At 44.5% G+C, this 55755-nt stretch carries 53 protein-coding genes, 1 tRNA gene and 1 pseudogene; 46 read left to right on the top strand and 9 right to left on the bottom strand.

Annotated features, from left to right (window positions below):
• Positions 1-252: 252 nt before the first annotated feature.
• The 5 genes and pseudogenes from J5566_RS08135 to J5566_RS10710 form a co-directional block, all read left to right on the top strand.
• A pseudogene (locus tag J5566_RS08135) lies at positions 253-795 on the top strand (ABC transporter substrate-binding protein); the annotation flags it as partial.
• Between the two features lie 18 nt (positions 796-813).
• Positions 814-2166, top strand: coding sequence for a glycoside hydrolase family 32 protein (locus J5566_RS08130; protein WP_208562867.1), 1353 nt, complete (start codon positions 814-816; stop codon positions 2164-2166).
• Positions 2167-2289: 123 nt separating this feature from the next.
• Positions 2290-4653: a DNA translocase FtsK gene (locus J5566_RS08125; protein ID WP_208562866.1), complete on the top strand. Its 2364-nt coding sequence runs from the start codon at positions 2290-2292 to the stop codon at positions 4651-4653.
• Positions 4653-5039 carry an SMU1112c/YaeR family gloxylase I-like metalloprotein gene (gloA2, locus tag J5566_RS08120; protein ID WP_208562865.1) on the top strand — a complete coding sequence of 129 codons (387 nt, stop codon included), beginning with the start codon at positions 4653-4655 and terminating at the stop codon, positions 5037-5039. The genes J5566_RS08125 and gloA2 overlap by 1 nt, the downstream gene beginning before the upstream one ends.
• Positions 5032-5163: a hypothetical protein gene (locus J5566_RS10710; RefSeq protein WP_279630972.1), complete on the top strand. Its 132-nt coding sequence runs from the start codon at positions 5032-5034 to the stop codon at positions 5161-5163. Before gloA2 ends, J5566_RS10710 begins: the two co-directional genes overlap by 8 nt.
• On the opposite strand, the gene J5566_RS08115 is transcribed toward J5566_RS10710, so the two are convergent.
• Positions 5150-5503, bottom strand: coding sequence for a DUF3397 domain-containing protein (locus J5566_RS08115; protein ID WP_208562864.1), 354 nt, complete (start codon positions 5501-5503; stop codon positions 5150-5152). The two genes, J5566_RS10710 and J5566_RS08115, sit on opposite strands and share 14 nt — an antisense overlap.
• Positions 5504-5575: 72 nt before the next feature.
• Between J5566_RS08115 and J5566_RS08110 the strand changes: the two genes are divergently transcribed.
• The 5 genes from J5566_RS08110 (at position 5576) to yghU (ending at position 8518) form a co-directional block, all read left to right on the top strand.
• On the top strand, positions 5576-6052 hold the full coding sequence (locus J5566_RS08110; RefSeq protein ID WP_208562863.1) for a hypothetical protein: 477 nt from the start codon (positions 5576-5578) through the stop codon (positions 6050-6052).
• A gap of 131 nt (positions 6053-6183) precedes the next feature.
• Positions 6184-6609: a 50S ribosomal protein L11 gene (gene rplK, locus J5566_RS08105; RefSeq protein ID WP_105109941.1), complete on the top strand. Its 426-nt coding sequence runs from the start codon at positions 6184-6186 to the stop codon at positions 6607-6609.
• A gap of 40 nt (positions 6610-6649) precedes the next feature.
• Positions 6650-7339: a 50S ribosomal protein L1 gene (rplA, locus tag J5566_RS08100; RefSeq protein ID WP_004194879.1), complete on the top strand. Its 690-nt coding sequence runs from the start codon at positions 6650-6652 to the stop codon at positions 7337-7339.
• Positions 7340-7432: 93 nt separating this feature from the next.
• A complete protein-coding gene (locus tag J5566_RS08095) occupies positions 7433-7720 on the top strand; it encodes a hypothetical protein (protein ID WP_208562862.1) in 288 nt (95 codons plus the stop codon).
• 6 nt (positions 7721-7726) lie between these two features.
• Positions 7727-8518 (top strand): glutathione-dependent disulfide-bond oxidoreductase, encoded by a 792-nt coding sequence (gene yghU / locus J5566_RS08090; RefSeq protein WP_208562861.1) that lies wholly within the window; start codon positions 7727-7729, stop codon positions 8516-8518.
• Between the two features lie 390 nt (positions 8519-8908).
• Here yghU and J5566_RS08085 read toward each other — a convergent pair whose 3' ends face one another.
• Positions 8909-9853, bottom strand: coding sequence for a beta-1,6-N-acetylglucosaminyltransferase (locus tag J5566_RS08085; protein WP_205031597.1), 945 nt, complete (start codon positions 9851-9853; stop codon positions 8909-8911).
• A 193-nt stretch (positions 9854-10046) separates the two neighbouring features.
• On the opposite strand from J5566_RS08085, the gene pyrH reads away from it, so the two are divergent.
• The 11 genes from pyrH to J5566_RS08030 all read left to right on the top strand — a co-directional run bounded on the left by pyrH (position 10047) and on the right by J5566_RS08030 (position 24112).
• Entirely contained in the window at positions 10047-10778 is a 732-nt protein-coding gene (pyrH, locus tag J5566_RS08080; RefSeq protein ID WP_172043950.1) for a UMP kinase, read from the top strand.
• 32 nt (positions 10779-10810) lie between these two features.
• Complete coding sequence (frr, locus tag J5566_RS08075; protein WP_158456580.1) at positions 10811-11368, top strand: ribosome recycling factor; 558 nt, start codon at positions 10811-10813, stop codon at positions 11366-11368.
• A gap of 64 nt (positions 11369-11432) precedes the next feature.
• The gene (gene cvfB / locus J5566_RS08070) at positions 11433-12287 is read left to right on the top strand and encodes an RNA-binding virulence regulatory protein CvfB (RefSeq protein WP_208562860.1); all 855 of its coding nucleotides are present in this window, start codon (positions 11433-11435) and stop codon (positions 12285-12287) included.
• Positions 12288-12296: 9 nt separating this feature from the next.
• On the top strand, positions 12297-13217 hold the full coding sequence (locus J5566_RS08065) for a 2-dehydropantoate 2-reductase (RefSeq protein ID WP_208562859.1): 921 nt from the start codon (positions 12297-12299) through the stop codon (positions 13215-13217).
• An 18-nt stretch (positions 13218-13235) separates the two neighbouring features.
• Positions 13236-14606, top strand: a complete 1371-nt coding sequence (locus J5566_RS08060) for a D-alanyl-D-alanine carboxypeptidase family protein (protein ID WP_208562858.1) — start codon at positions 13236-13238, stop codon at positions 14604-14606.
• 2 nt (positions 14607-14608) lie between these two features.
• On the top strand, positions 14609-15067 hold the full coding sequence (locus tag J5566_RS08055) for a DUF1801 domain-containing protein (protein ID WP_208562857.1): 459 nt from the start codon (positions 14609-14611) through the stop codon (positions 15065-15067).
• A gap of 5 nt (positions 15068-15072) precedes the next feature.
• Positions 15073-15288 (top strand): YozE family protein, encoded by a 216-nt coding sequence (locus tag J5566_RS08050; RefSeq protein ID WP_208562856.1) that lies wholly within the window; start codon positions 15073-15075, stop codon positions 15286-15288.
• A 78-nt stretch (positions 15289-15366) separates the two neighbouring features.
• A complete protein-coding gene (locus J5566_RS08045) occupies positions 15367-16374 on the top strand; it encodes a PhoH family protein (RefSeq protein WP_208562855.1) in 1008 nt (335 codons plus the stop codon).
• Positions 16358-16921 (top strand): GNAT family N-acetyltransferase, encoded by a 564-nt coding sequence (locus J5566_RS08040; RefSeq protein ID WP_208562854.1) that lies wholly within the window; start codon positions 16358-16360, stop codon positions 16919-16921. Before J5566_RS08045 ends, J5566_RS08040 begins: the two co-directional genes overlap by 17 nt.
• A complete protein-coding gene (locus J5566_RS08035) occupies positions 16911-17417 on the top strand; it encodes a GNAT family N-acetyltransferase (RefSeq protein ID WP_244228991.1) in 507 nt (168 codons plus the stop codon). The genes J5566_RS08040 and J5566_RS08035 overlap by 11 nt, the downstream gene beginning before the upstream one ends.
• Positions 17418-17608: 191 nt before the next feature.
• Positions 17609-24112: a glycosyl hydrolase family 95 catalytic domain-containing protein gene (locus tag J5566_RS08030; RefSeq protein ID WP_208562853.1), complete on the top strand. Its 6504-nt coding sequence runs from the start codon at positions 17609-17611 to the stop codon at positions 24110-24112.
• A 275-nt stretch (positions 24113-24387) separates the two neighbouring features.
• Here the strand turns inward: J5566_RS08030 and feoB are convergent, their stop codons facing one another.
• Together feoB and J5566_RS08020 are read right to left on the bottom strand one after the other, a co-directional pair.
• The gene (gene feoB, locus J5566_RS08025; protein WP_208562852.1) at positions 24388-26553 is read right to left on the bottom strand and encodes a ferrous iron transport protein B; all 2166 of its coding nucleotides are present in this window, start codon (positions 26551-26553) and stop codon (positions 24388-24390) included.
• Positions 26550-27023 carry a FeoA family protein gene (locus tag J5566_RS08020; RefSeq protein WP_208562851.1) on the bottom strand — a complete coding sequence of 158 codons (474 nt, stop codon included), beginning with the start codon at positions 27021-27023 and terminating at the stop codon, positions 26550-26552. Before J5566_RS08020 ends, feoB begins: the two co-directional genes overlap by 4 nt.
• 156 nt (positions 27024-27179) lie before the next feature.
• Here J5566_RS08020 and J5566_RS08015 point away from each other — a divergent pair.
• The 12 genes from J5566_RS08015 to J5566_RS07960 all read left to right on the top strand — a co-directional run bounded on the left by J5566_RS08015 (position 27180) and on the right by J5566_RS07960 (position 39268).
• A tRNA-Thr gene (locus J5566_RS08015) sits at positions 27180-27252 on the top strand.
• Between the two features lie 482 nt (positions 27253-27734).
• The gene (locus J5566_RS08010) at positions 27735-29465 is read left to right on the top strand and encodes an ABC transporter ATP-binding protein (RefSeq protein WP_208562850.1); all 1731 of its coding nucleotides are present in this window, start codon (positions 27735-27737) and stop codon (positions 29463-29465) included.
• On the top strand, positions 29462-31201 hold the full coding sequence (locus J5566_RS08005; protein WP_208562849.1) for an ABC transporter ATP-binding protein: 1740 nt from the start codon (positions 29462-29464) through the stop codon (positions 31199-31201). The genes J5566_RS08010 and J5566_RS08005 overlap by 4 nt, the downstream gene beginning before the upstream one ends.
• 216 nt (positions 31202-31417) lie before the next feature.
• Positions 31418-32116 (top strand): N-acetylmannosamine-6-phosphate 2-epimerase, encoded by a 699-nt coding sequence (locus J5566_RS08000; protein ID WP_208562848.1) that lies wholly within the window; start codon positions 31418-31420, stop codon positions 32114-32116.
• A gap of 78 nt (positions 32117-32194) precedes the next feature.
• Positions 32195-33508 (top strand): ABC transporter substrate-binding protein, encoded by a 1314-nt coding sequence (locus J5566_RS07995; RefSeq protein WP_208562847.1) that lies wholly within the window; start codon positions 32195-32197, stop codon positions 33506-33508.
• Positions 33509-33593: 85 nt separating this feature from the next.
• Positions 33594-34481 (top strand): carbohydrate ABC transporter permease, encoded by an 888-nt coding sequence (locus J5566_RS07990; protein ID WP_202848259.1) that lies wholly within the window; start codon positions 33594-33596, stop codon positions 34479-34481.
• A 13-nt stretch (positions 34482-34494) separates the two neighbouring features.
• On the top strand, positions 34495-35325 hold the full coding sequence (locus J5566_RS07985) for a carbohydrate ABC transporter permease (protein WP_208562846.1): 831 nt from the start codon (positions 34495-34497) through the stop codon (positions 35323-35325).
• Positions 35326-35354: 29 nt separating this feature from the next.
• On the top strand, positions 35355-35804 hold the full coding sequence (locus J5566_RS07980) for a YhcH/YjgK/YiaL family protein (RefSeq protein ID WP_208562845.1): 450 nt from the start codon (positions 35355-35357) through the stop codon (positions 35802-35804).
• A 17-nt stretch (positions 35805-35821) separates the two neighbouring features.
• Entirely contained in the window at positions 35822-36451 is a 630-nt protein-coding gene (locus J5566_RS07975; protein WP_208562844.1) for a DUF624 domain-containing protein, read from the top strand.
• Positions 36452-36470: 19 nt separating this feature from the next.
• The gene (locus tag J5566_RS07970) at positions 36471-37391 is read left to right on the top strand and encodes a dihydrodipicolinate synthase family protein (RefSeq protein ID WP_208562843.1); all 921 of its coding nucleotides are present in this window, start codon (positions 36471-36473) and stop codon (positions 37389-37391) included.
• A gap of 9 nt (positions 37392-37400) precedes the next feature.
• Positions 37401-38291 carry an ROK family protein gene (locus J5566_RS07965; protein ID WP_208562842.1) on the top strand — a complete coding sequence of 297 codons (891 nt, stop codon included), beginning with the start codon at positions 37401-37403 and terminating at the stop codon, positions 38289-38291.
• Between the two features lie 8 nt (positions 38292-38299).
• A complete protein-coding gene (locus tag J5566_RS07960) occupies positions 38300-39268 on the top strand; it encodes an alpha/beta fold hydrolase (RefSeq protein WP_208562841.1) in 969 nt (322 codons plus the stop codon).
• A gap of 54 nt (positions 39269-39322) precedes the next feature.
• On the opposite strand, the gene J5566_RS07955 is transcribed toward J5566_RS07960, so the two are convergent.
• Positions 39323-40129: a MurR/RpiR family transcriptional regulator gene (locus tag J5566_RS07955; RefSeq protein ID WP_208562840.1), complete on the bottom strand. Its 807-nt coding sequence runs from the start codon at positions 40127-40129 to the stop codon at positions 39323-39325.
• 131 nt (positions 40130-40260) lie between these two features.
• Between J5566_RS07955 and ybeY the strand changes: the two genes are divergently transcribed.
• The 12 genes from ybeY (at position 40261) to J5566_RS07895 (ending at position 51755) form a co-directional block, all read left to right on the top strand.
• The gene (ybeY, locus tag J5566_RS07950; RefSeq protein ID WP_208562839.1) at positions 40261-40758 is read left to right on the top strand and encodes an rRNA maturation RNase YbeY; all 498 of its coding nucleotides are present in this window, start codon (positions 40261-40263) and stop codon (positions 40756-40758) included.
• Positions 40739-41140, top strand: coding sequence for a diacylglycerol kinase family protein (locus J5566_RS07945; RefSeq protein ID WP_208562838.1), 402 nt, complete (start codon positions 40739-40741; stop codon positions 41138-41140). The genes ybeY and J5566_RS07945 overlap by 20 nt, the downstream gene beginning before the upstream one ends.
• Before the next feature lie 17 nt (positions 41141-41157).
• Positions 41158-42057 carry a GTPase Era gene (gene era / locus J5566_RS07940; RefSeq protein WP_208562837.1) on the top strand — a complete coding sequence of 300 codons (900 nt, stop codon included), beginning with the start codon at positions 41158-41160 and terminating at the stop codon, positions 42055-42057.
• A gap of 56 nt (positions 42058-42113) precedes the next feature.
• Positions 42114-42941, top strand: coding sequence for a DNA-formamidopyrimidine glycosylase (gene mutM, locus J5566_RS07935; protein ID WP_208562836.1), 828 nt, complete (start codon positions 42114-42116; stop codon positions 42939-42941).
• Positions 42934-43536, top strand: coding sequence for a dephospho-CoA kinase (coaE, locus tag J5566_RS07930; protein WP_208562835.1), 603 nt, complete (start codon positions 42934-42936; stop codon positions 43534-43536). Before mutM ends, coaE begins: the two co-directional genes overlap by 8 nt.
• Positions 43523-44728 (top strand): multidrug efflux MFS transporter, encoded by a 1206-nt coding sequence (locus J5566_RS07925; protein WP_208562834.1) that lies wholly within the window; start codon positions 43523-43525, stop codon positions 44726-44728. Before coaE ends, J5566_RS07925 begins: the two co-directional genes overlap by 14 nt.
• Positions 44728-44877, top strand: coding sequence for a 50S ribosomal protein L33 (rpmG, locus tag J5566_RS07920; RefSeq protein WP_172043894.1), 150 nt, complete (start codon positions 44728-44730; stop codon positions 44875-44877). Before J5566_RS07925 ends, rpmG begins: the two co-directional genes overlap by 1 nt.
• Before the next feature lie 45 nt (positions 44878-44922).
• Positions 44923-45162, top strand: coding sequence for a preprotein translocase subunit SecG (secG, locus tag J5566_RS07915; RefSeq protein ID WP_208562833.1), 240 nt, complete (start codon positions 44923-44925; stop codon positions 45160-45162).
• A gap of 273 nt (positions 45163-45435) precedes the next feature.
• Positions 45436-47805 carry a ribonuclease R gene (gene rnr / locus J5566_RS07910; RefSeq protein ID WP_208562832.1) on the top strand — a complete coding sequence of 790 codons (2370 nt, stop codon included), beginning with the start codon at positions 45436-45438 and terminating at the stop codon, positions 47803-47805.
• A 2-nt stretch (positions 47806-47807) separates the two neighbouring features.
• Entirely contained in the window at positions 47808-48275 is a 468-nt protein-coding gene (gene smpB / locus J5566_RS07905; RefSeq protein ID WP_002935771.1) for an SsrA-binding protein SmpB, read from the top strand.
• Positions 48276-48356: 81 nt separating this feature from the next.
• The gene (tehB, locus tag J5566_RS07900; protein ID WP_208562831.1) at positions 48357-49214 is read left to right on the top strand and encodes an SAM-dependent methyltransferase TehB; all 858 of its coding nucleotides are present in this window, start codon (positions 48357-48359) and stop codon (positions 49212-49214) included.
• 90 nt (positions 49215-49304) lie between these two features.
• Complete coding sequence (locus J5566_RS07895) at positions 49305-51755, top strand: heavy metal translocating P-type ATPase (RefSeq protein ID WP_208562830.1); 2451 nt, start codon at positions 49305-49307, stop codon at positions 51753-51755.
• Positions 51756-51779: 24 nt separating this feature from the next.
• On the opposite strand, the gene J5566_RS07890 is transcribed toward J5566_RS07895, so the two are convergent.
• The 4 genes from J5566_RS07890 to J5566_RS07875 are packed head-to-tail and all read right to left on the bottom strand — an operon-like array spanning position 51780 to position 54924.
• Positions 51780-52685, bottom strand: a complete 906-nt coding sequence (locus tag J5566_RS07890; RefSeq protein WP_208562829.1) for a type II restriction endonuclease — start codon at positions 52683-52685, stop codon at positions 51780-51782.
• Between the two features lies 1 nt (position 52686).
• Entirely contained in the window at positions 52687-53286 is a 600-nt protein-coding gene (locus tag J5566_RS07885; protein WP_208562828.1) for a PD-(D/E)XK nuclease superfamily protein, read from the bottom strand.
• Complete coding sequence (locus J5566_RS07880; RefSeq protein ID WP_208562827.1) at positions 53283-54080, bottom strand: DNA-methyltransferase; 798 nt, start codon at positions 54078-54080, stop codon at positions 53283-53285. Before J5566_RS07880 ends, J5566_RS07885 begins: the two co-directional genes overlap by 4 nt.
• Positions 54070-54924 (bottom strand): DNA adenine methylase, encoded by an 855-nt coding sequence (locus J5566_RS07875; protein WP_208562826.1) that lies wholly within the window; start codon positions 54922-54924, stop codon positions 54070-54072. The genes J5566_RS07880 and J5566_RS07875 overlap by 11 nt, the downstream gene beginning before the upstream one ends.
• 161 nt (positions 54925-55085) lie before the next feature.
• On the opposite strand from J5566_RS07875, the gene tpx reads away from it, so the two are divergent.
• Positions 55086-55571: a thiol peroxidase gene (tpx, locus tag J5566_RS07870; RefSeq protein ID WP_208562825.1), complete on the top strand. Its 486-nt coding sequence runs from the start codon at positions 55086-55088 to the stop codon at positions 55569-55571.
• The last annotated feature ends 184 nt before the right edge of the window (positions 55572-55755 follow it).

Genomic DNA, 55755 nt, shown 5'->3' with positions numbered 1-55755 from the left:
TGAAATAGCCTATGGTATGGAATGGTTGGCAGAGTATATGACCGAACATCCAGAAGAATTTAGACATTATTAAAAGACGATTTCTGCTTGGAAGTCGCCTTTTTTAATATTATCGGAAATACTATATGTTGTTGGTGGTGTAAACTAGTATATAGTTCCCAAAATTTTTAAAAAGCAGTTTACAGAAAACGGTTACAATGTTAAAATAAAATCATCAATAAACGGTTGGTTTTATTTTTATAAGAAAAATGAAACGTTTCAAAAAACTTGGAATTGACAGCCAAGTGGATCGATGCCCAATACAAACCAATCCAGTCTGTTCAAAACAACTGGGGTACCTATGGTGATGAAACCCAACAAAACATCTTCGAATACGATGCAGCGACAGATAGCTTGAAACACTTGCCGTTGAACGGTACTGCACCGGGCGAATTGCGTCAGAAGACAGAAGTTGGTGGACCACTTGCTATTCTTGATGAGTACTACGGAACTGTGACAACAATGCCAGACGATGCCAAATGGCGTTTGGATTTGATGCATGAAACCTATCTTGACTATGTGACCAACGATGATATCTACCCTCGTGTCTTCATGGAACAAGAAGATTTGGATAAGATTGCCCAAGTTGAAGCAGATATGAACGACTTCATCTACCGTAAACGTGCAGAATGGATTGTAAACGGTGGTATCGAAGAAGAGTGGGATAGCTACTTGAAAGAATTGGAAAGCTATGGTCTTTCTGATTGGTTAGCTATCAAGCAAAAATACTACGATCAATACAAAGCAAATCAGTAATATAAGAGGAGGCTGCCTGTGAAAACAGTAGTAGAAGCCAATCAATTTATTCAGACAGAAAAAGGAAAGGTCAATCCGGTTTTCAAACCGAAAGCCCATTTAACACCAGAAACAGGCTGGATTAACGACCCCAATGGATTTGTCTACTTCCGTGGAGAATACCATTTGTTCTACCAATTCAACCCTTACGAGAGTGTTTGGGGACCGATGCACTGGGGTCATGCGAAAAGTAAGGACTTGGTCAATTGGGAGCAGCTTCCAGTTGCCCTAGCTCCTGATAAAGCTTACGATAAAGACGGCTGTTTCTCGGGCTCTGCTATTGTCAAAGATGATGTCCTTTGGCTCATGTACACAGGTCACATCGTCAATGAAGACGGGACAGTTAGTCAAGTTCAGAACATGGCTTTCTCGACTGATGGTATTCACTTTGAAAAAATCGAGCAGAATCCAGTCGCAACAGCAGAAGGACTGCCAGAAGAAGTGATTGCCAATGACTTCCGCGATCCGAAGATTTTTGAGAAAGATGGTCACTACTACTCTGTTGTCACAACCAAGCACAAGGACAATGTCGGCTGCATCGTCTTACTCAGCTCTCCCAACCTGACGGATTGGAAATTTGAGTCTATCTTCTTGAAAGGTGAGGCCAACCAAGGCTTTGTCTGGGAATGTCCTGACTACTTTGAAGTAGATGGTCAAGAGTACCTGATTATCTCTCCAATGCGTTACCAAAAAGACGGAAATAACTTTACCAATATCAACTCCAACATCTTTGTGACAGGTCGTGTAGACTGGGATAAGAAGGTCTTTGTGGCAGATTTCTTTAAGGAAATTGACCACGGACATGACTTCTACGCAGCTCAGACTACCGAAGGTCCAGAAGGTGAACGTGTCATGGTAGCCTGGATGCACACCTGGGGTCGCAAGTTGGTGACCAATGACTTAGGCCATAAGTGGTACGGTCAGATGACCCTTCCACGCATTCTCAAGAAGACTGAAAACGGATTGCACCAAGTTCTGCCAACAAGTGTCTTGGAAGCCTTCAAGGATATTGAAATTGGACAAAGTATCCAAGGTCCAAGTAAGCTCTCTCTTAAACTGGAAGACAGTTTGGAACTAAAACTTGGAAGCGACCAAGATTACCTGCAATTTGGTTACGATAAGGAAAGCCAAGAAGTCTATATTGACCGTAGTCACCTCAAAATCCAGCAAGCTGGTGAAGAAGAGTGGCCAACGGTTCGCCGAGCAGTTACTGTAAGAGCAACAGACTTATTGGTCTTGATTGACACCAACTGTATGGAAATCCTTGTCAACGACGGTCAAGAAACCTTGACCTCAACCTTCTATGTAGAAGGTCAGCGGGCAATTAAATAATATTGTCCCCCCCTAAATTATTCTCTCACTCCAAGAAAGGTCCTGTGAATGCAGGACTTTTTCTGATGTGAAAAAAATTGTCAATTATGATAAAATAAAGAGATTGAGAAAGTTGAGGAAGATATGGCAAAGTCAAGTAAAAAAGGAAAGTCGACCCGCAGACCGACCAAGGCTGAGCAGGCGCAGAGACAGACAGTCCAGAATTTTGTAGTCCGTGGTCTGTTCCTGTTTCTACTCATTTTTACCATGCTGCGCTTGGGTGCAGTTGGTATAACACTATATAATATAACCCGCCTTTTGATTGGTAGTTTGGCCTACCTCGGTTTGATTGCGGCATTTATCATTGCATTTGTAGGACCGAAAATAAAGGAGAGGGAAGGAACGCGCCTGGGAATCGGATTTCTCATTATGGGATTCTTGTTGGCTTATCAGGCTTATTTTGATCAAGTCTATACAGGACGAGATTTATTTGGACATACCTTAGAATTGGCCTTTAAGGATCTTTTTGGTTTGAAGGTGACGGAATTTCTAGGTGGAGGCTTAATCGGAGGGATTCTCTACCTGCCGGTTTCCTTCCTTTTTGCCAATATTGGGACCTTTTTAATTGCAGGTTTGTTGGTTCTGTTTGGCCTCTTTTTCATCAGTCCCTGGTCTGTCTATGATGTCGGAGAGTTTCTTGGACATGCTGGCCAGCGCATGAGTCAGGCAAGTCAAGATAGGGCAGAAAAAAGAGCTCTTCGTGCAGTTCAAAAAGAGGAAAAACGTGCGGAAAAAGCTGCGCAGCAAGCAGCCTTGGAAGCTGAACGAGCGACTCTTAGGTTAGAACAAGAGACGAAAGAGAGAGAGGCAGTTGCCCTTCTCCATCCAAATGTGGACCTTGAAACGGGAGAGATATTAGAAGAGGAAGCTCCCTTAGTTCCGATTATCTCAGGATATGATAGTCAGGTTGAAGATGAATTTCCAGTTTTATTGATTGAAGATGAGGAAGAACTTCCTGCTCAGCAGCAAGCTGTATCTGAAGATGATGGACAGGATATCCAGATTGATTTTCAACCAAAGAAAAATCTGACTTATAAGCTACCGTCCATTGACCTGTTTGCGCCGGTCAAATCAAAAGGACAAGGAAACGAGAAGAAAATAGTCCGTCAAAACATCAAGGTTTTGGAAGAAACCTTTGCCAGCTTTGGGATTAAAGTAGCAGTAGAGCGAGCTGAGATTGGTCCTTCCGTTACCAAGTACGAAGTCAAACCGGCAGTCGGAGTTCGGGTTAACCGTATTTCCAATCTAGCTGACGATTTGGCCCTGGCCCTTGCTGCTAAGGATGTTCGTATTGAAGCACCGATTCCTGGTAAATCCCTAGTTGGTATCGAAGTGCCTAACTCAGAAGTGGCCATGGTACCCTTCCGCGAACTTTGGGAACAATCAAAAACGGATGCCAACAAACTCTTGGAGATTCCACTTGGGAAAGCAGTCAATGGCTCTGTTCGTTCCTTTAACTTGGCGCGCATGCCCCACTTGCTCGTAGCAGGCTCAACTGGCTCAGGGAAGTCTGTTGCGGTTAACGGGATTATTTCTTCTATCTTGATGAAGGCTGGACCTGATCAAGTCAAGTTCATGATGATTGATCCTAAAATGGTTGAATTGTCCGTCTATAACGATATTCCTCATTTGCTTATTCCAGTAGTGACCAATCCTCGCAAGGCAGCTCGTGCCCTTCAAAAAGTTGTGGACGAGATGGAAAAACGCTATGAGCTCTTTAGCCATATTGGTGTTCGAAACTTGGAAGGTTACAATGCCAAGGTAGAGGAGTTTAACAGCCGTTCAAATGAAAAGCAGATTCCTCTGCCCTTGATTGTCGTGATTGTGGACGAGTTGGCCGACCTGATGATGGTAGCCAGCAAGGAAGTGGAAGATGCCATTATTCGTTTGGGGCAAAAAGCTCGTGCAGCTGGGATTCACATGATTCTTGCTACCCAACGTCCATCCGTTGATGTTATTTCTGGTTTGATTAAGGCCAATGTACCGTCGCGGATTGCCTTTGCGGTATCAAGCGGTACAGATAGTCGGACCATCTTAGACGAAAATGGCGCTGAAAAACTCTTGGGCCGTGGTGACATGCTCTTTAAACCGATTGATGAAAACCACCCCGTCCGTCTGCAAGGTTCCTTTATTTCAGATGATGATGTAGAAGCCATTGTGAGCTTTATCAAAGAGCAAGCTGAGGCGGATTATGATGAGACATTTGATCCTGGTGATGTGGCAGAAGGCGATGGTGATACTGGTTTCGGGGATGCTGGAGGAGATCCGCTCTTTAATGAAGCACGGGCCTTGGTTGTCGAAACGCAAAAAGCTAGCGCATCCATGATCCAACGCCGATTATCTGTCGGCTTTAACCGAGCAACCAGACTCATGGAAGAATTGGAAGCCGCAGGGGTTATTGGTCCAGCAGAAGGAACCAAACCTAGAAAGGTATTGGAGACACAGTAATGAAATTTGAAGCAGTCCATCATATTGCCATCATCGGCAGCAATTATGAGCAAACAAGAGAATTTTATGTCGATAAATTGGGCTTTGAACAGTTGGATGAACACATCAGACCAGAAAAAAATGACATTCTCTTCAATGTCAAAAAAGGAAATATTATCTTAGAAATTTTCATCAAACCAGATGCTCCCCTTCGTCCTGCCCTGCCTCTTCCTGAACATACAGGGCTTCGGCATCTCGCCTTTCAGGTTGCAGATGTGGAGGCTTGCTTAGAAGAATTTGACCGTTTGGGCATTCGACATGAAGTCCTACGAACAGATGATTTTGATGGGAAGAAGATGGCTTTCTTCTTTGACCCAGATGGTCTGCCCTTGGAAATTCATGAATAAAAAGAAGTGGGAGCAAGGCGCAGATGCGACAGCTCCCAACTTCTATCATGATATTGTTGAAGGATTTGATTTTGTCTTTATCGACCAGCCACTTGCCAATTATCAGCCTACTATTTCAGGGTGAACAAGGTAATGACAAGAGCTAGGTAAAAGAGGAAGGTCAAAATGAAACCAGATCGCCAGAAAAATTTGAAAAAGCGACGGTAGGAAAAAGTTCTTTTTTTCAACAGAAAGAAGCTGGCAATCCCAATAGCTAAGAATCCCAAGAGGAGGACCAAATGGGGAAGCAAGCTGTGGTAAAACATCCGATCAGAGATGATGTAGGATTCGATGAAATAGAGTGGGAAGGCAATATCTGCAAAGTTCCAACCCTTCTTTTCCAAGCCGAATAGTTTGATGGCAATAATAGATGCAGCTAGCGTTAAAAATAAAAATAATATCGAAGCAATTTTTAGAATAATCATAGCTTCATTCTATAAAAAAATGAGGTAATTGTAAACCAGTTTCTAATAGAATGAAATAGCTGGGAGAAAAAAATGAAAAAAGTTATCGGAATCCTTATTCTTGTCTGTGGGCTATTCCTTATTTACCAATTGATCCAACCAACTACAGGTTCAACTGAACAATCCCAGTTGGACCAAGGATGGTATGCAGAAGTAGTCAGTGAATTTCATAAAACGGAAGTGGAAGAGCTTGTAGCATTATTGGCAAGTGGGGAAGAATTTGTCCTTTTTGCGGGGCGTGCAAGCTGTCCTCATTGCCATCAATTTTTAATGACCTATTCGGAAAGTCCAAGTAGTTTGCGACCAAAGATTTATTATTTAGATACCGAGAACCGTGAAGACAAGGCCATTCAGGACTTTCGTCAACAACTTACCATCGAAACAGTTCCTTACATGGCTTATTTCTCAGACGGACAAGAAATTGACCGACTGGAAAAGGGGTCAAAAACCAGCCTGGAGGAAATGGAAACTTTTTTTCGAATGGTTGGAGTAGCGATAGGAGAAAAATAAGAAAAAGTGAGCATGAATGCTTGCTTTTTTTGGAATTTAGTGTATAATGAGAAGGTATGTGCAAAACACATATTTGTGGGAGGTAAAAATCTGTAATTACCGCCAAAACCACAATAGGAGGATTTTATATCATGGCTAAAAAAGTCGAAAAACTCGTAAAACTTCAAATTCCTGCAGGTAAAGCTACTCCAGCTCCACCAGTCGGACCAGCACTTGGTCAAGCAGGTATCAACATCATGGGATTCACTAAAGAGTTTAACGCTCGTACAGCTGATCAAGCTGGTTTGATTATCCCAGTCGTTATCTCTGTGTATGAAGATAAATCATTCACTTTCGTGACTAAAACACCGCCAGCTGCTGTTCTTTTGAAAAAAGCTGCAGGTGTTGAAAAAGGTTCAGGTACACCAAACAAAACTAAGGTTGCAACAGTTACTCGTGCACAAGTACAAGAAATTGCTGAAACTAAAATGCCTGACTTGAACGCTGCCTCTCTTGAAGCTGCGATTCGTATGATCGAAGGTACCGCTCGTTCTATGGGATTCACTGTTGCTGACTAAGTAGCACCCAAGATTATCTGATTACAAGGAGACATATAACATGGCTAAAAAAAGCAAAAACTTGCGTGCTGCTCTTGAGAAAATCGACAGCACAAAATTGTACAGCGTAGAAGAAGCTGTTGCTCTTGCAAAAGAAACTAACTTCGCTAAATTTGATGCGTCAGTTGAAGTTGCTTACAACTTGAACATCGACGTACGTAAAGCAGATCAACAAATCCGTGGTGCAATGGTATTGCCAAACGGTACTGGTAAAACTTCACGCGTTCTTGTTTTCGCACGTGGTGCTAAAGCAGAAGAAGCAAAAGCTGCTGGTGCAGACTTTGTTGGTGAAGATGACCTCGTTGCTAAAATCAACGGTGGTTGGTTGGACTTCGACGTTGTTATCGCAACTCCAGATATGATGGCAGTTGTTGGACGTCTTGGTCGCGTACTTGGTCCACGTAACTTGATGCCAAACCCTAAAACTGGTACAGTAACTATGGATGTTGCTAAAGCAGTTGAAGAGTCTAAAGGTGGTAAAATCACTTACCGTGCTGACAAGGCAGGTATCGTACAAGCTCTTATCGGTAAAGTATCATTTGACGCTGACAAACTCGTTGAAAACTTCAAAGCTTTCCACGATGTAATGGCTAAAGCTAAACCAGCTACTGCAAAAGGTACCTACATGACTTCAGTATCTATCACTACAACACAAGGTGTTGGTATCAAAGTTGATCCTAACTCACTTTAATCACTTGAAAGATTGTCTTAGGGCAATCTTTTTTAGTTGATATTCAATGGATTGGGCTATATAATATACGTAAAAGTGATTGAGGAGGTAACTATGAAGGTGAACCGTGAAGAATTTTATAGTCATCTTTCGGCGGTTTATCAGCTACGAGAGGATGCTATCACATCCGATTTGCGTGAAAAGGTTTTTGAAACAGCAAAAAAGCTTGATCAAGCTGAAAATCTCTACTTGCTTGCTGAACGATTGGGACGCTATGTCAATGCAGAGTTGACAGCCTTGACCTGCCATGCACCAAAAGAGTTGGTACAGCTTTCTCTTTACATTCAACAACTTCAAAATCATTACCGAATGGCAAGCTTTATCCCAAGAAAGGTAGATTAAAAACATATGACAGAATATACAAAACCACTCGTATGGAAGTGGGAAGATGAAAATGATAACCGTTCCGGCAACCGTCCAACTGCAGGAGCTCGCTTTGAACAAAAACTACCAAAAGGAGACAAGCCCTTCCAAGTTTATTCTCTGGGAACGCCAAATGGTATTAAAGTAGCTATCATGTTGGAAGAACTAAGAGAATTAGGTATTTCGGAAGCTGATTATGACCTCTTTCTCATCAATATCGGTCAAGGAGATCAATTTGGCTCTGATTTTGTAAGCATCAATCCAAACTCTAAGATTCCTGCGCTTGTAGATTATTCTGAAAGAGAACCCGTTCGTGTCTTTGAATCAGCCAATATTCTCCTATATTTAGCAGAAAAATTTGATGCATTGATGCCGAAAGCTTGGGCGGAGCGGACAGAGGTCCTTAATTGGCTCTTCTGGCAAACTGGCGCCGCTCCATTTGTTGGTGGAGGATTTGGACATTTCTTCCATTACGCTCCGACAGCGCAAGAATACCCGATTAATCGCTATACAATGGAGACCAAGCGTCAGCTGGGTCTCTTGGATCAACTATTGGCGACAAGAGAATATGTAGCTGGAAATACCTATACCATCGCAGATATTGCTATTTGGTCTTGGTATGGTCGCTTGGCACAAGGAGCTTTGTATCCAGGTTCTGCAGAGTTTCTGGATGTCGCTTCCTACCGTCACCTGACAGCTTGGGTGGAAAAGATTTCTCAAAGACCAGGTGTCCAACGGGGCCTAACAGCCAGCTATCAGGCAATCGAAGAAGTCTAGCCATCTAAGATTATCCGTCAGAGCAAGACTTGAAAATAACAAAAAGAACAAATGCTTACTGAAAGTTTTTGGGAACCAGAAGCTTTTTGTTATAAATTGAGACATAATAAAAATACTTTTATAAGGTCAGCCTTCTGCCATCAACAGGGAACCAACGGATAAAAGTATTTTTTAGTTGCATTATTGGAAAGTATAGTGTTTTATAATAGTATGTGAGCTGGTGAGAACAGGTTAAGGAATAGATAAAAGTCTGAACTACAGAAGTCTTATAAGATGAATAAAAAATGAGTAATATATGGTCTAATTAATGCAAATAATAAGGGCTCCTATTTTAGTTTATCAGAAATAGGAGTCTTCTTAGTATGTTGTTTTTTGAGAATATCCTGGTTTTTAGGCTTCCTTTACTTTTTCTTGAATAAAGTCTTTTAGACCAGGATATTTGTTTAGGTCGAATTTGCGAGTAAAGAAGTGTCCAAGTGCAATTCCTTGCTCGATTTGTGCCTTGTCATGGTCTGAATCTGTCCATTCGTACGGATGACCATCCCACCAGTTAACATATCGAAGATTACCTTGAAATTCATTAGGAATATCATTTACAGCTGGTTGGTGGTAGATGGTATCTAAGAGACCGGCTTTTTTGAGTGTCATCCCAAAGTAATATTCATCTGAGCAGAAAGTATGATGAAAATGTTTATTGATAAAATCTCTTTCAGAAAGAATTGCTGTCAGGACACGATGGTTGATTGATTTCCATTGTGAATAACCATCAAATCCCATTTCCTTACGTTTTCCATGCAAGCGATCGACACGAAGGATTGTTTGCAATTTGCTTTCAATAATTTGATAAGCACGTAAGATTTTTCGAGGAAAAGGGGATAGGTTTCGTGGCGTAATTTTTCTAAAAAAGTGATAATGTTCAACAACTCTATAAAGTTTAAGATCCTCTGCTTGTTTTTCATTGAAGCGTGTAACAAAGGTTTTATCTGCATGTTTCTGGAAAAAGTTGTGGATATAGTCTTGAGAACGAAGTGGTAGATCTGCTCCAGAAAGTAAATGATAGAAAGCGTACTCTTCATTGTCGCTTGCTGTTTGGTAAAGTAGGAGTTCACACTCAACAAGGGAAAAATGCCCCCAATAAACAGCCATTCGCGGAGTAAAATAAATCTTAGAATTCTGAGCAGAATTTTTGATAAGTGTGATGGTTTCATCAGATAATGCAGAACGCTTATCGATATGAATATAAATATCATTTCGTGGGTCATCTAGGAGTGACACTTGAAATGCAAGTTGTTCGAATTTATCATAGGCAATTATTAGATAAGCGTGTTTTTTCATCGTGGGTCCTTTTCAGTTTCAATCGAAGTATTCTTCTAATTCTACCTTAATTGTTAAAGTTTTACAAGTTTTGAAAAATGTAATCGACACCATACTTTATGTAGTCACATTTTCTTTTTTCTTGAAGAGATTTAGCTATATAAAATGAGAAATTTGTGGTAGAATAGTAGGGATAAAATAGAGGGGTGAGAAGATGAAACCAAAATATGAACGCATTTTGATTAAACTGTCTGGAGAGGCGCTTGCTGGTGAGCGTGGAGTCGGTATCGATATCAAGACAGTTCAGGAAATGGCAAAAGAAATCCAAGAAGTAGCGGATTCGGGTGTGCAAATCGCTTTGGTAATCGGTGGTGGTAACCTATGGCGCGGTGAGCCTGCTGCAGAAGCTGGTATGGATCGTGTGCAGGCAGACTACACAGGGATGCTTGGAACTGTCATGAACGCGCTCGTTATGGCAGATTCCCTCAAGCAGCTAGGTGTAGATACCCGTGTGCAAACTGCGATTGCTATGCAGTCTGTTGCTGAGCCATATATCCGTGGACGTGCCCTTCGTCACCTTGAGAAAGGCCGCATTGTTATTTTCGGAGCAGGAATTGGTTCGCCGTATTTCTCAACGGATACAACAGCAGCCCTTCGTGCAGCCGAAATTGAAGCGGATGCCATTTTGATGGCTAAAAACGGTGTGGATGGTGTTTATAATGCCGATCCGAAGAAAGATGCCAATGCAGTTAAATTCAATGAACTGACCCACCGCGAAGTGATTAGCCGTGGCTTGAAAATCATGGATGCGACTGCTTCAACCTTGTCTATGGACAATGATATCGACTTGGTGGTGTTCAATATGAATGAACCTGGTAATATCAAACGAGTTGTATTTGGTGAACAAATTGGTACAACTGTCTCAAACTCATCTGTCGAAAACTAAACTACAAAAAAATTTATAAAGAAGGAAGTATTATGTCAAAAGAAATTATTGCGAAAGCGCAAGAACGTATGAACCAGTCTCATCAAAGTTTGGCACGTGAGTTCAGCCACATCCGTGCTGGTCGTGCCAATGCTAGTTTGTTGGACCGCATTTCAGTAGAATATTACGGTGCACCAACTCCCTTGAACCAATTGGCTGGTATTACCGTTCCGGAAGCGCGTGTTCTCTTGATTACACCATTTGACAAGTCAATCTTGAAAGATATCGAGCGTGCCTTAAATGCCTCTGACCTTGGCTTGACACCGCAGTCTGATGGTACGGTAATCCGTTTGGTTATCCCTGCATTAACAGAAGAAACACGTAAGAATTTGGCAAAAGATGTGAAAAAAGTTGGTGAAAACGCTAAGGTTGCTATCCGTAATATCCGTCGTGATGCTATGGATGAAGCGAAAAAAGCTGAAAAAGCCAAGGAAATCACTGAAGATGATTTGAAGACGCTTGAAAAAGATATTCAAAAAGTGACGGATGATGCCATCAAGACAATTGATAAAATGACTGCTGACAAGGAAAAAGAATTGTTGGAAGTATAATACGAATGGAGGGGGGCGCAGATTCTGTCCTCCCTTTTTCGCCATATATAGAAAGAAGAGTGACATGACTAGTTTACTTGCAACTGTCGTGACCGGCATGGTTATCGACGAAAATGACCAATTTTATTTTGTTCAAAAAGAAGGACAAACCCTGGCTCTAGCCAAGGAAGAAGGCCCTCATCAAATCGGGGAATCCGTTAAGGGATTTGTCTATCCAGACATGAAACAACGTTTGCGGATGACCACCAAGGAAGTTAGCGCTAGTTTGACCAACTTTGGTTGGGGTAGGGTAACGGAAGTTCGAAAGGACCTGGGTGTTTTCTTGGATACAGGTCTGCCGGATAAGGAAGTGGTGGTGTCTTTGGATATCCTGCCTGAAATCAAGGAGCTCTGGCCTAAAAAAGGTGATCAACTCTATGTGAAGTTGGATGTGGATAAGAAAGATCGTATCTGGGCCTTGCCAGCCTTTCAAGAAGATTTTCAAAAGATGGCTGGTCCTGCTTATGACAATATGCAGAACCAAACCCTGCGTGCTATCGTTTACCGTTTAAAGATGTCAGGGACCTTTGTCTATCTACCTGATAACAATATGTTGGGCTTTATTCATCCAAATGAACGCTACTCTGAACCGCGTTTGGGTCAGGAATTGGAAGTGCGGGTAATTGGCTTTAGAGCGGTCGACCGGACGCTAAACCTGTCCTTGAAACCACGCTCATTTGAGATGTTAGAAAATGATGCCCAGATGATTTTGACCTATTTGGAGAGCAATGGAGGCTTTATGACCTTGAACGACAAGTCTTCTCCGGAAGATATTAAAGCCACCTTTGGGATTTCCAAGGGGCAATTTAAGAAAGCTCTCGGTGGGTTGATGAAGGCTGGAAAAATTAAACAAGATGCGTTTGGAACGGAGACTATATAAGGAGGTACTATGTTAGTTTATATTGCTGGTGCGGGTGCTATGGGCTGTCGCTTTGGTTACCAATTGTCCAAAACCGAGAATGAAGTAATCCTACTGGATAATTGGCCAGCTCATATCGAGGCGATTCGACAGGACGGCCTATTGATTACTGGTGATGTAGAAGATCGAGTGCAGTTACCGATTATGCTGCCGACTGAGGCGACACGACAGGCAGATTTGATTATTCTTTTGACAAAGGCGGATCAGTTGCCGAAAATGTTGCAGGACATCAAGCCAATCATTGGCAAGGAGACCAAGGTTCTCAGTCTCTTGAATGGTTTGGGGCATGCGACAACAATGCGCCGATTTGTGCCGGAAGAAAATATCATGGTGGGTGTGACTATTTGGTTGGCTGGTTTGAAAGGACCAGGCCATGCTCATTTAGAGGGACCTGGTTCTATCTCCTTGCAAGACCTGTCTGGCCAGGTAGAAGCAGTGGCTCCGATCGTGGAAATGTTCAATCTGGCAGGTCTCAATGCCCAGTACGATGAAAATGTGATTCAAGCGATTTGGCAAAAAGCTTGTGTCAATGGGACCATGAATCCTACCTGTACGATTTTGGATTGTACGATCGGTGAACTGTTTGGAACGGAATCTGGCTTGAATCTGGTGCAAGGTATCTTTAATGAATTTATCGCAGTTGCCAAGGCTGAGGTTGGCACCATTGATGAAGAAGGTATTTGGAAGTACATAATGGATGCGTCTAAAAAAGCAGCCAGTCACTATCCTTCAATGCATCAGGATTTGGTTCAACATGGTCGCAAGACGGAAATTGATTTCTTGAATGGAGCAGTCGTCTTTAAAGGCAAGCGAGTGGGCATTCCAACTCCTTTTTGTCAAATGGTGACGGATATGATCCATACCAAAGAAAGCATCTTAGGCTTGCGTTAGGATGGAGGGGAATTGAAAATGAAAAAGTTCATTCTGTTGGCTAGTATTTTTTTGTTATCAATTTTCTCATTATCTGTCAGGGCTGATGAACTGCTGGATTTGACAAGGGCGGCGGGCTACGAAGTGAGCGATATCAACCGTCCTAAGTCAAGCATTGTCATTGATGCCCATACAGGAACTATTGTCTGGCAGGACAATGTAGATGAGGTCCGCGACCCAGCCAGTATGAGTAAGGTCTTGACCTTATACATGACCTATCAGGCAATTGAAGCTGGGACCATTTCTGAGGATACCTTGGTTCGAGCAACAGAAAGTGACCAGGCGATTGCAGGCATCTATGCCATTTCCAATAATGCGATTGTCGCAGGTGTCGACTATACTGTCTCAGAATTGATTACTATGACAGCTGTTCCCTCTTCAAACGTTGCGACGATTATGTTGGCCAATCTCTTGTCCAACAATGACCCCGATGCCTTTATAGACCAGATGAATGCCATCTCCCAAGAACTTGGCATGAGCAATTCTTATTGGTATAATCCAAGCGGAGCGGCAGCATCGGCTTTTGAAGGATATTACAATCCAACGCGTTATGACCTTTATAGTGCTAACCAAACAACAGCGCGTGATATGGCTATTTTGACCTATCATTTTTTGAAAGATTATCCTGAGATTTTGGAACACACCAAGCACCCTGTGGTAACAGTTAAGGCTGGGACTCCGTATGAGGAAAGGTTCGAGACCTATAATTACTCCCTACCAGGTGCTCTGTATGGGATTGAGGGAGTCGATGGGTTAAAAACAGGCTCTAGTCCACGAGGTGCTTTTAACTATATTGCTACGGTCAATCGGGGTGAACAACGGTTTATTACGGTAATTATGGGGGTTGGTAGTTGGGAAGATCAAAATGGCGAATACTACCGCCACCCATTTGGCAATGCCTTGATGGAAAAGGCTTACGCTGAATTTGATTACCAGAAAGTTCTAGCAGCTGGTCAGCAGGAAGTGGATGGTCAAGTTGTTAATCTGGAAGCGGATTTATTTGCAACGGTTCCAAAAGGCAGCAGTCCAAACCTGTCTATTGCTGATGGGCGAGTAGTCCTTGATACTGGTTTGGACCAGGTCAGCCCAATTATTTCAGCCGGTCAGGCTGTGGAAGTGTTGAGTACCTCTGCTCCGTCAGGCACGAGCAGCCAGACAGAGACTCAAGCCACTCTTGCTAGTGGCATGCTTGATCAATGGAAGCAGTGGTTGGCTTACTGGCCATGGTTGCTCCTTTTGATTTTCCTTATGTTGATGGGAATACTTCACTATTCGTTGAATAGAAATCGGAGAAAACGGAAGCAGGCCAAAGAATCTGGACAGCTGTCTCGTAGAAATAGAAGAAGGTAACGATGTTATATGATGTTGAAAGTGTAGAGGCTTATTTTGAGGCTCTGCCAGAAAATAGGAGACAGGCAGTGGAACATTTGCATCAGGTGATTCTGGACCACCTGCCTGCGGGATTTGAGGTAGGTGTTTTAGGGGGGATGATAAACTACTATGTACCCCTATCTGCCTATCCGGCTGGTTATCATTGTACGCCAGGGGAACCTTTGCCATTTGTCGCTTTGGCTTCCCAAAAGGCCCATATTGCCCTTTACCATATGGGGATTTATATGGACAAAGAACTCAATGACTGGTTTGTGGTAGCTTATCAGGAAGTGGTGCCGACCAAGCTGGACATGGGGAAATCCTGCATCCGTATGAAAAATCCCAAGAATATCCCCTTTGAATTAATCGGGGATTTGATCAGTCGGATGAGCATGGAGCGGTATATCGAGCTCTATGAAGAAAACCATATTAGAAAGTAAGCATTGTGAGAAAAAGTTTTTATACTTGGTTAATGGCCCAGCGTAATCCTAAGAGTGATGCGCCAGTGGCTATTTTGGCAGACTATGCCTTTGAAGAATCGGATTTTCCCAAACAGTCCGATGATTTCGATGTGGTCTGTCGTTTTTTAGAAGAATCAGCTAGCTTTAGTTTTTCCATGAGTGATTTTGATCGGATTTGGGAAGACTATTTGGAGCATTAGGCTTGAAAAGAAAGGAAAATAGTCCACTTAGGGCTATTTTTGTTATAATAGAAAAAAGCACAGGAAAAGGAGCAAGACTTGCTAGAACATTCGATTGATATTCACTTAAAACACCCTGATGATTTGTTTAGTCTTTTTGGGTCTAATGAGCGTCACCTGCGGCTGATGGAGCAGGAATTGGGCGTGGTTATTCATGCACGGACAGAAGTTGTGCAAGTTATCGGTCAGGAAGAGCAGGTGGAACAGGCTCGTTTGGTTATCCAGTCCCTATTGGTTTTGGTCAATCGGGGCTTGGTCATCAATACGCCTGATGTGGTCACGGCTATTTCTATGGTCAAAAATGATGAGATTGAAAAATTTGTAGCCCTCTACGAAGAAGAGATCATCAAGGACAACTACGGCAAACCCATTCGCGTAAAGACCCTTGGTCAAAAACTCTATGTGGACAGCGTAAAGCGTCATGATATCGTGTTTGGGATTGGACCTGCTGGTACAGGTAAGACCTTCTTAGCGGTCACTCTCGCGGTAACAGCCCTCAAGCGGGGTCAGGTTAAGCGGATTGTCCTGACACGTCCTGCGGTAGAAGCGGGAGAAAGTTTAGGCTTTTTGCCAGGGGACTTGAAAGAAAAAGTAGATCCCTATTTGCGTCCTGTCTATGATGCCCTCTACCAGATTTTAGGCAAGGAGCAGACCACGCGCCTAATGGAGCGCGAGATTATTGAGATTGCCCCGCTGGCCTATATGCGGGGGCGGACCTTGGAGGATGCCTTTGTTATCTTGGACGAGGCACAGAACACCACTATTATGCAGATGAAGATGTTCCTAACTCGTCTGGGCTTTAATTCCAAGATGATAGTCAATGGGGACATTAGCCAGATTGACCTACCTCGCAATGTTAAGTCGGGTTTGATTGATGCGACGGAGAAATTGAGTCGGATTCCGCAGATTGATTTCGTGCATTTTTCAGCCAAGGATGTGGTTCGCCATCCAGTCGTTGCGGAGATTATCCGAGCCTACGATGTGGCACCAGCCTTGCAGAAGAAGGCGGAGGAAGTCGAGGAGGAAGCTCGTGAGTCTCAAGGATAAGCTGGCTAAGTATTCGGTTTTGGAGACCAAACGCCTACGGCTTCGCCCTGTGGGTATGGTGGATTTGGAGGATATGTACGAGTATGCCTCTGACCAGGAAACGACTCGCTGGACCTTCCCTGTAAATCAGACTTTGGAAGATACCCGACGTGGTATTGAAGAAATCTACTTGTCGGATCCAGTCGGTAAGTATGCCTTAGAATTAAAAAGTAAGCAGAAGATGATTGGAACGCTGGATACCTATGGGCTGTCAGAGCAAGACAAGTCCCTGTCTATCGGTTTTATTCTCAATAAGGCTTATTGGGGTCAGGGCTTGGCAAGCGAGGCCTTGCAGGCTGTCTTGGACCTTTTACTGCTGGACTTGGACTTTGAAGTGGTCAAGGCTGGGCACGCCCAGGAAAATCAAGCCTCCAAGCGTCTCTTGGAAAAAATGGGCTTTCAGCTAGTGACTCAAAAAGAGGCTGATAAAGTGATTGCTGGTCAGCGGGTTACTTCTTATTACTATGAATTGTATCGGAAGGAATGGCAGAAGTTTTATGGGCATTGAACTGAATAATCTATCCAGCCGTTTCCAAGTGCGGAAATTGACAGATGCTGATTTGGAGCAGGTTTTGGCCCTCTACCAGACCAATCCCCTCTATTTTGAGCATTTTCCACCTTTACCAAGTCTGGAAAGCCTGGCCAATGATCTAGTGACTTGTCCACCTGGGAAGTCTTTGTCAGACAAGTATTTTCTGGGCTATTGGGAGCATAATCGCTTGATGGCCATACTGGACTTGATTGACGGTTATCCGACTGAGGAGGTTGCCTACATCGGACTGTTTATGGTGGATAAAGCTGTACAGGGGACAGGCTTGGGCTCTGCTATCATTGAAGAAGTCTTGGCAGGCTTGCCAGCCCATTTGTCAAGAGTACGATTGGGCTATGTTTCCAGTAACCCACAGGCAAAGGCTTTTTGGATAAAATGTGGCTTTTCCTATTTGGCAGAAAAAGAATTAGCATGTATCCCTGTCACACTTGTGGAACGATGGATTGAACAATAATAGACAAATCTAGTTTATCTAGGTTTGTTTTTTTACCAAAAATTAACATCATGACATATTATAATATTGAATTTTTCAGAAAAGGAGTGTATAATATCAGTATAGCGCTTACATTTTGTGAGATGAATGGGAAGGAGGCAAACTTCTCAGGTAAGCATAAACAACAATACTTATTAAAGAAAGGAAGACCTATGAAGAATCGTTCGAAAGAATTATTCGATAAACGCTACCGTTACTCTATTCGTAGACTCAGTGTAGGAGCAGCGTCTGTAGTGGTCGGCTGCCTCTTGTTTGGTGGACAACAGACTCAGGTTTTTGCCAATACACTACCAGAATCGGAAACCGAATTTAGCAACCAAGTTGGTGAGGAGGCCAATCTGGAAGCGCCAGCTGAAGAGCTAGCTCCAGTAGAAGATGTTACAGAGTCTATTACTGCACCAACTGCTGAATTTGTTCAACCTGTTAGCGCAATTGAGGCAGGTGGTGAAGAGTCAAGTACAGTGGTTCCTGAAACGGAAAATGTTGCCTCAGAAGAACTAGTGGTCGATGCAGAGGCCCTCAATACTGTAATTAGTTTTGTGGAGAATTTGCCAGAATCTGATCAAAAGAACCTTTTGATGGAAGATTTGGTGCGAATCCTAGCAGTTGGTGAACAAGCTATTGCGACCAACAATTCTACACTTCTTAGCAATGTCAATGACATGCTCAGGGGTATGCGGGATCGGATCTTGGTCATCAATGCTGCACCAGCTAGCAACACAACAGAAAGAAGTGCGGAAGAAGCAGTACCTGTCCTCAATGAAGAGGGATTGAACCGTGTGGCTACTGCCATCAATTCTCTGCCAGATTCAGAGCAAAATGCCCAAAACAAACGCTTTGTGGCACAGATGCAAGAGTTGGCTCAGAATGCCAAGGCAACCAATGATAGTCGCACCATTAATTATGTAAATGCATGGGTTGAAGAAGCCTTGTCTGTCATTGAAGAAGCCTTTGCAGCAGCCGAAAGCGGAGAAGGGGCTGTAGAAAATGCAGCTCCAACGGAAACCGCAAATCTTGTGGAAAACCCAGTTTCTACAACGGGATCAACTCCTACCAGCCCAGTAGCACCTACTTCAACGGCTCTCCCAGCTGCTCCTGAAAGCAGTCGTCCAAGTTCAGTAACGCCAGCAACTGGTAACGCAGAAGCGCGTCCAAGTGCCTTGAAAGAGATTGTGGACCATAACAACTACAAACTCAACTACGACCGCCCAGCAACCAATACCTATGAAGGTTGGGAACATTATGCCCTGCCACTTGGAAATGGTGACATCGGGACCAAGGTCTTTGGCATGATTGGGGAAGAACGGATTCAGTTTAACGAAAAGACCCTTTGGTCAGGTGGTCCGCTTCCTAACTCAAACGATTATAATGGTGGTAACATTCCTGGTAAACATGTCTTCTTGCCGCAGATTCGCAAGGCTTTGGAAGATGGAGACTTGGCAACAGCTAAGAGTTTGGCAGAACGGCATTTGAAAGGACCTTACAACCATCAGTATGGCCGCTACTTGGCATTTGGGGATATCTACCTCAATTTTACTAACCAAGACAAGACCTTTGAAAGTGTATCTGATTATAGCCGTGAGTTGGATTTGAAAACAGCTATTTCAGCAACCAATTACACGCAAGATGGTACGCGTTACCGTCGAGAGTCATTCGTCAGCTATCCAGATGATGTTTCTGTAACCCATTTGACTAAGGATGGTAATGAAGCACTTGAATTTGAATTGGACTTGCAGATGACCAAGGATTTGGTGCAAGATGGCTTAGCGCGTGTTCGTCAATACAAGACTGAGAAATCAGGCTTTAAGACAGGACAAGTAAGTACAAGTGCAGAAGGTATTTTATTGACTGGTCAGGTGACGGACAACCAACTCAACTTTGCTGCCTTTGTTGGGGTAAATACGGATGGTCAGGTCAGCGTTAGGGACAATAAACTCGTGGTGACGGGGGCAAGTTATGCAACGCTTGTGATGAATGCGGCGACAGATTTTGCCCAAGATCCAAAAACCAACTATCGTCGTCAAAATGTTGACTTAACTGCCGAGGTCAAATCCAAGGTGGCTGCGGCTAAGGCCAAGGGTTATCAAGCCTTGAAAGACCGTCATATCGCTGATTACCAGTCTATCTACAACCGTGTGACCTTAAACATCACCGAGGGAGAGACAAACGGCAGAACCAACCAGCTGCTTCATAGTTACAATACAGCGAGCGGACAGGAGTTGGAAGAACTCTTCTTCCAATATGGTCGTTACTTGATGATTACTTCTTCACGTGACGGGGAAAATGCCCTTCCTGCTAACCTGCAAGGTGTCTGGAATGCAGTGGATAATCCACCTTGGAATTCAGACTACCATTTGAACGTCAATCTTCAGATGAACTATTGGCCTGTTTATGTGACCAATATGGCAGAAACGGCCCTTCCGTTGATCAACTATGTCGATGACATGCGTTATTATGGGCGTGTGGCTGCCAAAGAATATGCCAATATCGTGTCAGAAGGTGACCAGGAAAACGGTTGGTTAGCCCATACCCAAGCGACTCCATTTGGTTGGACGACTCCAGGTTGGAATTATTATTGGGGTTGGTCACCAGCTTCCAATGCCTGGATCATGCAAAACGTTTATGATTACTACAAGTTTACCCAGGATAAGGACTACTTACGGACGAAGATTTATCCAATGTTGAAAGAAACTGCCAAATTCTGGAATGGTTTCCTACATTATGATCAGGCGAGCGATCGTTATGTTTCTTCTCCATCATATTCGCCAGAACATGGTACCATTACCATCGGAAATACCTTTGACCAATCCTTGGTATGGCAGCTCTTCCATGATTTCATCGAAGCAGCCAATGAATTGGGACAAGATGCAGATCTTGTTGCAGAAATTACGACCAAATACGAAAAACTCAACCCACTCCATATTAACAATGCAGGCCGCATCAAGGAATGGTATGAAGAGGATACCCCTGCCTTTACAGGTGAAAAAGTGGAAATTGGGCACCGACATGTTTCGGAATTAGTTGGACTCTTCCCTGGTACCCTCTTTGGTAAAGATAAGCCTGAGTACCTCGAAGCAGCCAAGGCGACGCTCAACCATCGTGGTGATGGTGGTACAGGCTGGTCTAAGGCCAATAAGATTAACCTATGGGCTCGTTTGCTTGATGGCAATAGGGCACACCGTCTTTTGTCTGAACAGCTAAAAGGCTCTACCCTGGCCAACTTGTGGGATACCCATTCACCTTTCCAAATCGATGGAAACTTTGGTGCAACCAGTGGTATGGCAGAAATGTTGCTCCAGTCTCATACAGGCTATATTGCACCTCTACCAGCCCTTCCTGATGCTTGGAAGACTGGTCAAGTTCGTGGCTTGATGGCGCGTGGTAATGTTCAAGTGGATATGGACTGGGAGGAGAAGAACCTGAAGGTCATCCGTTTGGAAGCCAAATCTGGCGGCAAAATTGTCCTTGATTATCCAAATATCGAGACAGCCCGTATCCTTATCAATGGTCAAGTGGCAAACTTTACAAGAGTTCAAGATGGTCGTATTGAATTTATGACTGCTAAGGGTGATGTTGTTGAGTTGGATTCTATCTTGACACGGATTACCGATTTGACAGCAGAGCGAACAGGGGCAAATACAGCCAAACTTCGCTTTACGGCTTCTGAAGGAGCGGCTTATTATCAGATTGAGCGCAGTCAAACAGGTGTAGAAGGTGTGAAAATCTTCTCTAGCCTGACTGGTGAATTCACAGATAACAGTTTGGTGCCTGGTGGTGATTATAGCTACCGTGTACGTCCAGTCCTGGCAGGCATCAATACAGCCTTCTCAGATCCAGTATCAGTTTATGCCCTCAACGACTTCTTAGATGACCGTGACCCAAGCATTTCCTATGGTAGCGAATTTAAGGATTACGCAGATGCAGGTCAATGGGCTGGTACAGAGAAATACGCTGACTTTACAGGTCGCCGCACAGTTTCTGAAGACGCTGTTACAGCCAGTCTGACCTTCTTTGGAACTGGTATCGAAATTTATGGTAATAAATCGCAGCAATTGAGCACAGCTAAGGTCTTGATTGATGGTCGTGAGCACAGTACCATTGACTTCTACCGTACAGGTGGCACAGAAAAAGGTGTCTTGATTGGTCGAGTTACTGGTTTAGAAGCAGGTAAGCATACCCTTCAATTGATTGTAAATCGTGAAGAACCAAGCCGTGCCAATGAACGCAACAAAATCAGTCTGGATTACTTCCGAATCCTGCGCGATACTTCGGCTGAGTATGAAGAGTTGGATGATCGTAGCGACCGTATCCAGTATGGCTCTGCTTTTGACAACTACGGTCAAAGTGGTCTCTTTGCCAATACTGAAAAATTTGGTGTACGTAATGACCAGACAACAGATGAGCAGGCAACTGCTAGCCTGACCTTTACTGGAACTGGAATTCAGATTTATGGTATTAAATCCAGTCAGCTCAGCAAGGCCCTTGTCACCATTGATGGGGTAGAAGTTGACCCACTCATCTTCAACCGTTCTGATAATCGTACTGAAAAAGGTGTTCTGATTGGTCAATACCTTGGCCTTGAAGACCGTGAACATACGATTAAAATTAAGATTGCTCCAGAAGCGATTGGCAATAGCCAGAAGAAGATTTCCTTGGACCGCATTGTGATTTTGAAAGCACAAGCACAAGTTGCTCAGCCAGCAACCATCTTAGATGCAGCGGCAAGCGCAAATGAAATCAAGTTGGAATTGCCAACAGGTCCATGGACTGCTGTTGAAGTTGGCTTCACAGGTGTTGATACCCCAGTTCGAATTAGCAAGTCTGGTGAGATAGTTGCAGTTCAAGGGGCAGAACATCGTATAGCAACAGATGGTCTCTACCTGACTCTGGCAGAAAATCGTCCAATCGGTCTAGTAACTGCTCGGACAGTCGATGGAGAAAGAGAAGTCGGTACAACTTATGCAGTTGTTCACAATCAGGTAGAAACTCCAACAACTAGCCCAGAAACAGGTGGTACAACTGAAACACCAGGCACAGGTGGTACAACCGAAGTGCCAAATCCAGGTGGGAACCCAGCTGCCTTGAATACTAGCGCTTTGGCTGCCCTCTTGGCTCAAACAGAAGCCTTGGAAAATCTGACTGAAAAACAAACGCAAGAATTGGAAGGTCTGGTAGAGGCTGCAGATGCTGCCCTAGCTGGAACGGATCAAGCAGCAGTTGATGAAGTAGCAAGCTTGATTGAAGATTGGTTGACATCTTTGAACACCTCAGGTACAAGTGAAACTCCAGGTACAAGTGAAACCCCAGGTACAGGTGGTACAACGGACGCACCAGGTACAGGTGGTACAACGGACGCACCAGGTACAGGTGGAACGACAGACGTACCAGGTACAGGTGGAACGACAGAAGCGCCAGGCACAGGTGGTACAACCGAAGTGCCAAATCCAGGTGGGAACCCAGTTGCCTTGAATACTAGCGCTTTGGCTGCCCTCTTGGCTCAAACAGAAGCCTTGGAAAATCTGACTGAAAAACAAACGCAAGAATTGGAAGGTCTGGTAGAGGCTGCAGATGCTGCCCTAGCTGGTACGGATCAAGCAGCAGTTGATGAAGTAGCAAGCTTGATTGAAGATTGGTTGACATCTTTGAACACCTCAGGTACAAGTGAAACTCCAGGTACAGGTGGTACAACAGACGCACCAGGTACAGGTGGAACGACAGAAGCACCAGGCACAGGCGGAACGACAGAAGCACCAGGCACAGGCGGAACGACAGAAGCACCAGGCACAGGTGGTACAACAGACACACCAGGTACAGGTGGTACAACAGACGCACCAGGTACAGGTGGTACAACGGATGCACCAGGTACAGGTGGAACGACAGATGCACCAGGTACAGGCGGAACGACAGAAGCGCCAAGTACAGGCGGAACGATAGAAGCGCCAGGTACAGGTGGTACAACAGACACACCAGGCACAGGTGAGACAACAGATTCACCAACTCCAGCTGAAGAAACAGATATTCCTGCCCCAGGATTGCTTACAGAAGAGCGTATTTTGGTAGATCCAGCGACTGGAATCCGTGTTCGTTTGGAAGCAGGTGAAAGCGATCAGATTGTGAAACTTCTTGTTACAGAAATTCCAGAATCTGCAGAACGTGATACTGACTTCTATGACATTGTCTTGGTTGATCAATCAGGTAAGGAAGTTGCACCAAGCAAGGATACCTTGGTTGTAGTCCCAATTAAAGCCGGTAAGGAAGTTGAAGCTGTTCAATATCATAAAGAAGATGGTAGTGTGGAACCACTGGCCTTCACAGAAACCCTTGTTCAAAATGAAGACGGTACCAGCTTCCCAGCCGTAGTATTTGTTGCGAAACACTTCAGTATCTACGGAGTTGTTTACGTAGAAACTGCCAAAGGTCCTGGCCTAGTCAATGAAGGTCCAGTAGCCTTTGAAGGTGGTTTGGTACCAAACCAAGCGCCTAAACAGGCAGCCTTACCAGCGGCTAGCTTGCCAACAAGTCAAAAAGAAAACAGCAAGTCTGATGCCAAAACACTTCCAAACACAGGAAGTACTAGCTCAGTTGCCCTTTCGATGATTGGTGGCATGACGCTTCTTTCTAGTCTAGGTCTAGTCGGACACAGACGCAAAAAATAAGCTTTAGGAATTTCCTAGCTTGAAAAAAACAAACCTCTCTGAATGGATTCAGAGAGGTTTTTGCTTGGTAAAAGCTTGATGATCTAGCAACTAGCGGAAGTTATGAAACATCTGCAGGCTTGCTTAACTATAAGCAGAATCAGCCTTAGTCTTCGGAATTACGTTTCGACTCTTTCATGGCTTCTTTGATGGAGCAGCTACAGGAGCAGTCCGAACACGCACCTTTTTTTCTGAAAATGCTGATAAGGGCGACCACGAACAGTAGGAAAATTAGACTAGCTAAGATGAGTGTCGGCATGATGCATCTCCTTTAGCATGGAATGAACAGTAAGATGGGGAACTCGTTCTTGCGGTCTTCGAAAAAGGAAGAATAATAAAAGTGCAAGGACGGCAAGGGCGAGGTAACTAGACAGACTAAGGGGCTCTCTATAGAGTAAAACCTGTCCAAACTGAAAGATGATAAAGCTGATTAAGTATGCCAAACCTGTTTGATAACCGATGGCAATCCAGGTCCATTTTGCCTGGCCCATTTCACGATGGATGGCACCAATTGCCGCAAAACAGGGAGCACATAGGAGGTTGAAGACAAGGAAGGAGTAAGCGGAAAGGGCTGTATAGTCCGTCTGTAAATTGGTCCACAAATCAGGATTAGATTCGCTGGTTTCACCAAGTCGGTAAAGAACACCAAAGGTGGAAATCACAGTCTCCTTGGCAAGCAGCCCTGTTAGAGCGGCGATGCTAGCCCGCCAATTTCCAAAGCCCAAAGGGGAAAATAGCGGAGCGAGCAGATTGCCAAGACTAGCTAAGATGCTGGCTTCTGTCTCTACTGATTCTAAGTACCAATTGTAGGAACTGGTAAACCAGATGAAGAGATTGGTCACAAAAATAATACTTCCTGCACGCTTGATGAAACTCCATGCTTTTGAAGAAGCATAACGTACAGTCTTGAGCAGGACAGGCAGATGGTAGTTGGGAAGCTCCATGATAAAAGGACTAGCTTGACCGCTCAACTGTTTGGTCTTTTTAAGTCCGATTCCTGAGAGGATAATCGCTCCCATACCAAGAAAATACGCAGATGGTGCAATCCATGGATTGTTTGGAAAGAAGGCACCTGCTACAAGTGAAATAATAGGTAGTTTGGCAGAGCAGGGCATAAATGTTGCGGTCATGATGGTGATTTTTCGGTCAGCCTCATTTTCGATGGTCCGACTTGCCATGACCCCTGGCACCCCACACCCAGTAGAAATAAGCATGGGAATGAAGGATTTGCCTGAAAGGCCAAAGCGTCGAAACAATCGGTCCATGACAAAGGCAACACGACTCATGTAGCCTATGTCTTCTAACAAGCCCAGGCAGAAGAAGAGGACGAAAATCTGTGGGACAAAGCCTAGAATGGCCCCGCAGCCTGCCACTATCCCATCCAAAATCAAAGCTTGTAGCCACTCCTCAATTCCCCAAGTTGTTAGACCATCCTGCACCCAGTTGGGGACAAGTTCACCAAAGAGAATATCGTTGACCCAATCGGTTCCCATAGTACCAATGGTTTGGATTGAGAAAAAGTAAACTAGCCACATGACCAAGGCGAAGATAGGCAGTCCCAACCAACGGTTGGTCACGACTCGGTCGATGCGATCAGAAAGAGCTACAATAGTTTCACCCTGGCTTTGAACGGCAGTAGCCATCCTTTCAATAGCCTGATAGCGTTGATTGATTAAGATAGCATCGATTTCATCCTGATAGATTTTTTCGAGGATGGAGGCAATTTCTTGGATAATAGAGATAGCCTCTTCTGGTAAGTCCAATTGGTCCATGACCAGCGCATCACCTTCAAGGCAACGCAGGGCGTAGAAGCGTTTGTGGCGTTCCGAGAGCGAATCAGGCAGTACCTCTTGGACTTGGGCGACGGCAGCTTCTAGCTGAGGATCATATTCTGGGAAAAAGAGAGAGGATTGGTCAGATATTGGCTGACGGAGGGCCTTGACTAGCTGAGTAAGCCCCGTTTTTTTCAGGGCAGAAATAGCCACTACTGGCTGTCCCAGGAGGTGAGAAAGGTGGTCAATTTGGATGCTTTTTCCAGCTGCTACTAGCTGATCGTTCATATTGAGGGCAATGACCATAGGCAGCCCCAACTCTACTAATTGTAGAGTGAGATAGAGATTGCGCTCGAGATTGGTCGCATCCAGAACATTTAAGATCATATCAGGCTGGTCTTGTAAGAGATAGTGGCGTGCCACCGTTTCATCAGGGCTGTAAGGAGACAGGGAGTAAATGCCTGGTAAATCTTGGAGGAGGATTTCCTTATCTTGTTTGAGCCAGCCTGATTTTTTTTCAACCGTGACACCAGGCCAGTTCCCCACCCGTTGGTTAGAGCCAGTCAATTGGTTGAAGAGACTGGTTTTACCGCTGTTTGGATTGCCGATTAAGGCGATTTCTTTTTTCATTCCAAAACCTCATCTTGTAGGGAGACAAAGAGAAGCTGGGCTTCTGATTTACGCAGACTGAGTTGGTAACCACGAATGGTAATTTCAAGAGGGTCCCCTAAAGGCGCCAGTTTTTTGAGATAGATTGCTGTTCCTTTGGTCAATCCAAAATCCATTAAGCGTCTCTTAAGGGCACCAGTTGCACAGATTTGCTCCAAAATGACCTGACTACCTATAGCAACCTGAGAGAGAGGGATGAGGCTTTTTTGACTGGGGCTGGCAACCAAGTCCATCCCCTCCATCAAATCCTTGTCCAAAGCCAAACGGCTAGCCTTGACTTGCACAATGATATTGGCCTTGGTCTTGGAAATAATCCGAATATCCTTTCCCACTAGAAAACCCAGTTGCTGTAAGTGTTTACTGAGACTATCTGGGAAATGCATGCCCACTAACCGATAAGATGAGCCAACTTGTAAGTCTGTAAAATCCATCGTTTCATTCCATTTCTGTCACTAAACTATGTTCATTATATCACAAACTCTTAAAAATGTCAGAAAATTCTAGGATAAACTAGCAACTTTCTATTGAAAATATCTGAATTGGGTATTGACAAGTCTGATTGTGATTTGTTAGAATATAATGGTAATGCTGGTTTAGCTCAGTCGGTAGAGCGCATCCATGGTAAGGATGAGGTCGCCGGTTCAATCCCGGCAACTAGCATAAAATAACATCAAAAACCCTTGATACACAAGGGTTTTTCTTATGTCGACCCAAATTGTTTTTCGGCAACTTATGTGAACTAGCATCTTGCTTTAGTCGGGATGATTGTTCCTATGTAGCAAGTTAGAAGGTTGGTCGGGTATGAGGAATGGGAGATTGAATAGTTTGATAAAACAAAGTTTTCTAAAAATGGAAAAATAGCTTGACAGATGGTTTCAGTATGTTAGAATAGGGAAAAGGTAATAACTAGAAAAGAAAGGAGAATATCATGAATACATTCGTTAGTATGACATTAGTATTGAATTACCAAACTCTCCTTTCTAAGCCAAGACCTTAGTTTCTCTTGTGGACTTGAGGGGCCCGGGATGGAGTGTATTCTGTCTCGGCTTTTTTGTGTGTTCTGGGCTTGTTTATTTTAGGGGTGCGCTGCTCGGGACTAGGACATTCTTGGTGAAGAAAGGATAAAAAGAGAAGGAGATTATATGTTTCGACTAATTTTTGACTATGTCAAGCAGCACAAGTGGCTCTACTTGCTGGTTGCTGTGACCTTGATTATTTATGACGCCACGCTCTTGGTGCCCACCCAGATTATTCAGCGGATGGTGGACACCTTGGCCAGTCAGGGATTGACAGAATCCCGCTTGGTCCAGGATATGACCCTGCTTTTCTTGGTGACCTTGCTTAACTACGCCATGGCTTTTATCTGGCATCTTAAGCTCTTTCAGGCTTCGGTCAACTTCAAGTTTGAGATGCAACAGCGGGCCTTTCGAAAAATGGTCGTCATGCGGACCCCTTTCTATGAAAAATTCCGCTCAGGCGATATCATGACCCGTTTTTCAACGGACGTGGATGGGCTCATGGAAATGGTGGGTTACGGCCTCATGATAGTGGTTTATGCAGGCGGTATGTTGGCCTTTATCATTCCGACCATGTTTCTGATTGACTGGAAGATTTCCTTCTGGGCTATCCTACCAATGGTTGCAATGGCAACCTGTATCTTCCTCATCGGACGGAAGCAGGACCTGGCTATTGATGAAAACCGCGATGCCGTTGCGGCACTTAACACAGAAGTCTTGGAGGTGGTTGAGGGGATTCGTGTAACAAGGGCTTACAGCAAAAAGGCGACTCAGGAAGCCAAGTTCCAAGAAAAGACCAGACGACTAGCACAAGGTGGGAATCGGATCACCTCCCTCCAGTCCCTCTACAATCCTCTGGCTACATACTTTCTAGCCTTATCTAATGTAGCGGTTATCCTCTTAGGAGCCCATGCCCTGCAAAATGGCGACCTCAGTCTTGGTCAGGTCATCGCTCTCCAGCTCTATGTCAGCTCCCTCCTAGAGCCTTTCTGGACCTTAGCGGACTTCATCTTGGTTTACCAGACAGGCAAGACGTCCTTTGAGAAGCTGCAGGAGCTCATTGAGACAGGCGACGACTTGGAGGCGGACGGTTTGGAGGCAATAGCAGAGCTGACTAGCATTTCCTTCAAGGATTACAGCTTTAGCTACCCACAGGCAGAACGGGCCAGCATTTCGGACATTAACTGGACCCTGATGGCTGGTCAGACAGTCGGTATCGTAGGAAAAACTGGCTCAGGCAAGACCACCTTGGTCCGTCAGCTGCTCCGTCAGTATCCAGTCGGTCAAGGAGAATTTGCTATCAATGGTCAGCCTGTTTTAGAGATTGAACGCTCGTCTATCGAAAGAAAAATCGGTTACGTTCCCCAAGAGCATATCCTCTTTTCCAAATCTGTCGGCGAAAACATTGCTCTGGGCAAGCTGGATAGCAGTCCTGAGGAGATCCAGCAAGCCATTGCAACAGCAGCTTTTACAAAGGACTTGGAGCGGATGAGTGACGGACTGGACACCATGATTGGTGAGCGGGGCGTGTCTATTTCTGGCGGTCAAAAGCAACGGATTTCCATTGCTCGAGCTTTCCTGCGAGAGCCAGACTTGCTGATTCTGGACGATTCTCTGTCGGCAGTCGATGCTCGAACAGAACGCCAGATTATCCAAAATATTCAAAAAGAACGTGCAGGTAAAACCAATGTCATCGTGACCCACCGTTTGTCAGCTGTCAACCATGCGGACTGGGTGCTGGTCTTGGATGAGGGGCGGATCGTCGAGGAAGGGCGGCCTGCTGACTTGCTAGCCCAAGAAGGCTGGTACTATGAACAATACCAACGCCAACAAAGCCAGGAAGGAGGGGAAGAATGAGCGTTATCGGTTATCTATTAAAAGAAATCAAGCGGGTCAAGTGGCTCTTTCTGGCGGCGGTGGCTGTCTATCTACTGGCCTCTACCCTGGTCCGCTTTGCTCCCTTGATCTTGCAGGGCTTGATTGACGGACCTTTGACAGCTATCAGCAAGGGAACAGCCTTGGATCAAGCAGTCTTTTTGCAGGATTTGGGACGCTATATGCTGATGAATGCGGTTGGAGCTTTGGGGTTTTATGCTTCTATGCGGTTGCTCATGTACTGTGCCAATAGCATTGCGGAGCAGTTGCGGAATCGAGCCTACGATGTCATGCAGCGTCTGCCCATTTCCTACTTTGATGATAAGCCAGCAGGGAAGATTGCCACACGGATTGTCAACGACACGGAGACCTTGCGGACTCAGTTTTATGGGACTCTGGTCAATGTCTTTAACAACATCGTCCGTCTGATTTTCACCTATGGGATTCTTTTCTATATGAATGCGACCTTGGGTCTTGTCCTTCTGGTGCTGATTCCGCTCTATATCGGGATTCAGTACGGTTATAAGAAGATGACAGACAAGCCGATGAAGGACTTCTATGATGCCAGAAGTGATGTCAATACCCAGGTCAATGAAACCATGAATGGTGCTAGTTTGATTCAGCTGTTTGGTCAGGAAGAACGGGTCATGGAGGAGTTTGAAGCGACAACCGACAAGATGCGGCGGGCAGATAACAAGATTATCTGGGCCCAGTCCATTGCGACCTGGAACTTGACCGAGCTTGTAAAGTATCTGGTCATCACAGGAATTTTGACCATTGTGGGCTACCAATTTCTCAAGGGACAGTCGGACCTGTCACCTGGCCGCCTTTTCGTCTATATCAACTATATCGAAGGGGTCTTTATTGCCTTGGGGCATCTTGTCCAGCAGTTCCCTAATCTCCTGCGTTCTGTGGAAACAGGCAAGCGAGTCAGGAGCCTCTTGGAAGAAGAAACAGAGCCTGATAGTAGTGCTGAATTGACGGTGACAGACGGTCAGGTGGTCTTTGACCAAGTGACCTTCGCTTATGAAGCTGGTAAGCCCATTCTCAAGGACATCTCCATTCGGGCTGACAAGGGGGAAACCATTGCCCTGATCGGCCACACAGGTTCAGGCAAGTCCTCCATTATGAACCTCCTCTACCGTTTCTATGATCCTCAGGAGGGACGGGTTTTGATTGACGGGAAAAACATCCGTGATTATTCACGCGAGAGCCTGCGGAGTCACATGGGGATTGTCCTACAAGACCCTTATCTCTTTACAGGGACGATCGCCAGTAACATAGCCATGAATGAGGAAGCGGCGGATAGGGAGAAAATTGCCCAGTCGCTTGAAAAAGTCGGAGCAGGGCCCATGCTGGCTCGATTGGAGAAAGGCATGGATGAGCCCGTTGTCGAAAAAGGAGCTGCCTTCTCCAGTGGTGAGCGGCAGTTGATTGCTTTTGCCCGCACCCTTTACTCCGATCCAAAAATCTTGATTCTGGACGAGGCGACTTCCCATATCGATACGGAGACAGAAGAGATTATCCAGCATGCTATGGAAGTAGTCAAGGAAGGGCGGACCACCTTTATCATCGCCCACCGCCTCTCTACTATTCAAAATGCAGATCAGATTTTGGTCTTGGACCAAGGTCGGATTATCGAACGTGGCAGACACGAGGACCTGATTGAACAGGGCGGTGTCTATGCCCAGATGCATGACATTCAATCACGAGTTTAAAAAGAATGGGAAGCCATTCTTTTTTGTTCTTGTAAAACTAGTTCCGGAAAATCGTCAGAATTCTGAAACTAGTTTCAGAAAAGTTAATATATAAAGTTTTTTGGAAATTACATTCTAAATTGAAAATAAGTCTTGAAAAAATTGGATAATACAATATAATAAATAATGTAAGCGCTATCTTTGACTGTTGCAACGCAAATAAAAAGGAGTGAAAGAATGACAAAGATCAGCAAGGAAGAATTAAAGAAACAAATTAAAAACGGAATTATTGTTTCCTGTCAGGCCTTGCCGGGCGAGCCTCTCTATCGAGAAGAAGGTGGTGTAATTCCTCTCTTGGTAAGGGCAGCAGAAGAAGCAGGTGCGGTTGGTATTCGGGCCAACAGTGTGCGAGATATCCAGGAGATAAAAGAAGTAACCCAGTTGCCGATTATTGGCATTATCAAGCGGGACTATCCGCCTCAGGAGCCTTTTATCACCGCAACGATGAAGGAAATCGATGAACTGGCTGCCCTAGACATTGCGGTTATCGCCTTGGATTGTACCAAACGTGAGCGCTATGATGGCTTAGAGATTCAAGACTTCATTCATCAAATTCGAGAAAAATATCCAGACCAACTTTTCATGGCAGACATCTCTACCTATGAAGAAGGCTTAGTCGCCCATGAAGCTGGAATTGATTTTGTTGGGACGACCTTGTCAGGCTATACCTCTTATAGCCGTCAGGAAGCAGGTCCAGATATTGAGTTGATTGACCAGCTCGTTAAAAAAGGAATTGATGTCATTGCGGAAGGGAAAATTCACTATCCAGCCGAAGCAAGACTAATCAATGATTTAGGGGTGGCTGGGATTGTCGTTGGTGGTGCGATCACCCGTCCTAAAGAAATCGCTGAGCGTTTCATTCGTGCCCTCGATTGATCAACAGTTATCCCTACTTTAATGTGGTATCAAATCATTCCCAATCGGGAAACAAAAAAAGAAAAAAGGAGAAGAATGATGAAAAAAATCATCCATTCATTGTTGGCAGGTGCTGCGGTTCTTTCACTAGCAGCTTGTGGTTCAAGCTCTAGTGACTCGACTGCAACGTCTTCATCTGAGGCTGCAGGCACAGAGAAGACAGAGATTACATGGTGGGCCTTCCCAGTCTTCACTCAAGAGAACACAGAAGATGGTGTTGGTACCTATGAGCAAAAAATTATTGCTGCTTTTGAGGAAGCAAACCCAGACATCACTGTAAAACTCGAAACCATTGACTTTACATCTGGTCCTGAAAAAATTACAACAGCAATTGAAGCAGGTACTGCTCCAGACGTTCTTTTTGACGCACCAGGCCGTATCATCACTTACGGAAAAAATGGTAAATTGGCTGAGTTGAATGACCTCTTCACAGATGAGTTTGTCAAAGATGTAGCCAACCAAAATATTATCCAAGCATCTAAAGCTGGTGATACAGCTTATATGTACCCACTCAGTTCAGCACCTTTCTACATGGCATTTAACAAGGCCATGCTAGAAGACGCAGGTGTTCTTGATCTTGTCAAAGATGGCTGGACAACTGACGACTTTGAAAAAGTGATCAAAGCTTTAAAAGACAAAGGTTACAACCCAGGTTCCCTCTTCTCTAACGGTCAAGGTGGTGACCAAGGTACTCGTGCCTTCTTGGCAAACCTCTACAGCGGAAGCATCACTGATGAAGGTGTAACCAAATATACAACTGATTCAGAGCAAATGATCAAAGCCTTGGATAAGGCAGCTGGCTGGATTAAAGACGGTTACATGATGAATGGCTCACAATATGCAGGTGGCGACGACATCCAAAACTTTGCAAATGGCCAAACATCTTACACCATCCTTTGGGGTCCTGCGCAAAATGGTATCCAAGGACAATTGTTAGAAGAATCTAAAGTAGAAGTGCTTGAAGTACCATTCCCATCTGAAGATGGTAAAGCAGCCCTTGAGTACCTTGTAAACGGCTTTGCAGTCTTTAACAATGGCGACGAAGCACGTGTAGCAGCGTCTAAGAAATTCATCCAGTTCATCGCAGACGATGCTGAATGGGGTCCTAAGAACGTTGTTCGTACAGGTGCCTTCCCAGTTCGTACATCATTTGGAGCACTCTATGATGATGAGCGCATGGCAATGATTGAAGAGTGGACTCAATACTACTCTCCATACTACAACACCATTGACGGTTTTGCTGAAATGAGAACACTTTGGTTCCCAATGTTGCAAGCTGTATCAAATGGCGAAAAAGAAGCTGAGCCTGCTTTGAAAGAATTTACAGAGCAAGCAAATGCAACCATTAAATAATTAAAGAATTTGATGCTCCTTTTCACCGTCAAAATATTGGATGTCGAAAAGGAGCATTTTCTGTTCAGAATTAGAGGTGTTCATCGTGAGGATTAATAAAATTAGAATGCGGGAGACCATTGTGTCCTACACATTTTTGGCCCCAATTCTGGTCTTCTTTACCATCTTTGTCCTAGCACCAATGATCATGGGATTTGTCACTAGTTTCTTCAACTACACGATGACAGATTTCACCTTTGTTGGCTTGGATAACTACATTCGGATGTTCAATGATCCGATTTTCATCAAGTCCCTGATTAATACAGTCATCATTGTAGTTGGCTCAGTGCCAGTCGTGGTCTTGTTCTCTGTTTTCATCGCTTCTCAAACCTATGAGAAAAATGTGATTGCGCGCTCCTTCTATCGGGCGGTCTTCTTCCTCCCAGTAGTTACAGGTTCGGTTGCCGTTACAGTCGTGTGGAAATGGATCTATGATCCCCTATCTGGTATCTTGAACTTTGTCCTGAAATCAGGTGGTGTTATCGAGCAAAACATCAGCTGGCTTGGGGACAAACAGTGGGCCTTGTTAGCCATCATTATCATCTTGTTGACAACATCAGTCGGTCAGCCGATTATACTATATATTGCAGCTATGGGAAATATTGATAATTCCCTAGTGGAAGCAGCGCGAGTAGATGGGGCAACAGAGAACCAGGTCTTCTGGAAAATCAAGTGGCCTAGTCTCTTGCCAACAACCCTTTACATTGCAATTATTACCACCATCAACTCCTTTCAGTGTTTTGCCTTGATTCAGCTCTTGACCTCTGGTGGGCCAAACTATTCAACTTCAACCCTTATGTACTACTTGTATGAAAAGGCTTTTAAACTATCGGAGTATGGATATGCCAATACCATGGGTGTTTTCCTGGCAGTCATGATTGCACTGATTTCCTTTGCCCAGTTTAAGATTTTGGGCAACGACGTAGAATATTAGAAAGGAGGAAGCTATGAAAAAGAAACCAATTTCTATCTTTTCGGTTTTGACAACCATCATCTTGCTCCTCTTGACCATTCTATTCATTTTCCCATTCTATTGGATAATGACGGGGGCATTCAAATCCCAACCGCATACAATTGTCATTCCACCGCAATGGTGGCCAACTCAGCCAACGCTTGAAAACTTCACCAAATTGACAGTTCAAAACCCAGCTTGGCAGTGGTTGGGGAACTCAGTCTTTATTTCATTAGCAACCATGGTCTTAGTTTGTTCAACATCCTCTCTAGCAGGTTATGTCTTAGCTAAGAAACGATTCTATGGACAGCGGATTTTGTTCTCAATCTTTATTGCAGCCATGGCCTTGCCTAAACAGGTTGTCTTGGTTCCCCTGGTACGAATTATCAATTTCATGGGTATTCATGATACGCTAGCTGCGGTTATTCTGCCACTAGTTGGTTGGCCATTCGGTGTTTTCTTGATGAAGCAATTCTCTGAAAATATCCCAACTGAGCTCTTAGAATCTGCAAAGATTGACGGTTGTGGTGAAGTATCAACCTTTTGGAATGTTGCCTTCCCAATCGTAAAACCAGGTTTTGCAGCCTTGGCCATCTTTACATTTATCAATTCTTGGAATGACTACTTTATGCAGTTGGTTATGTTGACATCACGTCAGAATTTGACCATTTCGCTGGGAGTTGCAACCATGCAGGCTGAAATGGCAACCAACTATGGTGTCATCATGGCGGGTGCAGCCCTAGCTGCAGTTCCTATTGTTACAGTCTTCCTTGTCTTCCAAAAATCCTTTACCCAAGGTATTACCATGGGTGCGGTGAAGGGGTAGGAAAACCGCAGAGAAAATGGAGAAAGTCTATGATTTATGATCGAATCGATCAAGCCCTCCACTACAAGGGATTAGATCCAAATTTAGATATGGCCTTGGATCGATTAGCCGAAGGTGGTTTTGACCAACTAGCAGCAGGGCGATATGATTGTCAAGGAGACCAGGTATTCTTCTTTCTTCAGGACAATCAGTTAGCCTTGGAATCTAGCCCGATTTTTGAATACCACAAGCGCTATGCAGATTTGCATGTGGTTTTGGAGGGGAGTGAAAAAATATCTTATTCTTCTGAAGAAGCGCTTGATCCAACTTTTAAAGAAGAGGGAGACATCGGTTTTACTTCTATTGAAGACAGGGTGGATTTCATCTTGGATGGTCATCATTTTCTCTTGTGTTTTCCACAGGAACTGCACCAACCTAACCAATTTATGGGTCAGGACCAAGAGGTCAAAAAATTAGTGTTTAAAATTTTAATGAAGTAAGTAGAAGGAGCTCGGTCATGCACAAACAGGTTCAAACAGCATGGAAATCTTTATTTGATGTGGAACATCCAGTCTGGCAGTTGGCTGAAAAGGTATGGACTGTTCTAGTCTTGAACCTGCTGTTTGTCCTGACGGCTCTTCCAATTGTTACCTTTGGGATTGCCCAAATCAGCCTAGTTGCTAGTCTAGATCAATTGAGACAGGAGGGAAAAATTGCGGCAGTAAAAGCTTTTATGAGCCATGCCAAAACCAAGTGGAAAGTAGGTTTGTTGCTTGGTGGGATGGACCTTGTTTTACTCCTCTTTAGTCTCGGTGATTTCTATCTAGTTCGGGACATGCAAGCACCAGTTTTCGAAGTTTTTAAAGTCATCTGTGTTGCAGTGTTTGTTTTCAGTCGCCTGCTCTTTCTATATGCCTATCCTTTGGCTGGGGAAATGAATCGGTCTCTGAAAGAAATCTTGGTGCATGCTGGCTTGCTGGTTGGGGTCCGTCTATCCTTGACCCTGTTAGTTGTTCTGGTTCAAGTTGTTCTGGTCCTTCTAGCCTTGTGGTCTGGATTTAGTCTCTTGCTGGTCCTATCCTTGTTGGGCACCATTGGCTATGCTGGTTTACTCTATCTCTTTTTACTTGCTTTGCATAAAAAATAGTTGAATGAAAGGTTTTTGAATGAAAAACTTAGAAAAATATCATGGAATCATCCCAGCGTTTTATGCTTGTTATGATGAAAATGGTGAAGTCTCTTCGGAACGTGTTCGGGCTTTGACCCAGTATTTCATTGACAAGGGTGTTCAAGGGCTTTATGTCAATGGTTCATCTGGTGAATGCATTTACCAAAGTGTGGCAGACCGCAAGCAAATTCTTGAAGCGGTCATGGAAGTTGCCAAGGGTAAATTGACCATCATCAACCATGTGGCCTGCAACAATTTGAAGGACAGCGTGGAGCTAGCGCGTCATTCGGAAGAATTGGGTGTCGATGCTATTGCAGCTATTCCACCGATTTATTTCCGTTTGCCTGAGTACAGCATCGCAGCTTACTGGAACGGCATTAGTGCAGCTGCACCAAACACCGATTTCATCATCTACAATATTCCGCAACTGGCAGGTGTGTCTTTGACACCAAGTCTCTATAAGGAAATGTTGAAAAATCCACGTGTAGTTGGGGTGAAAAATTCCTCTATGCCGGTTCAGGATATTGATACCTTTGTAACACTTGGTGGCGAGGACTATGTGGTATTCAATGGTCCAGATGAGCAATTCTTAGGTGGTCGCCTTATGGGGGCTAAAGGAGGAATTGGTGGTACCTATGGTGCTATGCCAGAACTCTTCCTGTGTTTGAACCAATTGATTGCGGACAAGGACTTGGAAACAGCCCGTCAATTACAGGCAACCATTAATACCATCATCGGAAAACTGGTATCCGGTCAGGGTCATATGTACGCTGTCATCAAGGAAGTCATCCGTATCAATGATGGCTTGGATATTGGTTCTGTTCGGGAACCTCTAACTGCCTTAACAGAAGCAGATTTGATTATTGCTCAAGAAGCGGCTCAGGCCATTCGCGATGCTAAGGAAAGATTTGGTGCCTAGGAGGTGTCTATGAAAACCTATCTTGCCATTGATATTGGTGGAACTCAGATTAAATACGGCCGCCTAGATGAAGCAGGTCAGATCCTGGAAAGTTATAAGATAGACACAGAAGCCCACAAGGGTGGTCCCCATATCCTAGCGACAGTCAAAAAACTTGTGGAAGATTTTCATGCCCAAGCCCCCCTTTCTGGAGTAGCCATTTCTTCGGCTGGGATGGTTGACCCTGACAAAGGAGAGATTTTCTATTCAGGGCCACAAATTCCAAACTATGCTGGTACTCAGTTTAAGTCTGAAATAGAAACAGCTTTGGGTCTTCCTTGCGAGATTGAAAATGATGTCAACTGTGCAGGGCTGGCTGAAGGGATTTCAGGCGCTGGTCAAGGTAGTCGGATTTCCGTTTGCTTGACCATTGGAACGGGCATTGGAGGTTGCTTGTTAGTGGATGGTCAAATCTTCCATGGCTTTAGTAATTCGGCTTGTGAGGTCGGCTATCTCCACCTTTCAGATGGGGCTTTCCAAGACCTGGCTTCAACGACGGCTCTTGTCCAAGAAGTGGCTCGTTTACATAATCAGGATTCAGCAGACTGGAATGGCTATAAGATTTTCCAGGCAGCCAAGGCAGGAGATGCCCACTGTATTGCTGCCATTGACCGTATGGTCAACTATCTTGGTCAAGGTATTGCCAATATCTGCTATGTAGCCAATCCAGAAGTGGTCATTCTTGGTGGTGGTATTATGGCGCAAAAGGATTATCTCTTTGAGAAAATCCAGGCAGCACTTAAGAAAAACTTGGTTTCTAGCCTAGCAGACAAGACCAGACTTGCCTTTGCAGAGCATGAGAATGCAGCTGGTATGCTGGGTGCCTTTTATCACTTCCAACAAAAGCAAGGTCTGAGTTAGGAGGAGCTATGATTGATACAATGTCCCTGCAGGAGATGCAGGACTACCGAGGTCGCCATGAGATACCAGAAGACTTTGATCAGTTTTGGCGGGCTGAAAAAGATAAGCTAGAAGGCTTGCCTGTTCATCAATTTGTGGACAAGGAGTGTGGCCTAGATCAGGTAACTTGTTCTAGCTTGTGGTTTGAAGGGACCAATGGTTCCAAGGTATTTGCTAAATGCCTCTTTCCTAAGTCTAATCAGCCTGTCCCCGTTCTCTTTTACTTCCATGGTTACCAAGGACAAGGTCCTGATTGGACAGAGTTACTTAAGTTTGTCGCAGCGGGATTTGGTGTTGTTGCCATGGATGTTCGAGGCCAGGCGGGGCATTCTCAGGACCACGGCCGCTTTGATGGGATGACTGTCAAAGGCCAGGTTATTCGTGGTATGTTGCAGGGTCCCGACCACCTCTTTTACAAGGATGTTTACTTGGATGTCTATCAACTGGTGGAAATTATTGCAAGCCTTGACTTTGTGGACAAGAAGCGTCTGGCTTCTTACGGAGGATCTCAGGGTGGAGCCTTGGCCTTGGTTGCGGCAGCTCTAAACCAACGGATTGGAAAAACGGTGGCGATTTATCCATTTCTGTCTGATTTTAAGCGGGTTTTGGAATTAGGTAATCATAGTGAGGCCTATGATGAACTTTTCCGATATTTCAAGTTTTCTGATCCATTTCACGAGACAGAAGATGCGGTTTTACAGACCTTGTCTTATATCGATGTGAAAAACTTGGCGCATTTGATTTCCTGTCCTGTTGCTATGGTGACAGGCTTGGAGGATAGTGTCTGTCCACCTTCTACTCAATTTGCCATTTACAACCGACTCGCAGGTCCAAGAGAAATGAAAATCATGCCGGACTATGGCCATGATGCCATGCATGTGAAAGTCAATGACTATGTCTTTGATTACTTACTTGGAACGCAGTTTTTTACAGATTAGCCAACTTCTCCTAAAAAAATTCCCGGCTCATCAGATGATGAGCCGGGGATTTTTTTATTCAACAATCGTATGCTGGAAAATGGTTTCTTTTTTGTCCTTGTCCATGGCATGAAAGTAGGCATAGAGGATGTCAAGCATGATGAGGAGCGGAACTTGGGGGGAAATACGGTTGCCGTAATTAAGGTGCCGAACGGAAGCAACCGGAATTTGTTCGATAGGAGGATCCATCTTGACTGCCTGGGAGGTAAGGAGGGCAGTGGGGACTCCTTTTTGGGCAGCAATCCGGAGATTGTCAATGATTTCATCTGTTTGACCAGAAAGGGATAGGCCAATCACTAGACAAGATGGATCTAAAATATTGGTAGTCCATTTGAGGTTGTTGCTATCTGTCACAGCATCACAAACCACTCCCAAGCGCATAAAACGTGTCTTGGTTTCCATAGCAACCAAGCCAGAACTACCGATTCCGTAAAAATAAACCCGTTGGCTCTTGTCAATCAGAGTCGCAATTTCTTCCAATCGGTCCTCATCTACCAGGCTATTGGTGAGGTGGAGGATTTCCTCATAGTCTATCAAGACTCGCTTGGTGAGACTTCGTTGGATATGTTCAAAGTTTTCAACAAGGTACTGCTGATTGTTTTGGTATTCAAAGACAAATTCACGGTAGCCTGAAAAACCGCATTTTTTTGCAAAGCGGGTCAGGGCAGAAGCAGAGACATGAAGGTCCCTACGAACTTTTTCCAAGGAAAGATCAGGGCTTTCTTCGAGGTTGATAAAATAGGAAGCAATCATCTTTTCAAGCTTGGTCATGCTGTCGAGTTTGCTTTCGATTAACGAACTGATGTGCTGGTGGTTGGACAAATCCCTCAACTCCTTCGATTAGTATACTAAAAGTCTACCACAAATTTCGAGGATTGCCTATGTGCTGGTGGAGCATTTCGCCTCTTTTTGGTAATTTGTGTTATAATAGAGCCAGAAAGTAGGGTGACGCAATGTTTATCGAAATGACAGATGAGACGGGTCAAGTATCCGTTGAGATGCAAGAACAGATTCAAGACTTGCTCCAATACGCTGCTAAAAAAATCGGAAAAGAAAATAAGGAAATGGCTGTGACTTTTGTGGATAACGAGCGTGTTCATGAGGTCAACTTGGAATACCGTGGAATCGACCGCCCAACAGATGTGGTCAGCCTTGAGTATAAGCCTGAAAATGAGATTTTCTTTGATGAAGAAGACTTGTTGGATGATCCTGATTTGGCTGAAATGATGGAAGACTTTGATGCTTATATCGGTGAGTTATTCATTTCCATTGAAAAGGCGCAAGAACAGGCCGCTGATTACGGCCATAGTTTTGAGCGGGAAATGGGCTTTTTGGCAGTACATGGTTTTCTGCATATCAATGGCTTTGATCACTATACGCCAGAAGAAGAAGCAGAAATGTTTGGTTTACAAGAAGAAATTTTGACGACCTATGGACTTACGAGAGAATAAATCACAGAAAAAATGGAAGAACCGGGACTTGGTGGCCAGTTTAGAATTCGCTACAACCGGTCTGTTTACGGCATTCAAGGAAGAACGCAACATGCGCAAACATCTTGTGTCCGCCGTTTTAGTCATTCTTGCCGGTCTGATTTTCCAGGTGTCCATGACCGAATGGCTCTTCTTGCTGTTGAGTGTCTGCCTGGTCATCGCATTTGAAATTGTCAACTCCGCCATTGAAAATGTAGTGGATTTGGCGTCAGACTATCATTTTTCCATGTTGGCAAAAAATGCTAAGGACATGGCAGCAGGGGCTGTTTTGTTTGTGTCAGGTTTTGCTGTTTTAGTTGGATTGTTGATTTTTCTTCCCAAAATTTGGGAATTGATTTTTTAAAGAGTTAAGGAGAAATCATGACATTTAAGTCAGGTTTTGTGGCGATTTTAGGTCGTCCAAACGTTGGGAAATCAACCTTTCTCAACTATGTAATGGGGCAGAAAATTGCCATCATGAGCGATAAGGCTCAAACAACCCGTAACAAGATTATGGGGATTTATACAACTGAAGAAGAGCAGATTGTCTTCATTGATACGCCGGGAATTCACAAGCCCAAGACAGCTTTGGGGGATTTCATGGTGGAGTCTGCCTATAGCACCCTTCGTGAAGTGGATACGGTGCTCTTTATGGTGCCAGCCGATGAAAAAAGAGGCAAGGGTGACGACATGATAATGGAACGCCTCAAACAAGCCAAGGTTCCAGTTATCCTCGTTGTCAATAAGATTGACAAGGTACACCCAGATCAACTCTTGGAGCAGATTGATGATTTCCGTCAACAGTTGGACTTCAAGGAAATTGTGCCCATTTCTGCCACGCAGGGCAACAATGTCAATCGCCTCATGGAAATTCTAAAAGAAAATCTGGACGAAGGTTTCCAGTATTTCCCAGCAGACCAGATTACCGACCACCCAGAACGTTTCTTGGTGTCTGAGATGATTCGGGAGAAGGTTTTACACCTGACTCGTGAGGAAATTCCGCACTCTGTGGCAGTTGTCATCGAATCTATGAAACGCGATGAATTTACCGACAAGGTCCACATTCGTGCGACGATTATGGTGGAGCGTGATAGCCAGAAAGGTATTATCATTGGCAAGCAAGGAGCTATGCTCAAGAAAATCGGCTCCATGGCCCGCCGTGATATTGAATTGATGTTGGGCGACAAAGTCTTCCTCGAAACCTGGGTCAAGGTTAAGAAAAACTGGCGTGACAAAAAACTAGACCTCGCCGACTTTGGCTATAATGAGAAAGAGTATTAAGAATGTTAAAGTAGATTGCTGGGCTGAGCTCAGCAATTTCTGTGAGGAGGATAAGTATGCCCGAATTACCTGAGGTTGAGACGGTTCGTCGTGGTTTGAATCGGCTAGTCAGAGGTAAGGTTATTTCCAAGGTAGAAGTAACCTATGCCCCTATGATTAAGACTGGTGTGGATATCTTCTGTCAGGACTTGCTTGGTCAGGAGATTGTGGATGTGGATCGTCGGGGTAAGTATCTCTTGATTTACCTGACGGATCATGTCCTCATTTCCCACTTGCGGATGGAAGGTAAGTATAATTTCTTTCCTGACCAGGTGCCTGCCAACAAGCACTTTCATGCCTTTTTCACCTTTACGGACGATTCAACCTTGGTTTATCAGGATGTCCGCAAGTTTGGCACAATGGAACTGCTGGGCAAGGCAGATGTGGATGCCTATTTTCTCAGTCGAAAAATTGGTCCTGAGCCGACGGAAGCGGATTTTGACTTAAAAGAATTTGCAGTCAAGTTAGCCAAGTCGAAAAGGCCCATTAAGACACATCTTTTGGACCAGTCTTTAGTTGCTGGTTTGGGCAATATCTATGTCGATGAGGTCCTGTTTAGAGCTCAAGTCCACCCTGCTCAAGTCAGTTGTCAGTTAGTAGCAGAGCAGGTAGCTAGCCTCCGTCAAGCCACCATCGAAGTCTTGCAACTAGGAATTGAAAAAGGTGGCTCAACCATTCGGACCTATAAAAATACCTTGGGCATGGATGGGACCATGCAGGATTATTTACAAGTTTACGGAAAGACAGGGCAGGCCTGTCCCCGTTGCCAGACAGAGATTGTCAAAATCCAGTTGGGCGGACGGGGGACACATTTCTGTCCCAAGTGTCAGGTGAAAAATGGCTAAAGTTATCGGAATAACAGGTGGCATCGCCTCTGGAAAATCAACAGTTACAGCTTTTCTGAGAGAACAAGGTTATCCAGTCATTGATGCGGATGCGGTTGTTCATGAATTACAGGCCAAGGGTGGCAAGCTCTACCAGGTTTTGCTGAAAGAGTTTGGTCAAGACATCTTATCGGCAGATGGAAATTTAGATAGGGTTAAGCTGGGTCAAGCTGTTTTTGCGAATAGCAAGTTGCGGGCTCGTTTATCAGTCTTGCAAGACCAGATTATCAGGCAGGAGTTGCTGGCCAGAAGGGATGCTCTCAAGCAGACTGAGGATGTTGTTTTCATGGATATTCCCCTGCTCTACGAGGCGGATTATAGTGGGGAAGTAGATGAAGTCTGGCTGGTCTATGTCGATCGAGCGCAGCAGTTGGAACGGCTTATAAAACGCAATAGTTTATCTGTTCAAGAAGCAGAAAATCGGCTGGCTGCTCAGCTTTCTTTAGAGGAAAAGCGGAGCAAGGCCCAGTTTGTGATTGACAATAGCGGAGCAGTGGAGGCGACCTTGATGCAGGTGGCCAAAGGTTTGGAGGAAATGAAGGATGGACGAGGGTAGTCGAATTTGGCAGCAGAATCTGAAGGTGGCTTGGCTGGGTAACTTTTTGACTGGAGTTAGCTTTACCCTTGTCATGCCCTTTATCTCGGTCTTCGTGGAGGAGCTGGGAGTGGGAGCTGGTCAGGTGGAATACTATGCAGGCTTGGCGGTTTCGGCCAATGCCTTTGCGGCAGCGGTTATGGCTCCTATCTGGGGTAGTTTGGCAGATCGATACGGTCGCAAGCCCATGATGGTGCGGGCGGCCTTTGCCATGATTTTTACTATGGGAGGCATGGCCTTTGTGCCTAATGTCTTTTGGCTGATTGTCCTGCGGGTCTTGAACGGTGTCTTTACGGGTTATATTCCCAATGCGACGGCCTTGATTGCTAGTCAGGTGCCCAAGGACAAAACAGGCTATGCCCTAGGGACCTTGTCAACCGGGGCAGTAGCGGGAAACTTGATTGGACCAACGCTAGGAGGTATTCTGGCGGAGATGTTTGGTGTCCACAATGTCTTTCTGCTGGTTGGTCTGCTCTATGCTCTGGTGGTTGTACTGACAGTATTCTATATTCGTGAAGATTTTGTCCCTGTCAAAAAAGGTGATGCTATGTCCGTTCAAGAGGTCTTTGCACAGGTCAAAGATAGGCAGATGTTGGTTGGACTCTTTGTGACCTCGATGGTCATCATTGCTGCGGCTCAAGCTGTGGTGCCAATTTTGACCCTTTATGTGCGGCATTTGGGGCAGACAGATAATCTACTCTTTGTGGCTGGTTTTATCATTTCCTTACCTGGTATGGCATCGCTAGTGACTTCAGGTTATCTTGGGAAGATAGGTGATAAGATTGGTAATCATAGACTATTGTTACTAGCCTTGGTCTATAGCCTACTCATCAACATTTTATGCGCCTTTGCTCAAAATCCCTTCCAACTTGGTCTTTTGCGGTTTCTCTATGGCTTTGGGACTGGCGCCCTCTTGCCTTCGGTCAATTCGCTATTGACCAAACTGACACCAAAAGAAGGGATTTCCAGAATCTTTTCCTATAACCAGATTTTTAACAATCTAGGTTCTGTTGTAGGACCCATGATGGGGTCGTCAGTGGCTGCAAATTTGGGCTATGACTGGGTATTTTACCTGTCCAGCGGATTAGTCTTGTTTAATTTACTGTGGTCCTTGACCAATTTTAGAAACTATTTGAAACTAAGGGAGATCTAGTGAGAGTTAAAATCAATTTGCAATGTTCGGAGTGTGGTAGTAAAAATTACCTGACTAGTAAGAACTCCAAAACCCATCCAGGAAAGATAGAAGTCCTTAAATACTGTCCAAAGGAGAGAAAAGTAACCCTTCATATTGAAACAAAATAGTATTTATGGTATAATGGCAGAAGTTATTGAAGAAAGAGAAAAAATATGTATCAAGTATTATTAGCCATTCTTTTGATTTTATCTGTTATTTTGATTGCGGTGATTTTTATTCAGCCAGCAAAAAACCAGTCTAGCAACGTTTTTGATGCGTCTAACGGTGCCTTATTTGAACGAACAAAGGCACGTGGATTTGAAGCAGTGATGCAACGCATTACCGCTATTCTGGTAGCGATTTGGATGTTGGTTGCCCTAGCCTTGGTAGTTATTTCAAGTACAGGTATGTAAGATAAAAAAGACTGGGAACTTGTTCTTGGTCTATTTTTTTGGGAGTGGGCCAGAACTCGACAGGTATAAAGAGTTCGTCTGCCCACCCCCGCATAAGTTGAATAGGTATGGTTCGGAGCGTTATTCGCGAACTATTGAGATTTGCTTTGCAAATCCTATCTCCCACCTCCAACAATCATTTGATTGTTGGAGCAATCAACCACTGCGTCTGGATATAACGCACACTAAGAGAAATAGTGCTAGATTCTTAACTAGCACTCTGGTAAATACAACATGAAAAACGATATTATAAACTATATTAAAGAAGTTGGTCCTGTGACCATGGACCAGCTGGCCGATCAGTTTGGAGCTAGCTCTGCTAAGACTTTTACAGACTTGGTCAAGCTGGTTTCGAGCATGGAAGGCAGTCGTCAACTTGTCTTTGATAATGCGGGTCGAATCGCTCTGCCAGTACCTAAAGTATCCAAAAATAAGGTCACTTTACAGGGGATTTTTCGTGCCCACAAGTCTGGTTTTGGCTTTGTGACTATTGATGAGGAGGAAGATGACCTCTTTGTCAGCCGTGACGATGTCAACTTCGCTATCGAGGGCGACCGAGTGGAAGTGGCCATTAAGAAAGTGGCGAACAGGCTCAAGGGAACCGCTGCGGAAGCGGAAGTCATTGATATTTTAGAACATAGCCTGAAAACAGCGGTGGGCTTGATTGTTTTTGACGAAGACAAGCCAGAGTATGTAGGCTACATCAAGTCTAAAAACCAGAAAATTGCTCAGAAGATTTACATTAAGAAGTCACCTCTGGTATTGACCGGAACGGAAATCCTCAAAGTTGACATTGAAGCCTATCCCAATAAGAAACGGGACCACTTTGTCGCGACCATTCGGGATGTGGTGGGGCATAAGGACGATGTAGGAATCGATGTCTTGGAAGTTTTGGAATCCATGGACATCGTGTCGGAGTTTCCAGATGAAGTCTTGGCGGAGGCCAATCGGGTGCCAGAAAGTCCATCTGAGAAAGACTTTGAAGGACGCTTGGACTTGCGGGATGAAATCATCTTTACTATCGACGGTGCGGATGCCAAGGACTTGGACGATGCGGTCCATATCAAGCAACTTAAGAACGGAAATCTGGAGTTGGGTGTCCATATCGCTGATGTCAGCTATTATGTGACCGAAGGTTCTGCCTTGGACCAGGAAGCTGTCAAGCGTGGGACTTCTGTCTATGTGACCGACCGTGTGGTGCCGATGCTGCCAGAACGCCTGTCAAACGGCATCTGCTCTCTTAATCCAAACGTGGACCGTCTAACCCAGTCGGCTATTATGGAAATAGACCGCAAGGGCAAGGTGGTCAAGCACTGGATTGGCCAAACGGTCATCAAAACGACCTTCCGCATGACCTATTCTGATGTCAATGACATGATTGCAGGCAATCAGGAAAAGCTTGCTAAATATAAGGCAATCGTACCAAGTGTGGACCTCATGGTCAAACTCCATGAAACCCTGGAAACCATGCGCTACAAACGCGGTGCCCTCAACTTTGACACGACTGAAGCCAAAATCATCGTCAACAAGGACGGTCTGCCAGTCGATATCCAGCTGCGTCAGCGGGGCATTGCCGAGCGGATGATTGAGTCCTTCATGTTGGCGGCCAATGAGTGCGTTGCCGAGCATTTTGCTAAGTTGGATCTGCCTTTCATCTATCGGATCCACGAGGAGCCCAAGTCGGACAAGCTGCAGAAGTTCATCGACTATGCGACCAGCTTTGGTCTGACCGTCTATGGAACGGCTAGCTCTATCAGCCAGGATGCCCTACAGGACCTCATGGAGCGGGTCAAGGACCAGCCCTATGCGGATGTTCTCAACATGATGTTGCTGCGTTCCATGCAGCAGGCACGCTACTCGGAGCACAACCACGGCCACTACGGACTGGGTGCCGAGTTCTACACCCACTTCACCAGTCCTATCCGCCGTTATCCCGACTTGCTGGTTCACCGCATGGTGCGGGAATATGGTCACAATCCTGCGGAAAAAGCAGAGCATTTTGAGCAGGTTATTCCTGAGCTTGCCAAGTCTTCGTCCAGTTTAGAACGCCGTGCCATTGAGGCAGAGCGGGAAGTCGAAGCCATGAAGAAGGCAGAATTCATGCAAGAATTTGTTGGGCAAGAGTTTGACGGTGTGGTGTCTAGCGTAGTCAAGTTTGGGCTTTTTGTCGAGTTACCAAATACGGTTGAAGGTCTGATTCATATCACCAACCTCAACGAATACTACCAGTTCCACGAGCGGACTCTGACCTTACAGGGTGAGAAATCTGGTCGTGTCTTCCGTGTCGGTCAGCCAATTCGTATCAAGCTAACGCGGGCAGACAAGATGACAGGGGAGATTGATTTTGCCCACGTTCCGTCCGAGCTGGATATTGTGGAAAAAGCTCTGAAAGCCAAGCGGAGAACTGCTAGTCACTCCAACCGTGACCGTGATGATCGGTCAGGGCGAGGACGGGGCAAGCACCACAAACAAGAAGCTGCTGGTCGCGACAGCAAACATCACAAGTCTGGGAAAGACCACAAGTCAAAAAGTGGGAAAAAAGACAAGAAAAAGAAACCATTTTACAAAGAAGTGGCTAAAAAGAACAAGAAGAAAAGGAGATAGGCATGGCCAAGGGTGAGGGCAATGTGATTGCACAGAATAAAAAAGCCCGCCACGACTATACCATTGTCGATACAGTGGAGGCGGGGATGGTCCTGACGGGGACGGAGATTAAGTCTATTCGTGCGGGGCGGATCAACCTCAAGGACGGCTTTGCCCAGATCAAGCAGGGAGAGGCTTGGTTGGTCAATGTCCATATCGCTCCCTACGATGAGGGCAATATCTGGAACCAGGAGCCAACGCGGACCCGCAAACTTCTCTTGCGGAAGAAGCAAATCGAGTCTCTGGGCAATGAGGTCAAGGGAACAGGTATGACCCTGGTGCCCCTCAAGGTCTATATCAAGGACGGCTTTGCCAAGGTCTTGATTGGGCTTGCCAAAGGGAAGCACGACTACGACAAGCGGGAGTCAATTAAACGCCGTGAACAAGACCGTGATATTAAGCGGACTATGAAGGCTATCAATAGTAGATAGAGGCTGGGAGAAATCCTGGTCTTTTGTTGCTTGCAAACTTCATGAAGTTTTTCTACAACAATAGCATGGAAAGGAGAGAAAATGACTGTTTTAGTTCCTTACAAACGCATGCCCATTTGGAATCAGGATACGGTTCCCCAGCATTTTTTGACTAAGCATAATACCAAGGTGGGTACTTGGGCTAAAATCAAGGTTTTGAAGGGTCAGCTCAAATTTGAGCCGATTTCAGATGACAATGAGATTTTGGGAGAATTTGTCTATGGTCCAGCAGATGATATCCCTTTTGTGGAACCAGAGGTTTGGCATCGAGTAGCCTTATTGACAGAAGATACGGAGTTTTTCTTGGAATTTTTCTGTCAGCAAGAGGATTTTTTTGCTAAAAAATACAACCTGAGTCGAACGCACTCAGAGGTTTTAGAAGCTTTGAAAATGATTGAGCCATGCAAGGTATTGGATTTAGGTTCTGGTCGGGGGCGAAATAGTCTCTATTTGGCCCAAAGAGGTTTTGAGGTGATTGCGGTAGATAAGGATGAGCAAAGTCTTCAAATCTTACATCATATAAAGGAGATGGAGGATTTGGACCTGCAAGCTGGAACCTATGAGATCAACTCGGCCAGTTTGGAGCAGGACTATGATTGGATTATCTCGACCGTGGTCTTCATGTTCTTGGAGCGGGATCGGGTGCCAGCCATTATCCGCAATATGCAGGAGCAAACACGACCTGGTGGCTATAACTTGATCGTGGCGGCCATGGATACGGAAGATGCCCCCTGTCCTATGAATTTCTCCTTTACTTTCGGCGAAGGTGAGTTGAAGGAATACTATCGTGACTGGGAATTGGTCAAGTATAATGAAGATTTTGGTCAGCTCCATAAGCGTGATGAAGATGGCAATTTCCTCAAGATGCGGTTTGCGACCATGTTGGCAAGGAAGAAGTAGAGGGCAACCTCTCTTTTTTGAAACAAATTCGTTTACAAATGTAGTCGAATTGTGTATAATGTGATTACAAATGTAGTCAAAGGAGAAACTATGCAAAAAGAAAGTGTCAGAATAGCAGGTATGACCTGTGCTTCCTGTGCCATGACAGTTGAAAAAGCTGTCGGGAAATTGACAGGAGTCGAAGAAGCCAGTGTCAATCTGGCAACGGAAAAACTAAGTGTCAGCTACAATCCAGACCTTCTCAGCTTGGCAGAGATTGAGGCGGCGGTGGAAAAGTCTGGATATAGTATGGTCCGCAATCTTGTGACGGAAACCTATGCTATTGAGGGCATGACCTGTGCCTCCTGTGCCATGACGGTTGAAAAGGCCTTAGGAAAACTGGCTGGTGTAGAAGAAGTAGCGGTTAATCTGGCGACAGAAAAGGCAAGCCTCACCTATGACAAGGACCGTTTGAGTGCAAGTGAAATTTTATCAGCAGTTGAAAAGTCAGGCTACAAGGCTATCAAGCCAGCAAGCAAGGGACAGACAGATCTGACAGACAGACAAGGGGAGCAGATTGCCAGTCTCTGGACTCGTTTTATCTGGTCAGTAGTTTTCACCCTCCCCTTACTTTATATTGCTATGGGTCCCATGGTCAACTTGCCCCTGCCTCAGTGGTTGCATGAACCTATGATGTTTGCCTTGACTCAGTTTATCCTGATTTTACCAGTGGTTTATCTTGGAAGAAGCTTTTTTACCAAGGGCTTTCAGACCTTGCTAGCAGGTCATCCCAATATGGACTCCCTGATTGCCCTTGGTACCAGCTCTGCTATTGTCCAAGGCCTTATAATGATTGCCTTAATCGCTCAAGATGCGGGCGAGATGGGACATGGTGGGCATCCAGAACTCTATTTTGAGTCGGGGGCTGTTATCTTGACTCTGATTACGCTGGGCAAGTATCTGGAGGCGGTATCCAAGGGGAGAACGTCAGAAGCCATTAAGCACCTCATGGACTTGGCACCCAAGACGGCTCAGGTCCTACGTAATGGGCAGGAAGTACAGGTGGCCTTAGAAGATGTTGTCGTGGGTGACATTGTCATCGTCCGGCCGGGTGAAAAAATTGCGGTGGACGGCGTCGTGGTTGAGGGACAATCGACTGTCGATGAGTCCATGTTGACAGGTGAAAGTCTGCCCGTCAGCAAGTCTGTCGGGGATCAGGTGGTCGGTGCCTCCCTTAATAAAACTGGTGCCTTTCACTTTCGGGCAACCCGTGTGGGTCAGGACACTAGCCTGGCTCAGATTATCCAGCTGGTTGAGGCAGCACAAGGCACTAAGGCACCCATTGCCAAGCTGGCCGATCAGGTGTCGGCAGTCTTTGTACCCATTGTCATGGGGCTTGCGGTACTCTCAGGCCTAGCTTGGTTGCTCTTGGGGCAACATTCCTGGATTTTCTCTCTGTCCATCACCATTTCAGTCTTGGTCATAGCCTGTCCTTGTGCACTGGGACTAGCAACACCGACAGCGATTATGGTCGGTACGGGCAAGGGGGCGGAGAACGGCGTCCTCTTCAAGTCCGGTCAGGCCTTGGAAATCCTGCCCAAGATTGAGGTCATGGTCTTTGATAAGACAGGCACTATCACCCAAGGTCAGCCGCAGGTGACAGACCTGATTACCTTCTCGGATCGGACAGAGCAGGAACTGCTCCAGTTGGCAGCCAGCAGCGAGCAGAACTCAGAGCACCCTCTGGGCCAGGCCATTCTGGATGCGGCCAAGCAGGCGGATTTGGAGCTCTTGCCGACAACCAACTTCCAGGCCCATGCAGGTCGAGGCTTGTCGGTGACCATAGCAGAGCAGACCATTTTCTTTGGCAATGCCAAGCTGATGGTGGAGGCAGGTGTGGATACTGCACTTGCCAGCCAGCAGGCAGAGCGATTAGCCAGTCAAGGCAAAACTCCTATGTATCTAGCAGAAGCAGGTCAACTTCTGGCACTTATCGCCGTAGCCGACACGGTAAAACCCACCAGTCGTCAAGCCATCGCTAAACTGCGTCAGCAAGGAGTGGAAGTGGTCATGCTGACAGGTGATAACGAAAAAACTGCTCAGGCTATTGCCGAGGAAGTCGGGATTGACCGAGTGATTAGCGATGTCCTGCCAGAAGACAAGGCTCGTCAGATCCAGGTCTTGCAGGCAGAGGGCAAACGAGTGGCCATGGTCGGAGACGGCATTAACGACGCACCTGCTTTGGCACAGGCTGATTTGGGTCTAGCCATTGGCTCTGGTACCGATGTGGCTATCGAGTCCGCAGATGTGGTCTTGATGCGGAGTGACTTGTTAGACGTACCGCGAGCCCTCACGCTCAGCCGAGCGACCATGCGAACCATTAAACAAAATCTCTTCTGGGCCTTTGCCTACAATGTATTGGGCATTCCAGTTGCCATGGGGATTCTTCATTTGTTCGGTGGTCCCCTGCTCAATCCTATGTTAGCAGGAGCAGCCATGAGTCTGAGCTCAGTCTCCGTCCTCTTAAACGCTCTGCGATTGAAACGGGTGGAGATAAAATAATAGAGCAGAATAAAATCTGCTCTATTATTTTATTAATTCAGCTAGAAATCCATTTTTTAACATTTCTAAGTTAAAAACATTGACGATATGGCCAAATGCTTCTGAGAGAGGGAGATGTGCAGTCTTCCAACCTTGTCCATCTGTTATCCAAATGAATTCGACATCATCGTGAGAAGTTTGTATAAATTGATTTAATTCAGTAAATTCTCCAGCAACGGCTTTTAATTTACTTCCGCCACCGCCGTAATAATTGGTTTCAATTAACCATACTTTATTTTGTTCTTTTGAGAATATGGCAATGTCAAAACGACGTTCTGATTTATCAACTGGAACTGTAATACTCCAGCTTTCCTGTATGAAGGGGGCAGTAGCTTGAGCTTTATAAGTGAGATTCAATTCCTTACAAAGTTTAGCAATATGGCGTTCAATGATACCTTCCATAGTTGTTCCGCTCCGATTTTTACGAGCGTTACTGTCTAAGCCAGCTTCCACTCCATAGACATAATCCACTAATGAGCGATTCGCTTTATGTTGTAAGAAATCTAGAAGTCCAGTTTGCTCAATAAAGTCAACATATTCATGAATTCGTTGCACATCAATAGTAGAGAAGTCAAGTTGCATGAAGCTCATTTTGTCTTGTTCATCAATAGATAGGATATCTAAAATTTTATCACGACTAGCAATTAGGCTCGGAATGGCTTTCAATAAATTGGGTTGTTGTGAGAATAGGGTGAGAGCTTCAACATAAATATCTTCTTTTCCGATAAGATAGTTGAGTGTATGTAATTCTAGTTCAAATTTTTTTGTTTCTCTCTCAACCTTTTCCCAATTAACATAGTATTCCGGAGTGCGATTGGTAATAGAAAGGCTATCAAGAAATGTTTGTAATCGAATAGTTGTAGGGGAGTTAATGTAACTATAAAAATCCATATTATTTTTCCTCCGGCAGTGGTAGTCCAAACTCTTTTAGCGGAATGTACTCAAATCTATAATCGCAGCCTACGCTAATAATATAATCTAAAGTGTCTTTATATTTTGGGTCTAGGAACCATTTATCCAATAGATAATAATACTTGACTTCTTTATTCAGTGGTGAGAATAATTTTTTGTACTGTTTTAATTTGAAATCACAAGTTTGTAATTTTTCATCGACACTTCCTTCTGTACTCTGAGTCTTTTTTTCAATGATAAAGACAGTATTATTTTTCATGACAAAAATCGAGTCATCAGGTAATAACTTTTTAGATATTATGGTATGATAGTCCAATCCAACCTCATCAAAATAGCGGTAGAGCCCATGTTTTTGAAAAATAGTTGCAACTACTTGCCCATTAAATTTTACAAGCCAACGAGAAGTGGCTTTTCGTTTTGTTTTTATAGAATTTCCGGTCTTTTTGGAAACTTTTATATCGTAGTCATTTTCAATCACTTCATAACCACTTTGATTTGCAATAAAAGTTGGTAAGTCTGTTTTTAATTCAAAAGCCAGACCTGTAAGGGTATTCGCTCCACCAACACCGCCTTTAATCATTCGATATTCTCCAATCTAGTTCTTGCAATTTTTAGATAATCTCGTTCAGCATCGATTCCGATAAAGCGACGATTCAGTCTCTTTGCAACAACACCTGTTGTACCACTACCAACAAATGGGTCTAAAATATAATCTCCTTCTTTGGTACTGGCTAAAATAATTCGTTCCAATAAATACTCTGGTTTTTGAGTGGGATGTTTACCAGCCCATTTTTCAGATTTAGGAGTGAGACCGCCTGTCCAGACATCTTTCATCTGTTTTCCGATGTTGATTTCTTTCATCAAATCATAGTTATAGTAGTGTTTAGCGTGTTTGTCTGACTTTCTGGCCCATAAAATCGTTTCAGTTGAATGAGTGAAGTAACGACAAGAGAGGTTAGGGGCAGGGTTGGTCTTTTGCCAAGTGATATTATTAAGAATTTTAAATCCTTCTTCTTCCAGAGCCATTCCTACGGAGTAGATATTATGTAAAGTTCCTGAAATCCAGATCGTACCATTGGGTTTTAGAACTGATTTTGCCAGTCGTATCCAGCGACGATTAAAATCGTGTTTTTCTTCTAGAGAAGATATTTGATCCCAGTCTCCCTTGTTAACTGACACAACTTGACCTCCGGAATTAGACATTCCTCCATTGCTCAAAAAATAGGGAGGGTCAGCAAAAATCATGTCCATGCTCTCGGGTTTCATTTTGGAAAGAAAATCAAATGTATCTGCATGTACAAGGATAGCCTTGTTTTTGTGATAGTATGGTTTGTTCATTAAGACACCTCCATACTTATATTCGTTATTTTTCATAGTTTGTGACAATAAATTCTGAAATTTTTCCTCTACTATTTGCAGTAGCTCCATTTGTTCGAGTGGCACTGACTTTGTGAATATAATAATCTTTATAGAGTTCTTCGACTAGTGGACTAGAAGAATTTGATAGCATGACATATGCTCCCTTGTCGCTCAACCTCTTAAAGGTATTGCGTAAGCGTACCTGGTCATTATAAGAAAAACCTTCGTGGGTGTAGGAGGTAAAGGCACTTGTTTCTGATAAGGGAATATATGGGGGGTCGAAATAGACAAAATCTCCCGTATTTACATTTTTTACCGCCTCTTCAAAGTCTCCTGTTAAAATAGAAATTTCATTAGCATTTAAATAGTGTGAAACAGATAAAATTAGTTCTTCATCTACAATTTTAGGATTTTTATAGCGACCATAAGGCACATTGAACTGATTCTTTGAGTTCACTCTATATAGACCATTAAAATTAACTCGCAACATATAGAGGATTCGAGCTGCACGTTCTGTACTTGACATTGAATTAATTTTATCACTTCTATCAACAGCTCTTAATTCCAAGTAATATTCTTTCGAGTTATTTGCATCATGTTTATGCAAATAGTCAATCAATTCTTGTGGGTTGTGTCTGATTTCTTGGTAACAGTTTATTAGTTCTGAGTTAAAATCATTGATAACAGCTTTTTTAGGAGCAAGATTGAAAAAGAGGGCGCCTCCTCCAACAAATGGCTCGAAATAATTATTGAAAGATGACGGAAGGAGGGGTTCAATTGCTGATAGGAGTTGGCGTTTTCCGCCAGTCCATTTTGTAAAGGGGCGGAGTTGAACGTGGTTAGTATATTTTGTATCCATACTAAGTATTATATCATACTTGTATGTTGCAAGCTGAATTGGTGCAAAAATTGAAGTAAGGACTTATGGGGATATTGCATACGAAAAATACCAGTCAAAAAACTGGTAATTTTCGTCATAAACGCTTACAATAAATATATTAAGTGCAAGGGAGATGTTTTATGACAACCTTTATTGGAAAACCAGTGACCTTGGTAGGTCCACGTTTGCAGGTGGGTGATGTGGCCCCTGATTTTGTCCTCATGGCCAATGACTTGAGCTTGAAAAGTCTGAAAGACTTTGGCAAGCAGACCAAGGTCATCAGTGTTGTGCCTTCTATTGACACAGGGATTTGCGATACCCAAACTCGTCGCTTCAATCAGGAACTGGCTGACCGTGACAATACGGTTGTCATTACTGTATCAGCTGACCTGCCCTTTGCCCAGAAACGCTGGTGCGGGGCTGCAGGTCTAGAAGATGCAGTAACCCTGTCTGATTACTATGACCATGCCTTTGGAAAATCCTATGGTGTACTTATGCGAGAATGGAATTTGCTGGCGCGTGCGGTCTTTGTCCTCAATGCCGACAATGAAATCACCTATGTGGAATACCTGGACAATGTCAACGAACATCCCGACTATGAAGCAGCTTTAGAGGTTGTTAAATAAAAGAATATAACGGTGCCGGAACAGGCATCGTTTTTTTGATAGCAAAAGGGGGTGGGACAAAAATCGGTAACCCGCAGGGTTCGATTTTGTAGTCCCACCCCCGCACAGTTGAGTAGGGCTGTAAAAGCTGATATAATCAGCTAATTAGAGCCCACTCAACCACTGCGTCAAGTTTAACGATTGA

The sequence above is a fragment of the Streptococcus suis genome (assembly GCF_017601095.1).
In the GTDB taxonomy this organism is placed as follows: Bacteria; Bacillota; Bacilli; order Lactobacillales; family Streptococcaceae; genus Streptococcus; species Streptococcus suis_Z.
The sequence above is the reverse complement of the archived record's forward strand: the minus strand, read 5'-3'. Positions and strand labels throughout refer to the sequence as shown.

What these genes read in the sequence shown, in the direction of transcription:
- J5566_RS10710 (WP_279630972.1), top strand. Translation starts at nt 5,032, where the DNA reads ATGAATAAAAAGAAGTGGGAGCAAGGCGCAGATGCGACAGCTCCCAAC.
- J5566_RS08115 (WP_208562864.1), bottom strand. Translation starts at nt 5,503, where the DNA reads ATGATTATTCTAAAAATTGCTTCGATATTATTTTTATTTTTAACGCTA.
- J5566_RS08110 (WP_208562863.1), top strand. Translation starts at nt 5,576, where the DNA reads ATGAAAAAAGTTATCGGAATCCTTATTCTTGTCTGTGGGCTATTCCTT.
- J5566_RS07970 (WP_208562843.1), top strand. Translation starts at nt 36,471, where the DNA reads ATGAAAAACTTAGAAAAATATCATGGAATCATCCCAGCGTTTTATGCT.
- J5566_RS07875 (WP_208562826.1), bottom strand. Translation starts at nt 54,924, where the DNA reads ATGGATACAAAATATACTAACCACGTTCAACTCCGCCCCTTTACAAAA.
- frr (WP_158456580.1), top strand. Translation starts at nt 10,811, where the DNA reads ATGTCAAAAGAAATTATTGCGAAAGCGCAAGAACGTATGAACCAGTCT.
- ybeY (WP_208562839.1), top strand. Translation starts at nt 40,261, where the DNA reads ATGTTTATCGAAATGACAGATGAGACGGGTCAAGTATCCGTTGAGATG.
- J5566_RS07975 (WP_208562844.1), top strand. Translation starts at nt 35,822, where the DNA reads ATGCACAAACAGGTTCAAACAGCATGGAAATCTTTATTTGATGTGGAA.
- J5566_RS07895 (WP_208562830.1), top strand. Translation starts at nt 49,305, where the DNA reads ATGCAAAAAGAAAGTGTCAGAATAGCAGGTATGACCTGTGCTTCCTGT.
- secG (WP_208562833.1), top strand. Translation starts at nt 44,923, where the DNA reads ATGTATCAAGTATTATTAGCCATTCTTTTGATTTTATCTGTTATTTTG.
- J5566_RS08055 (WP_208562857.1), top strand. Translation starts at nt 14,609, where the DNA reads ATGTTATATGATGTTGAAAGTGTAGAGGCTTATTTTGAGGCTCTGCCA.
- J5566_RS07965 (WP_208562842.1), top strand. Translation starts at nt 37,401, where the DNA reads ATGAAAACCTATCTTGCCATTGATATTGGTGGAACTCAGATTAAATAC.
- gloA2 (WP_208562865.1), top strand. Translation starts at nt 4,653, where the DNA reads ATGAAATTTGAAGCAGTCCATCATATTGCCATCATCGGCAGCAATTAT.
- J5566_RS08065 (WP_208562859.1), top strand. Translation starts at nt 12,297, where the DNA reads ATGTTAGTTTATATTGCTGGTGCGGGTGCTATGGGCTGTCGCTTTGGT.
- J5566_RS07980 (WP_208562845.1), top strand. Translation starts at nt 35,355, where the DNA reads ATGATTTATGATCGAATCGATCAAGCCCTCCACTACAAGGGATTAGAT.
- rplK (WP_105109941.1), top strand. Translation starts at nt 6,184, where the DNA reads ATGGCTAAAAAAGTCGAAAAACTCGTAAAACTTCAAATTCCTGCAGGT.
- J5566_RS07945 (WP_208562838.1), top strand. Translation starts at nt 40,739, where the DNA reads ATGGACTTACGAGAGAATAAATCACAGAAAAAATGGAAGAACCGGGAC.
- J5566_RS07960 (WP_208562841.1), top strand. Translation starts at nt 38,300, where the DNA reads ATGATTGATACAATGTCCCTGCAGGAGATGCAGGACTACCGAGGTCGC.
- J5566_RS08020 (WP_208562851.1), bottom strand. Translation starts at nt 27,023, where the DNA reads ATGGATTTTACAGACTTACAAGTTGGCTCATCTTATCGGTTAGTGGGC.
- yghU (WP_208562861.1), top strand. Translation starts at nt 7,727, where the DNA reads ATGACAGAATATACAAAACCACTCGTATGGAAGTGGGAAGATGAAAAT.
- J5566_RS08005 (WP_208562849.1), top strand. Translation starts at nt 29,462, where the DNA reads ATGAGCGTTATCGGTTATCTATTAAAAGAAATCAAGCGGGTCAAGTGG.
- J5566_RS07885 (WP_208562828.1), bottom strand. Translation starts at nt 53,286, where the DNA reads ATGATTAAAGGCGGTGTTGGTGGAGCGAATACCCTTACAGGTCTGGCT.
- cvfB (WP_208562860.1), top strand. Translation starts at nt 11,433, where the DNA reads ATGACTAGTTTACTTGCAACTGTCGTGACCGGCATGGTTATCGACGAA.
- J5566_RS08000 (WP_208562848.1), top strand. Translation starts at nt 31,418, where the DNA reads ATGACAAAGATCAGCAAGGAAGAATTAAAGAAACAAATTAAAAACGGA.
- J5566_RS08125 (WP_208562866.1), top strand. Translation starts at nt 2,290, where the DNA reads ATGGCAAAGTCAAGTAAAAAAGGAAAGTCGACCCGCAGACCGACCAAG.
- J5566_RS07985 (WP_208562846.1), top strand. Translation starts at nt 34,495, where the DNA reads ATGAAAAAGAAACCAATTTCTATCTTTTCGGTTTTGACAACCATCATC.
- tehB (WP_208562831.1), top strand. Translation starts at nt 48,357, where the DNA reads ATGACTGTTTTAGTTCCTTACAAACGCATGCCCATTTGGAATCAGGAT.
- rplA (WP_004194879.1), top strand. Translation starts at nt 6,650, where the DNA reads ATGGCTAAAAAAAGCAAAAACTTGCGTGCTGCTCTTGAGAAAATCGAC.
- rnr (WP_208562832.1), top strand. Translation starts at nt 45,436, where the DNA reads ATGAAAAACGATATTATAAACTATATTAAAGAAGTTGGTCCTGTGACC.
- mutM (WP_208562836.1), top strand. Translation starts at nt 42,114, where the DNA reads ATGCCCGAATTACCTGAGGTTGAGACGGTTCGTCGTGGTTTGAATCGG.
- pyrH (WP_172043950.1), top strand. Translation starts at nt 10,047, where the DNA reads ATGAAACCAAAATATGAACGCATTTTGATTAAACTGTCTGGAGAGGCG.
- J5566_RS08095 (WP_208562862.1), top strand. Translation starts at nt 7,433, where the DNA reads ATGAAGGTGAACCGTGAAGAATTTTATAGTCATCTTTCGGCGGTTTAT.
- J5566_RS08035 (WP_244228991.1), top strand. Translation starts at nt 16,911, where the DNA reads ATGGGCATTGAACTGAATAATCTATCCAGCCGTTTCCAAGTGCGGAAA.
- feoB (WP_208562852.1), bottom strand. Translation starts at nt 26,553, where the DNA reads ATGAAAAAAGAAATCGCCTTAATCGGCAATCCAAACAGCGGTAAAACC.
- J5566_RS07995 (WP_208562847.1), top strand. Translation starts at nt 32,195, where the DNA reads ATGAAAAAAATCATCCATTCATTGTTGGCAGGTGCTGCGGTTCTTTCA.
- smpB (WP_002935771.1), top strand. Translation starts at nt 47,808, where the DNA reads ATGGCCAAGGGTGAGGGCAATGTGATTGCACAGAATAAAAAAGCCCGC.
- J5566_RS07925 (WP_208562834.1), top strand. Translation starts at nt 43,523, where the DNA reads ATGGACGAGGGTAGTCGAATTTGGCAGCAGAATCTGAAGGTGGCTTGG.
- J5566_RS07880 (WP_208562827.1), bottom strand. Translation starts at nt 54,080, where the DNA reads ATGAAAAATAACGAATATAAGTATGGAGGTGTCTTAATGAACAAACCA.
- J5566_RS08010 (WP_208562850.1), top strand. Translation starts at nt 27,735, where the DNA reads ATGTTTCGACTAATTTTTGACTATGTCAAGCAGCACAAGTGGCTCTAC.
- J5566_RS08085 (WP_205031597.1), bottom strand. Translation starts at nt 9,853, where the DNA reads ATGAAAAAACACGCTTATCTAATAATTGCCTATGATAAATTCGAACAA.
- J5566_RS08030 (WP_208562853.1), top strand. Translation starts at nt 17,609, where the DNA reads ATGAAGAATCGTTCGAAAGAATTATTCGATAAACGCTACCGTTACTCT.
- era (WP_208562837.1), top strand. Translation starts at nt 41,158, where the DNA reads ATGACATTTAAGTCAGGTTTTGTGGCGATTTTAGGTCGTCCAAACGTT.
- J5566_RS07890 (WP_208562829.1), bottom strand. Translation starts at nt 52,685, where the DNA reads ATGGATTTTTATAGTTACATTAACTCCCCTACAACTATTCGATTACAA.
- coaE (WP_208562835.1), top strand. Translation starts at nt 42,934, where the DNA reads ATGGCTAAAGTTATCGGAATAACAGGTGGCATCGCCTCTGGAAAATCA.
- tpx (WP_208562825.1), top strand. Translation starts at nt 55,086, where the DNA reads ATGACAACCTTTATTGGAAAACCAGTGACCTTGGTAGGTCCACGTTTG.
- J5566_RS08060 (WP_208562858.1), top strand. Translation starts at nt 13,236, where the DNA reads ATGAAAAAGTTCATTCTGTTGGCTAGTATTTTTTTGTTATCAATTTTC.